Source organism: Yoonia sp. 208BN28-4 (assembly GCF_037543925.1).
Classification (GTDB): domain Bacteria; phylum Pseudomonadota; class Alphaproteobacteria; order Rhodobacterales; family Rhodobacteraceae; genus Yoonia.
In genome coordinates, this window is the sequence record NZ_JBBIFY010000003.1 from 570619 (window position 1) to 626801 (window position 56183).

Below are 56183 nucleotides of genomic sequence, written 5' to 3' on the forward strand. Positions count from 1 at the left end.
CGACTGGCCGTTGTGTTTGTGTGTTTGCTGGGTGTGGTGACGATTTCGGTCACCAATAACCTGCTAACCCAGCGCTTTACCGAGACAACACGCAACCGCGCCGAACTGCGAATGACGCTCTATGTCGCCAACCTGATGAGCGAGCTACAGCGCAATTCGATTGTGCCGCAGCTGCTTGCACGCGATCCGGAATTGATCACGGCGCTTGAAAACAACGATTTTTCGCTTTCCACGCAACGTTTGTTGTCGTTTGTCGATGAAATCGGTGCGGCGTCTTTGATGCTGTTGGACAAGGACGGGCGGACCGTTGCTGCCACCGACCGCAACCGGCTGGGCGAGGCACATCGCTCCGCGCCGTATTTCGTCAATGCGCAGCGCAACAACGCCACCATCTTTACGCTGGCCGAGCGTGATACGGGCGGGTTCGCCTTTGTCTATTCGCGCCGCATTGAAGGGCCGACAGGCAATCTGGGTGTGATCGCCGTTGAGGTGGACATGCAAAAGCTGGAACGCGGCTGGGCAGGGGTGTCTGACGCGGTGCTGGTTATGGACAGCGAAGAGCGGATTATTCTGGCCACAGAGCCGCGTTGGCGTGGGCAGACCGAGGATGACGCGCTGGCTTTGCAATCCGCACCATCGGCGATCGAGCGGGCCGTGCGGGCGACACAGGATTGGGCGGCGTTGCCTGTGGATGCCTATCTTGGCGGTGAGGCTGTGCTGCGCCGCGAGGTGCGGGTCCCGTTTCAGGGGTGGCGGATGGTCAGTTACACGACCTATTCATCGGTGCGCGAGCGGGTGAACGGTGTTCTGGCGCTTGAGGTCATGGGCTTTGCCATATTGCTGGCGTTGATGTTCTGGTTCTCGGGGCGCAAGACGGCTTCGCGACTGGTGTTTTTTCAACGTGAATCGCAAGAACTTCGCGCGCTAAACCAGCGTTTGCAAAGCGAAATTGCTGAGCGCGAGAAAGTCGAGAAAACGCTCGAAGTGGCCGAGCAGACGCTTGCGCAATCGTCAAAGCTGGCTGCATTAGGCGAGATGTCAGCGGCCGTTAGCCACGAATTGAACCAGCCGCTGGCCGCGATGAAAACCTATTTGGCGGGTGCGCGCCTATTGTTGCAACGCAAGCGGCCCGATGAGGCACTGTCATCATTCCAGCGCATCGATGATCTGATCGAGCGCATGGGCGCGATTACGCGGCAGTTGAAATCCTATGCCCGAAAAGGGGCCGATGCGTTTGAAGCGGTAGACACCCGCGCGGCTGTGTCTGCGGCCTTGTCGATGATGGAGCCACAACTGAAGACGCGTGATGTGGATATCACCCGCACTCTGCCCTCTGGTCCGGTTCTGATCATGGGTGACAGGCTGCGTTTGGAGCAGGTTATTATCAATCTGCTGCGCAACGCGCTTGATGCGACAAAAACGGCCAAAGATCCAAAGATCGAAATCATTCTTGCGGCGGGTAAAACCGTCAGCCTGACGGTGCGGGATAACGGCCACGGGATTGATGATCTGGATGAGTTGTTCGAGCCTTTCTACACGACCAAACAGCCCGGTGACGGCGTCGGGCTTGGCCTCGCGATTTCGTCGGGGATCGTGAATGATCTGGGCGGACGACTGACAGCACGGAACGCAAGCGGGGGCGGCGCAGTTTTTGAAGTGCAGCTACCGCTTTATGAGGCGGACATTGCCGCCGCGGAATAAGGGAGAGACACCATGAGCAAAGCTATGAAAATCGCCATCGTGGATGACGAAAAAGACATGCGGCAGTCGATCTCGCAGTGGTTGGCCCTGTCGGGGTTCGATACCGAAACCTATGCCAGCGCCGAGGATGCGCTAAAGGCACTGAACGCTGATTTTCAGGGCATTGTGGTCAGCGATATCAAAATGCCCGGCATGGACGGGATGCAATTCCTCAAGAAAATCAAGGGCGTGGACAGCGGTCTTCCGGTGATCATGATTACGGGCCACGGTGATGTGCCGATGGCGGTTGAAGCGATGCGCGTTGGTGCGTTCGATTTTCTGGAAAAGCCGTTCAATCCTGATCGTATGACCGAACTGGCAAAGCGTGCCACCACCGCGCGGCGCCTGACATTGGACAACCGTGCGCTGCGCAAGGAGCTTTCTGACGGCTCTGCCTTGATGAAAAAGCTGATCGGCCAATCACCAGCGATGGAGCGTCTGAAAGAGGATATCCTTGATCTTGGACAGGCCGACGGCCACGTGCTGGTGGAAGGCGAGACTGGCACAGGTAAGACGCTGGCGGCACACGCGCTGCATGCCGTGGGTGCGCGTGCGTCCAAGAAATTCGTGCTGGTGTCCTGTTCGGCCTATGACGAGGAAACACTGGGTCGCAGGCTCTTTGGGCCAGCCAACGAGGACGAGCCGATCCCCGCGATGGAAGAGGCCCGCGGCGGCACACTCGTGCTTGAGGATATCGAGGCACTGTCAGACAAGCTGCAGGCCAAACTGCTGACGGCTATCAACGACCAAGGCACGCCTGCTGAGACGCGGATCGTCGCGATTTGTAATTTGCAGGATGAAGGCAAGACTTGCGAAAGCGTGCTGCGTCCCGATCTGTTTTATCGCCTTGCTGCGCTGCGGATCACCGTGCCCCCCTTGCGCCAGCGCGGTGAGGATATCCTGACGCTGTTTACCCGACTGGGCGAGCAATACGCCGATGAATATGGCTGCGACGCGCCTGAGGTGTCAGCACAAGAGGCGGCCCAGCTTTTGCAGGCCCCGTGGCCGGGCAATGTGCGCCAACTGATCAATGTGGCCGAACGGGCCGTGCTGCAAAACCGGCGCGGCACGGGGTCAATCGCATCACTGCTGATGGCTGACACCGAAGAGGCAAAGCCCGCAATGACAACCGAGGGCAAGCCGCTCAAAGAGTTTGTAGAAGCCTTTGAACGGATGCTAATTGATAACACGATGCGCCGCCATAAAGGCAGCATCGTGAATGTGATGGATGAATTGCAGCTACCGCGCCGGACACTGAACGAGAAGATGGCGAAGTATGGTTTGCAGCGGTCGGATTATCTTTAGCCGCCCCCGCATTTCGGGCGTGACACGAAGCGCGCCGCGCCACTAATCTCTGCTCGAATTTTATTTTGCGGAGAGATCTTATGAAGAAATTTGGTTGGCTTGTAGCATGTGCCACTCTGGCGGCCTGCGGTGGGAACGGCGGAGGTAGCACCAGTATGGAGCAGATGCGGATGGACCCGCCCCCTGGCGCGGGTGGCACGGTCCTCGACCCTACGATCACGACACAGGATGTGACTGATTACGATAACACATTCGCAATTGTCGACGGATATCGGCGGCCAGCCCTCAACGAAGGATCGGCCCCGTCGGGCACGCTGAACTTCAACGGTCAGGTCGATGCGCGGCTGCCGGTGAGTGATGATCCGCGCGTGCCGTTTGAGACACCGGTGGTGCGCATGATCGGCGATCTCGATGTCGAACTGGAGGTCAGGCATATTTCCGGTGAAAATAATTTCCGTGGGACCGCGGATAATTTCAACATTATCGAGAACGGTATCCCGGTTGAGGCGGTCGATGGCAGTCTGGTCATTGCCGGCGCATACAATGCTGGGCTGAACGGACGGCAAAGGCTGCTGCGGACAGCCGGGCGGGGCGCATTAACGTCGACCTTTGGCCTTGAGGATGTCGGCATGCTTAATCTGACCATGACGATGGACGGTCGTCTGCGTGTCGACCCGGACGCGCAATATGGCGCGATCGCAGGCACCGTGGGCGGATCGGGCAACGGTGACTACTATACCGCGCGCGGCACCGGCACGTTCTACATACTCGAAGATGGTGTGCCGCGACCCTGACAAGCGTGCCATCTGGTGGCTGGAACCTGGACTGGGACCAGCCACACGACACTTTCCGATTGTAATTTGAGCCTACGACCCTTTATGTATGACATACGGACCTGCCGCGTGACGGAACGCTGTGGCTCCGGTGAGATTCTCTGATGTGCGGTATGGCGGGCCGAGGCCTGAAACCAACCTGCATCAGCTGATTTGACGGAAACGTCATAAGAACGCCCCTAAGCGTGTGAAAACTTCAAACGCAGGGCCATGAACAGGTGTCGCAATCATTGTGCCACCATAGGAAAACCGCGATGCAACGCGCGCAAACAACAGGCCAACGCATGACCGCCCCGAGGGGCGCTGCTGGCCTGACGCCGCACTTCGCCAACATTAGACACAACATTCAAACGGATGCCCCGCCGGGGAATGCGGCAATACGTTGTGCGAACGGATACAATGCCAAAGAAAATGCTAATCGATGCAACACACGCGGAAGAAACCCGCGTTGTTGTGGTAGACGGAAACAAAGTCGAGGAATTTGATTTCGAGAGCCAGTTCAAGCGTCAGCTTGCTGGGAACATCTATCTGGCCAAAGTGACACGGGTTGAACCGTCGCTTCAGGCTGCGTTTGTGGACTACGGTGGCAACCGCCACGGGTTCCTTGCGTTCTCGGAAATCCATCCCGACTATTACCAAATCCCCGTTGCTGACCGCGAGGCCCTTCTGGCCGAGGAAAAGGCTTATGCCGAAAGCCTCAAAGCTCAGGACGAGGAAGAAGAAGCGCCTAAAAAGCGCACACGCCGCCGTCCTTCCAAGAAGGCGCAAGCGGCTGAGGCATCTGATGATGCGGTGGCAACGGCCGAAGTCGAGACACCCGAGGAAGAGACGTCTGGCGACGTCGCTGGCATGGAAACCATTGATCTGGATGACAGCGAAGAGGGCAGCAGCCCGATGGAGCTTGTCGCCGAGACGCCTGTTGATACGCCAGCCGCTGACGAAGACGACAGCGATGATGATGATGATGACGACAAGGCCGATGCTGCCGACAAAGACGACAGCATTGAAAGCGTGAAAGAGGATGACACCGACGAGGTGCGCCCGGTTCGCAAACCACGCCCCAAGCGCTACAAAATTCAGGAAGTGATCAAGGTTCGCCAGATCCTGCTGATCCAGGTCGTGAAAGAAGAGCGCGGCAACAAAGGCGCGGCGCTGACGACTTACCTGTCGCTGGCTGGCCGTTACTGCGTTCTGATGCCCAACACCGCGCGTGGTGGTGGTATTAGCCGCAAGATTACGAACGCCGCTGACCGCAAGAAGCTCAAGCAGATCGCTGGATCAATGGAGGTGCCGGAAGGCGCTGGCCTGATCGTGCGCACTGCGGGTTCGCAGCGGACCAAGGCCGAGATCAAGCGCGACTACGAATACCTGCAACGCATGTGGGAGCAGATTCGCGAACTGACGCTGAAATCCACGGCACCGGCGCGCATCTACGAAGAAGGCGATCTGATCAAACGCTCGATCCGCGATCTTTATAACAAAGAGATCGACGAGGTGATCGTGGCGGGCGAGGGCGGTTATCGCACCGCCAAGGACTTCATGAAAATGATCATGCCGTCCCACGCCAAGAACGTGAAATTCTACAACGAACAACTGCCGCTCTATGCCCGTTATCAGGTTGAGGGCTATCTGGCCGGTATGTTCAATCCGACCGTGCAACTGCCATCGGGCGGCTACATCGTGATCGGCATCACAGAGGCGCTGGTTGCCATCGACGTGAACTCTGGCCGTGCCACGAAGGAAGGCTCGATTGAGCAGACCGCGTTGAAGACGAACCTTGAGGCCGCCGACGAGGTCGCCCGCCAGATGCGTCTGCGCGACCTTGCTGGTCTCATCGTGATCGACTTCATCGACATGGACGAACGCCGCAACAACACGGCGGTTGAAAAGCGGTTCAAGGACAAGCTTAAGACAGATCGTGCGCGTATTCAGGTGGGTCGTATCTCCGGCTTTGGCTTAATGGAAATGTCGCGCCAGCGTCTGCGCCCGGGTATGCTTGAGGCGACGACACAGATGTGTTCGCACTGCCACGGCACGGGCCTCTTGCGCTCTGACGACAACGTCGCACTCGCGATCCTGCGCCAGCTTGAGGAAGAGGGCGTGCGTGGTCGCACCAAAGAGGTTCTGGTGCGCGCACCGATCAGCATTGCCAACTTCCTGATGAACCAGAAACGCGAGCATATCGCGGAGATCGAAAGCCGCTATGGCATGTCGGTGCGGATCGAATGTGACACGTCGCTGACATCGCCCGATTTCGCGATTGAAAAGTTCAAAACCGCCATACGCGTCGTGCCTGATGCCACGCCTGTTGTGACCACGATTGTGGACATGGACGACGAAGACGATGTGGACGTACCGGACGAGGCAGATGATGCAGACGAGGTTGAGGCCACACCAGAGGTGAGCGAAGACCAGCCGCGCAAAAAACGCCGTCGTCGTCGCCGTCGTCGGGGTGGCAGCGGTAATGGTGAGAACCAGCAGTCCGATGAGAATGCCGAAGCTGCGCCAGCAGACGGCGAGGCAAAAGCTGAAGCCGAAGCCGAAGCGGCCCCAGCGGATGCAGACGCAACCGAGGTTGCACCGGCAGAGAAGCCCAAGCGCACACGGTCACGTGGACGCAAGAAAGCAGCTGAAGAGACGTCTGCGTCCGAAGCTGAGGCAGCGCCAGAGACTGAGCCTGCGGCAGAGGTCACAGAAGAGACCCCTGCCGAAAAGCCAAAGCGCACCCGCAAGAGCCGCGCTAAGCCCAAGGACGATGCGCCTGCCGCCAGCGAGGCTGATGCGCAAGCGTCGGACGAGCCTGCCGCCGAGGAAAAGCCAAAGCCCAAGCGCCGCAGCCGCGCCAAGCCAAAGCCTGCCGACAACGCGCCTGATGTGCCCGTTGATGCAGAACCGGTGGCAGACGCGCCACAGCCAGAGGCTGCACCGCAAGAGGCCGTTGCCGAAGCACCCACGCCCGAAGCCGCAGTCGAACCTGCGTCAGAGCCGGTTGCAGAGCCTGTGGCCGAGGAAAAGCCGAAGCCCAAGCGCAAGGGCTGGTGGTCACTGGGCCGCTAAAAGCGGAACGATGAAATCAATAACGCCGCCCCTTGGATCAAGGGGCGGCGTTTTTGCGTCAAATGGCGGGATCAGCCTTTGGCAATCACATAGACCTGCGGCGACACATCCAGATCTTGCGAAACCAATGTGTGACCGGCCTCTGCGCAGAAATGGGGAACGTCGATGATCGCGGCGGGATCGTCTGCCAGCATCCGCAACACATCGCCCGATGCCATGGATTGCAGGCGTTTGCGTGCCTTCAGCACGGGCAGCGGGCACAGCAGCCCTGTCGCGTCGAGGTGCTCTTGTTCATGCGTCATGCATTGTCAGGTAGGGCAGATGTTACACTGTGTCCACACAGTTGTGACAGCGCGAAGGGTGACGCGCGTGCCACCTGACGTTACTGAGGGCCCAACAAAGGATGCCACCACCTCATGTTCGATTCCGCGATGATTCTTGATGCCACCTTGCTGCCCGCGATGTTCATCGCGCTGGCTGCGGGCCTGTTGTCGTTTCTCAGCCCCTGCGTTCTGCCCATCGTGCCGCCCTATCTGGCGTTCATGGGTGGCGTGTCGGTCGGCGAAATGGACGAAACCGCCGCAGCACGCCGCCGCGTTTTGCTGGCTGCGGTGTTTTTCGTACTAGGTTTGTCCACGGTGTTCCTGCTGCTGGGCTTTGCGTTTTCGGCCATGGGGCGGATGTTTTTGCAGTTTCAGGACTGGTTTGTCCTGATCGCGGGCTGCGTGGTGATGATCTTTGGCGCGCATTTTGTTGGCGTGTTTCGCATCGGATTTCTGGATCGCGATGTGCGGATCGAAACAGGTCGTCAGGGCGGATCGGCCTTTGGTGCTTATTTGCTGGGGCTTGCGTTTGCCTTTGGCTGGACACCGTGCCTTGGCCCGATCCTTGGCACGATCCTGGGGCTGGCCGCGTCCGAGGCTGACTTGATGCGCGGCACCACATTGCTTGCATTCTATGCATTGGGCCTTGGCATTCCATTCTTGCTGGTCGCGGCCTTCTTTCCACGGCTCAAAGGCGCGATGGCGTGGATGAAACGGCACCTTGACCGGATTGAGCGGATTTCAGGACTGCTGTTGTGGACGGTCGGCCTGATGATGGTCACAGGCCAGTTCACCGCGTTCAGCTGGTGGTTGCTGGAACAGTTCCCCGCATTGGCGACCTTGGGATAGCGGCTTAATTTCGCCGGAATTTTGCGCTAGGCTGCTGCAAAAGCAGTTGGGCGCAACAATGACCGAACAGGCGACAGAGCAGACAGTCAGACGTCGGAAGGTGTTTTACATCCCCGGCTATGATCCGATTCATCCGCGCCGCTACCGCGAGCTTTACCGCAAGGAAAGTGCAGCACAGGCCGCGATTTCCAATTACGAGATCGCCATCGCACCCAAGACGGGCGGCGGGGCGTATGGCTGGTCCGTTGCGGCGACAATGGACGACACACCTGTCGCCGCCGAGATTGAGGTGCTGGTCTGGTCTGACATTGTGCGCGGGTCGATGTCCGACAGTATTCCGGCCACCTATCTGCAACTGATACGCACCGCATGGACCTATATCGCCAGCGGCACGCTGCGGCGGCTGATGTGGATGCGCAAAGGGCCGGTCATCGCGGCACTTTACCCTGTGGGTATGCTTCTGCTGCAACTCGCCCTTGCTGTGATCGCTGGCGCCGTTGCGGCTGGTCTGGTGCTTTGGGCGCTGAACGCTCTCCTCGGGCTTTTCAGCGTTGGGATTGGGCTGATTGCGACCCCGTTGCGCTGGATCGTCATCGCGGCTGTGGCGATTACCATCTTGCGGTGGTTTCGCAAAAAGGACGGCAAGTTCTTTGCGTATTACCTGATGCACGATTACGCCTATTCGGCGCGCTGGAACGGTGCAAACCCGCCCGAGCTTGAGGCTCGCATGGCAGAGTTCGGTGATCTGATCGCTGGTGCTTTTGACGGCGGCTCGGACGAGGTGCTGGTTGTGGGGCATTCGTCGGGCGCGCATCTGGCGGTGTCCATCCTGTCCGACCTGATCCGTGCAGGCCGCGTGCCGCAGGGCGCAAACCTTGGATTTCTATCATTGGGGCAGGTGGTGCCGATGGTGTCGTTCCTGCCCAAGGCATGGCGACTGCGCGCTGATCTGGCGTATCTGAGCACGCGGGATGAACTGGCGTGGGTTGATGTTACCGCACCGGGTGACGGTTGCGCGTTTGCGCTGTGCGATCCGGTGGCCGTGTCGGGCGTAGCACCGGCCAATCAGAAATGGCCGCTGGTGATTTCTGCGGCGTTCACACAAACGCTATCGGCTGCGCGGTGGAAAGAACTGCGGTGGCGCTTTTTCCGGCTGCATTTCCAGTATCTGTGCGCGTTTGACCGACCCGGTGACTACGACTATTTCCGCATCACTGCTGGGCCGCGCACGCTGCGTGACAGGTTCCGTGGACGCCAACCATCGAAGTCGCGCATTGACGTGGCTGCTTCAAAACACACCAGCACCGCCCCATGAAACAACCGCCCAAGCCTGCTGCACGGCCCGATAAGGTATCGCTTTGGCGGTATATGCGGCTGTTTCGGGCTGATATCCTGTCAGCGCAACCTGCCAAGCTTTATCGCGCGTGGATGGCGGAGTTCAAAACGCCGTTTTTTCGCAGCTATCTGGTGAACGATCCTGATTTGCTGGATCTGGTGCTAAAAAAACGTCCGGATGATTTCCCCAAGTCGGACCGGATCGGCGCGGGGCTGCGTCCGTTGCTTGGAGACTCTGTTTTTCTGACCAACGGCGACACGTGGAAACGGCAGCGCCGCATCATTGATCCCGCGTTCGAAGGTGGGCGCCTGCGCGATACCTTTCCCGCGATTTGGGCTGCGGGCGAGGCGGCGGTTGACCGACTTGCACCACTGGCAGACGGTACACCGCAAGAGATTGAGGGTGAGACCAGTCACGCCGCCGCCGACGTGATTTTTCGGACTTTGTTTTCCATTCCCATCGAACACCAGATTGCGACGCAGGTTTTTGACCAGTTTCGCGACTATCAACGCACGCAGCCGATCCTGAACCTTGCCGCCTTTGTGAAAGGGCCGCGCTGGATGCCGCGGTTTTTCAAGCGCGAGACAAAGGATACGGCACAGGCCATCCGCGCCCTGATTACCACGCTGGTAGCGGACAGGCAGGCCGCGATCGCGGCGGGATCGGTGCCGGATGATCTGGCGACGAAAATTCTGACCACAGCAGACCCGCAAACGGGCGAACGGTTTGATGCCGACGAGATGGTCGATCAGGTCGCCATCTTTTTTCTTGCCGGACACGAGACAAGCGCCTCTGCCTTGGCGTGGACGCTGTATCTGTTGGCGCTTTATCCGCAGTGGCAGGACGCTGTGGCGCATGAGGCTGCTGCTATGCCGCGTGATTTCGCCAAACTGTCGACGCTGAAGACGACCCGCAACGTGTTTCGCGAAGGGCTACGCCTGTATCCGCCCGTGCCGATGATGGTGCGCGAGACGCAACAGCCCGAGACATTCCGCAAACGCGCCGTGAAGACGGGGGCGCAGATCGTCATGTCGCCCTGGCATCTGCACCGGCACGAGCGTCTGTGGGACAGGCCCGATGATTTTGATCCCGCCAGATGGGACACGGACGCAGGCAAAGCATCGTCCCGACAGGCCTATATGCCGTTTTCAGAAGGTCCACGGGTTTGCACGGGGGCAGGTTTTGCCATGATCGAAGGCGTGGTGTTGCTGGCGCTTTTGGTGCGGGCCTACCGGTTCGAGGTTGTGACCGATCGCGTGCCTGTGCCTGTGGCCCATCTGACGGTGCGCGCCAAGGACGGAATTTGGCTCCGATTCGTGCCGCGGGATGACTGATTGACGATCAGGTCAGGACGATTTGTTGGGATTGGGTCGGATTGTATCTGCTTTCGAAATTTCCCGAAATCCCTCCGCCACATTTGTGCCGCATAATTTCTAGCGCGATAACAAAGCACTAGCTTCTGACACTTCGCATTTTGCCTAATGTTTATGCGCCTTTCTGCGGAAATGGGGCGAGAATGTGATACAAACATAGTGTGGGGGCCAGCACGCAAACGCGGGGTTCGGCCAATGACTGTTTCAGTCGCAAATTCGGTTTTAAGTGGGTTGCTGTCACTGCCAGCGCGCGCGCTTGGCGCTGTGCTGCCGGCACATGTGGGTGACCATGATACGTTTGATCCTTACGAAGCTGCTCCGGTCAGCAAGTCAGAGCTTAAAAAGCTGTTCGAGCTTGATCGCGCGTCGCCTTGGGCACCCGATCAGGACATGCGCGCGTCAGAGCGGCGCGAGCTTGATAGCATGGCGATGATCCGTGGGGCGCTTTACGCCGATAACTGATCTTGCAGATCGACCAAGATGTAGACACGGATGGCTGACGCTAGCCCGATATCGCCACGAGTTTCATCAATCTCAGCAGCAAGCGCATTGATTGTGAGTGATTTGCGGGCCGCGATCTGACGGAAGGCGGCCCAGAAAATATCTTCCAGTGAAACGCTTGTCCGGTGGCCGCGCAAAGTCAGAGACCGTTTGACAGGCCGCCCGGACACCACGTTACTCGTCCTCGAACTTCAGTTGCGCCAGACGGCTGTTGGCCTGTTCTGATCGCGTTGCTTCCAACACGCGCTCGGCTTTGGTGCGTCCAAACTTTACTGCGTTTTCATCAGCTTGTTGCTTGGACTTCACCTTATCACGGGTCTTGCGTGCCTTGTTGAGATTGACGACCGTCATTTGGGGCCGATCATGTCTTCGGGGCGGACGACCTTATCGAATGTTTCTTCATCCACGAACCCAAGCGCGATGGCTTCCTCTTTCAAGGTCGTTCCGTTTTTGTGGGCCGTCTTGGCGACTGTCGTGGCGTTGTCGTAACCGATTGTGGGTGCCAGAGCCGTGACCAGCATCAGCGATTCACGCATCAGTTTTTCGATCCGCGTGCGGTCGGCTTGGATACCAACAACGCAGTTATCTGTGAAGGCCACAGACGCATCGCCGATCAATTGCATGGATTGCAGCACGTTATAGGCCATCATCGGCTTCATGACGTTCAGTTCAAAATGGCCCTGTGATCCGGCAAAACCCACGGCGGCGTCGTTGCCCATAACGTGGGCGCAAACTTGAGTGATCGCCTCGACCTGTGTGGGGTTCACTTTGCCGGGCATGATGGATGATCCCGGCTCGTTCTCGGGCAGCATCAGTTCGCCCAAGCCGCAACGGGGACCGGAGCCAAGGAAGCGGATGTCGCAGGCGATCTTGTAGATCGACGCGGCAACGGTTTTAAGCGCACCGGACATTTCGACGAGCGCGTCATGCGCCGCCAAAGCCTCGAATTTATTGGGTGCTGTGACAAAGGGCAGGCCGGTGATGTCGGCCATTTCCTTGGCGACAGTCTCGCCCCAGCCTTGCGGTGTGTTCAGGCCGGTGCCAACGGCTGTGCCGCCTTGGGCCAGTTCATAGATCGCGGGCAGGGCGGCTTTGACGCGGCGGATACCCATCGCGACCTGATGCACATAGCCGGAGAATTCCTGACCCAATGTCAGTGGAGTTGCGTCCATTGTGTGGGTGCGGCCGATTTTGATGATATTGGCGAATTCTGTCTGTTTGGCTTCCAAGGCGGCGTGCAATTTCTCAAGCCCGGGGATCAACACATCATGCGCGGTTGTGGCCACGGCGATGTGCATGGCTGTTGGAAATGTGTCGTTGGACGACTGGCCCATGTTGCAGTGATCGTTGGGGTGAACCGGATCCTTGGAGCCAATTTCACCGCCCAGCATCTCAATCGCTCGGTTCGAGATCACCTCGTTGGCGTTCATATTCGACTGCGTGCCCGAACCGGTCTGCCAGACGACTAGCGGGAAGTGATCGTCAAGCTTGCCTGTCACCACCTCATTGGCGGCGGCGATAATCGCGTCGGCCAGTTCACCGTCCAGCTTGCCACGGGCCTTGTTGGCTGTGGCGCAGGCCTGCTTGATCACGCCCAATGCGCGCACAATTGCAACCGGCTGCTTTTCCCAGCCAATGGGGAAATTCATCAGCGATCGCTGGGTCTGTGCGCCCCAATAGCGGTCGGCGGGAACTTCAAGAGGTCCAAAGCTGTCGGATTCTGTACGGGTGGCGGACATGATGTGCTCCAGAATTGTATGCGATTGTATGCCGAATAGGCTGAGTCACTTGGCAGGGCAAGACCCGCAGCGCGTCACTTGCGGAATTGGTCCAGACTGACAACGTCCGCATCTTTGCGCGCAGGCTCATCGGATGTGTCCGGCTCTGCCATCTCTTCCATCGGGGCTTCTGCGACGTCGTCTGTGTCCTCGGCCTCTTCAGTGCCGTCTTCGTCCTGCGTTTCAAAGCGCAGACCAAACTCAACTGACGGATCAACGAATGTTTTGATCGCGTCATATGGGATATAAAGCGGTTCTGGGTTGTCGCCAAAGTTCAGCGTGATGGCGAAGCCTTCGTCGGTGACGTCCAGATTGTCGAACCAGTGCTGGATCACAACGGTCATTTCGCCGGGATACCTGTCTGATAACCAGTCAGCGATTTCCACGTCGGGATGCATCGTGTCGAAGGTGATAAAAAAGTGGTGCTGGCCGGGTAATCCGTCTTTGGCGATGCCTGTCAGCACCTCTTGAATCAGGCCACGCATGGCGCGGTGCATCAGGTTACCGTAGTCAATCGAACGGGTCACAGCAGCTTGTCCTTCCGGTCTTGTCGCGCCGAACATACGCAGGATTTTTGCGGGATGAAAGGGCGTCTTGCCGCTAGGTCATGGCAAGATGCAGCCCAAGTGATGACAGCGCACATACCGCCAGAACCCACAACAGCGACCACTTGCGCCAGAGCAGCAACGCCGCCGCCAAAAATGCCAGTAACACGGGCATCAGTTGGAGGCTTGTCAGGTCCGGCGAAATGATTTGCACAGGGCCAGTGCGATATGTTGCGACAGTGCCGAACATCACATGCGTTGCAAACCACAACGACAGATTGGCGATGACCCCGACAACCGCCGCCGTGATTGCCGCCAGCGCCCCGCGCAATCGCGGCTGACCGTCCAACCAATCAATCAGTGGGGCGCCCGCGAAGATCCAGATGAAGCAAGGCACAAATGTCACCCACAGTGTCAGACCGCCAGCCAGAAGCGCCAACCCCACGCCGCCTTGTGCCAGTCCTGCCAGCATGGCCACGAACTGCGTGACAAGGATCAGCGGGCCGGGGGTGGTTTCGGCCAGACCCAGTGCATCCATCATCTGCGCTGTGGTGAGCCATCCGAAATCGGTGACAACCTCTTGGGTCATATAGGCCAGAACCGCGTAGGCGCCGCCGAATGTGACAACCGCCAGTTTCGAGAAAAACAGGCTGATGTCGGTCAGAAATGGTGCGGGCCACGCCCAGACGGCAAGTATCGGAAGCGCCCAAAGCAGGCCGCCCACACACAGGATCAACGCACTGCGGTTGAGTTGCAGCGATCCAGCCGCTGGCGTGTCGTCGGTGTCTTTGGCGAATGTCAAAGCCCCGACAATGGCCGCGATCCCGATCACAACGGGGAACGGCACTGCAAAGACAAAGAGCGCGATAAACGCCAGACAGGCGACAGCGACATGCACCACCCCTTGCAGGGCGCGGCGGGACACCTTGATCAGGGCCTCGATCACGATGATCACAACCGTGGCCTGCACCCCGATAAATAGCGCCTGCACTGCGGGCAGGTTGCCATAGAGGCCGTAGAGAAGCGCCAGGGCCGCAATCACAATCGCGCCGGGAATGACGAATAAACCGCCGCCGATCAGTCCACCGATGATGCCCCGCTGCCGCCAGCCCGCATAAGTGGCCAGCTGCATCGCCTCTGGGCCGGGAAGCAGCATGCAGAAGGACAGCGCGCGCAGGTATTGCTGCTCTGTCAGCCACGGGCGGTCCTCGACCAGCTCTTTGTGCATCAACGCGATTTGCGCCGCAGGGCCGCCGAATGACAGCAAGCCGATGCGCCCGAAAACGCGGATCATATCAGGTATCGTAGGGGTCATGACGTCCGCTCTTGTGGCCAGCTGTGGGTTTCGGTCTGACCGTCGCGCGCCCAGCGATAAAGCGCATCATAGATCGTCATGCCAGCGTCAAGCTGCGCCAGATCATCCTTGTACATCCGTGACAAGCCCACCGAGATGGCCAGCAACCCAGCTGCTTGCGGCACATCGCCCAACGTATCGGTATCGGCGGCACGGATCACCTTTGCCATCTCTTGCAAAGGGGGGGTGGCAAGGCCGAAATGATCCAGCATGGCGTCAAAGGTGCAGCGATTGCCGACGTGGGTGAAGCGCGTGTCGGCCACGTCAAATGGTGTTGCGTCAAAACGCTTGGCGACCTCGGACACTTCGGGTGCGGGGACAAACAGGAATTGCGCCGCCGGATCGACAAATCGCCGGATCAGCCACGGGCAGGCGATGCGGTCAATCTTGGGCCGCGCGCGCGTGACCCAAAGCGAAGAGGCGGGCAGGGCGCTGATCGCGGTGCGCGGAAGTCCGTCCGCCACCCATCCAGCCATCCCGCCTGACAGCACCTCGGCCTGAATGCCGTGGGTGCGCAGAATGGCGGCTGATCCGTGGCTTAGCTTTTTGCCCTTTTGACACACGACAACCACGCGCTGCCCGGCTTTACCTTCGGCCCACGCGGCGATCTTGGTGTGGGCGATGCGGATGCTAGTCGGGATAACAAACGGATCGGCGGCCACGTCCTCTGGCACGCAGACGTCGATAATGACGGGCGCAGTGGGCGTGCCGATCAGGCGGAACAGGTTTTGGGCAGATATTTCAGTGAAGCCGGACATCGGGCATCCTTTCTGAAGTGTCAGTGGATGCGAGCGGCTGGCCGAAGCCTCACGAGGGCGCGTCGCGGACCCCATGGCGCTGTTTTGGCCCGATGCAAAGGCACGGTCAAGGGCGCGGCTGCCGCAGTTACTGCAAAAGCGCGGGCCGATCTTGCGAATCGGTTGTGAAAAAGACGCTGATCGTGGTAGCCAAATCGAAGTAAACCGCGACATATTGTATCGCGGCATAGATCGCGACAACGCGGCGACCTCTGGGGAGAGCATTATGAGTAAGTTTTTTGAAGCCGTTGGCATGATCAGCGTTGGGGCCGTCGCCGCTGGCGGGATGATGTGGTTTGTCACCCTGCCGCCGGAAGAGGCGACTGTCACGCCAGCCGCTTTTGCACCGACCCAGCAGCCAGCCGTCTTTACCGCAGACCAGCCTGCACCCGCGATTGAAGTGACACGTGCCGCTGGCACCGCCGTGCAGCTAGGCGCGGCAGACCGCATTCACGCAATCATCCAGCAAACTGACGATTCCATCGACAGCCAAGAGCCGCTGACGCCAGAGCAGCAAGAGGTTGTGGCCTTCTTTGAAAAGATCGCGCGGGATCGCAATGCGCAGGGCGGCACGCAGGACGCGACGATCAACTTTGATAATCTCACCATCGAACGGCTGAACGTGAAATATTACTATTCCACGGCGGCAGATTATCGTGATGTCGATGTGCCTGGCCTGATGGCCGAGCAGCGCCAGCTCGTGCAGTCGAACATCTGTAACCAGACGTCTATTCGCACGCTCATTGCTGAATACGATCTGGAATACACCTACCGGTTCTTGTCGAACGACTTTCGCTATATCGGCGAGGTTGTTGGCGATGTGGCGGCTTGCCCCAACTAGGACCTAGCCCAGCACGCGGCTGAGTTCGCGGATAATCTTGCGGCGGATCGCTTCGGGATATTCGCGGTGCGTGCGGGCCGTGATGACAAAACCGTTCCGCGTGATAATCGCGCGCTGATAGAAGTTTGTGATCGCAAGCCCCATGCTTTCGATGGCTATGCCGTTGATCGTGACGCCGCGCCGTTCGGCATCATTGCGCGCCTGCCTGCTGTCTGCGCCTGCGTTCGGTGTGCCATCGCCAGACACATCAATGACCTGACGATCACAGCGCGGCGCATCTGCGAACATATCCAGAGCAAAATAGATCGCCTCTGCCGGAGCGGTGTCCGACAGGACAAAGGCCCGTTCCATCAGTCGCGCGTCAAAGGCAAGCTGTTCGGCGTCAAGAGATGTGCGGATCTGGCGCCACGGGATGCTGACGGCCTGCCGATCTTCACCGGACCATTGCATCACTGCGATAGCCACATCGCCTGACACCATCGCATCAACAATCTCGGGGTCTGCCAGCGCATCGGCCATGCCGTCTACTTGCAAGCGATACTCGGCCGGATCGATTGAGTTCGAAACATCAATTGATAAGACAAGTGCAGTATCACAAGCGCTTGCTTGAAAGGGCAAAGCGCAAATAGTCGCAAGAAGTATCCGGCGTAACATATCGACGATGGTGCGGCGCAAGCGATCAGAGCGCAAGATGGAAAAGGTGGCCGGTTGGAACAAATAGAACAGGCCGCCTGCTTCAGCAGACGGCCATAGTTCTTTTCGCGTTTGCCAAAACTAATCAGCGAGCGGTTTTACCAGCCTCGAGTGCTTGCGCGGTGCGCAACGTGTTTTGGTATATGCCGACTCCCAGATACATGAACCCGCCAATAAGCACGATGTACAGACCGCCAAAGACAAGGAATAAAAGCGCAGGCACGATGCCGCCACCCTGTCCGTAGGGACCCATGCCACCTCCCATTGCGATGGCAATGACACCTATAATAAGGCCGATAATCATCAAAACGATGATAAGGCCGATAAGTTTTTCCAATGATCTAATAAAGAAATCACGCATATTTCGGGTTCCGTTTTTTAAGTATGACCTCCGATTGCCCACGCAACCGAAACGTCGCCACAATAAAAAGCCACGCCTGGAAGGCAAGGAGATGCTGCGGTTCTGCCTCACAAGGGAAAACTGAAAAACCGGGTTACGATTTGAGGGAAGCAATAGCGATTTAACGGGGAAAGCGCAGGTTTCTGTTGCCAGGTACCTGCAAACCCCGCCCTAAGCGGCTAGGCCTAGGGGCTTAAGTTTCGGCGACATTCACAGCTTACGCTGCGACTGCCATTGCCGGAGCATTGTTGTCATTTGCAACTATACTAATCGTACCGATAACGGTGGTAACTCACCGAAACAAAGCAATCCCTTTTACACGTTCGTCGATCCTATTTCGTCCCCATCCGACCCCAAATGAAGGTTGATTGGTGGAGACGCCGGGTACCGCCCCCGGGTCCGATCCGCTTATTATGAGCGCGTTTATGTCCATAGTCCCGAAGGACACTTGGTAGATAGGCGCAACGCCCTGCCATGACAAGGGTGGTGGTGGCGGACAGGGTGCGGAAATCCTGTCTTTGGATGGCCTGATTTTGTGCTAGGCTGTGTGCATATTGAAGATAAGTGCATTCAGGAGGTTTCACCATGAGAGGGTTTGTCAAAGTTTTTGCAGTGGGTTTCGGCGTATCAGGCGGCGCGGTAGCGGCACAGGATTTGCCGGAATGCGGGATTATGCCCGACGATGCGCGGTCGCTGCGGTGTACCTGTCCGGCGGGCGTTGCCTCTGGTTCGGTCTGGGGCAGCGGGCCCTATACTGCCGATAGCGCCATTTGTGCCGCTGGCGTTCATGCGGGCGTTATCGGAACGGCTGGCGGCCCGGTGATTGTGATCCGCAGGCCCGGGCAGGACAGCTATCAGGGGTCAGAGGCCAATGGCGTCACAACCAGTAATTGGGGCAGCTATGAATTCAGCATCGACGTGCGCCGCACCAAAGACACGCCTGCGGTTGAGACGGCATCAAGCGAGAACCTGTGCAACGGCTTTCCCTCAGGCGAGACCTATGTGACCTGCGACTGTCCCGCGAACCCCGATGAGGGAAGCGTGTGGGGCAGTGACCCCTACACATCCGACAGCGACATCTGCACAGCAGCGCTTCACGTCGGCTATATTGAGGCCGATGGCGGCACCGTGCGCGTGATCGGCATTCAGGGACTGGATGCATACCTTGGCACCACCGTGAACGGGATCACAACGCAAAGCTGGTCAAGCTATAGCGAAAGCTTTGTTTTTGACTGGAACCACGAATAGGCGGCGATCAAAGATTGATCGCAAGCGATACCGCGGCAAGACCGGCCTCGCAGGCAAAGAAGATCCATTTTTTCTGGGTCTTGCCGTCCAGCATCAGCGACGTCAGACGCCCGATGGCCGCACCGCCCCAGCAAAAGCCGATCATGGCGTAGGCGGCGGGTGTCGCAAGGATCATCGCGCCCACACCCATGCCGATAAACAAGGCACCAGAGGCGGCACGCACCTCGGACATGCCCATCGTTGAGCCGCCATCGCTAAGGTCCAGTGTGGACATCGCGTATTTCGGGCTGATCAGGCTAACAGCCCCCAGCGCGATGCTGAACAGGGCAAAGGCAATGTTGATAATGTCGATCATGGCGTCGGTGTCCTTTAATTGGCGGCGACGAAGTGTCTTGTTGGCCTTAACACGGCAAAAGGCGACACGTTCCCGTGCCGCCTTTCACTAAGTAGCGCAGTGCGTCAGATTAGAAACCGGCTTTGATCAATTCAAAGGTTTCGTTCTGCTGTTCGCGGCGTTCGTTTGACATGGGGAGTTGCGCCAGAACGGGCACGTCGATCTGACCCAGACCGGAAGCGACCAGATCCTCTTCGCTGACCTGTGCTGTCAGGGCCGTCGCGTTGGCCGAGCCATATCCTGCATCAAGCAGCGGCACGACCGATGCTTCTGACAGGAACGCGTTGAGGTAGTCATAGGCTTTGTCTTCGTCGCCGGGGGCATCGGCAAGGTTCACGTAACCACACAACCACAGTGACGATCCTTCGGTCGCTTCGCGCTGGAACGCAATCGGGCGGCCTTCGTCGACCATCGCGGGATAGGTTTCGTTCCATGCCCAGCTGATCAGAATTTCGCCTGATGCCAGCAGTTGCGCCAGCTCACCGGGGTCGGTCCAATAGGTGCGCAGGTTCGGGTGCACTTCGCGCAGCCAGTTGGATGCGGCCTCAAACTGCTCATCTGTGGCTTCGGACCAATCGGTAACGCCGGTGGCGAGATAGGCCAGCGCATAGGCGTCATCGACGTTGTCGGGCAGGGTCATGCGGCCCGCATAGGCCGGGTTCTTGAACACGTTGAGCGATGCAACGTCTTCGGCTGGCACTTCGTCAGGGTTGTAAGCAATCGCGGTTGAGCCGAAATCGGTGGGGATAAAGAACACATCGCCTTCACCGTCGCCGACCTGTGCGCCGGTCAGGTTGCGATCAAGATCGTCATAGGCGGTCAGCTTGGATGTGTCCCAAGGCTCGATAATGCCGCTTTCTTCCCATTTGGTCACAGACCCTGCGCAGATGTGGGATACGTCGGCCTGAAAGCCTGCGCGGATTTTCTGGAACGCTTCGTCCTCGTCACCAAAGAACGCAAAGGTCGGGCTGGCGCCGTGCATGTCGACATAAGGCTGGTGGTAAACCGGCTCTTCAAAGCCGGAATAATCGAACACCAGCAGATCGGCGTCCTGTGCGTTGGCCACAGTGGCAAGTGTCAGCGCGGATGCCGCGCCGAGAAATTTAGCAAAAGTCATATCTGTCTCCCGTCAGGTGAATTTGGAAAAGACGTTATCACCGCCAATGGCACCTGCAAGCATCATTGTTTGGGTTGCTTGGCAAGACGAGCGGCGAAAACGCTTTTGGCAAGGTCTTCGGTATAGGTCGCAAGGTCAGACAGCAGGGTGTCGGCATCTTGCGCGTTGCCGGCCTCAACAGCATCAGCGATGCGGGTGTGCAGATCGACAATGGTTTCGCGCGAACGGGCAGAGAATGTGATCATGTTCATCAACGGTTGCATCGCCTCTACCGCGCCAGCCAGTTGATACGACAGCACCGGATTGCCAGCCGCATCGACAAGCGCACGGTGAAAGGCCACATCGGAGGCGCAAAAGGCCTCGTCCGTCAGACCGGGTTGCGCCTGACGGTGTGCCTCGGCCCGCATGGTGGCCAGATGATCGGCGGTGCGGCGTTGCACAGATAGCGGAGCGCAGGCGCGTTCGAGGGCATAACGCGCCTCGCAGGCGGTTTGAAAGCTGACGGCGTTCATCGACAACAGTAGGGTGGATGTGGTTATCTGCTGGCCGTATGCATCCTCAAACCGGAGCCGGTTGACGAATGCGCCACCTGTGGCCCCGCGCTGCGTGCGGATCAGCGATTGTGCCGCCAGCCGCTTCAATGCCTCTCGCACGGTGGAGCGGGATACTGCAAATTGCTCGGCCAGTTCGGATTCCGATGGAAGGCGTTCATCAACCGGCATCGCACCAGACACAATCGCCTCGCGGATTGCGGTTGCGATCTGGGCAGAGAGGTCGGTTGAACTGTCGGGGTCGATTTTCACGGCGCATGCCTGTTTTTAATTGTCAGACAATTAAACGTCTGACATATGATTTAGCAAGACCTGAGTCGTAGGGAGGCGATCTAGCGTGACAACTTCACCCGCACCATACGTTATGCGCACGGCGCTTTGGATTGCGTTTTTCGCAAGTATTCTCGCGGCTTGGGCGGTGATGTTCATGATGGCGCGGATGTCGGGCGTTGATGTGATTGGCCGTCCTGTGGGCATGAACATGATGCCGATGCTGTCGTTCGGGGCGCTGTTCCCGATGTGGGCGATCATGATGGCTGCGATGATGTTGCCGACGATGATCCCAACTTTGCGCAACTACGAAGCCTTGATGGTAAGCGCTGACGGCACGCGCGCGGGCTGGTTGGGTGTGCTGCTTGGCTACTTTATCACGTGGATCGGCTTTGCCGCCCTGATTTCGGCCGTGCAGGTTGCTTTGATTGCTGGCAACGTCGTGGACGGGCTGGGGATCGCAACGAACGGCTATTTCGCGGCGGCGCTGCTGATCGTGGTGGGGGCATTCCAATTCACCCGTGCCAAAGAGATTTGCCACGGCGTCTGCCATTCCCCGATGACATATTTTCTGGGCCACTGGCGCACCGGATTTTCAGGCGGGTTGCGCATGGGGCTGGGCCTTGGCGCGTTCTGCGTGGGTTGCTGCTGGGGCTTTATGGCGCTGGGTTTCGTCGGCGGCGTGATGAGCCTGCTTTGGATGGGGCTGGCGACACTGTTCATGATTTTTGAAAAACTGCCCCAGATCGGGCATCGTCTGACAAAGCCTGCGGGTTTCGTGCTGATTGCAGCAGGGATCGCATTGGCTGTTTGGACCACCTTGTAAGGAAAGGGCGACACTATGGCTGACAAACAAAGGGCACCCGCCGACAGGCTGCCGATCTCGCAGCGCATTGACCAGCGGATGGAAAACAACCCGCTGCGCCGTAAGAAAAACCCGACCGACTGGGCGATCAAGGGCGAGCTGTTCCTGAACTGCTCATGCACGGTGTTCTGCCCATGTGTGGTTTCATTGGGCGCGCACCCTCCAACCGAAGGGCACTGCCACGCATGGATGGCGATCGCGATTGATGAGGGCCATTTCGAGGGCGAGGACCTGTCGGGTCTGAATGTCGGACTGCTCGTGGATATTCCGGGTCGCATGGCTGAGGGCAACTGGCGCGTTGCGGCCTATGTGGACGAACGGTCAACGCAGAAAGCCTATAACGGCATCCTCAAAATCTTTAGCGGGGCCGCTGGCGGCACAACGGGCCTGTTCACCATGCTGGTGTCCGAGATCATCGGGGCAGAGCGCGAGAAGGTCGAGATCGTGCGCGATGGCACCAAGCGCGGCATCTACATCGGGCGCAAAATTCAGGGCGAGATCGAGATGATGACCGGCAAGGACAAGGATCATCCGGTCATGGTCAGCAATTCGCAGTACTGGATGGGCCCCGATATCATTGCCGCCCAAGGCACGAAGTCCAAGGTGCGCGATTATGGGCGCGTTTGGGACTTTGGCGGCAAGTCAGCCGAGATTTGTCCGATTGACTGGAAAGGCCCCAAGCCGTGATCACGCCGGCGTATTGTCAAATGATGTCGCGCTACAATGCGTGGCAAAACAAGGGCTTGCGCAAGATTGTTGAGGCGATGGACGATGATGCGTTACGTGAAGACCGCGGCGCGTTTTTCGGCAGTATCTTTGCGACGCTCAATCATCTGCTTTGGGGTGACCAGCTTTGGATGAGCCGCTTTGATGGTGGCGATGCGCCAACCGTAGGCATCCCCGAAAGCACCGCCTACAAGGCCAATGCCGTTGATTGGGCGCTGGCGCGGTTTCAGACCGACGCGCGGATCACGACGTGGGCCGATGGGTTGCACAGCGTCGATCTGGTCGGTGATCTGTCATGGTATTCGGGCGCGATGCAGCGCGATATGGTGAAGTCAAAGCAGGAATGCATCGTGCATTTCTTCAATCACCAGACGCACCATCGCGGTCAGGTTCATGCCATGTTGACCGCCGCCGGGCAAAAGCCCACCGACACCGACATTCCGTTCATGCCTGACACCTGATGGCGCGTCTGGGGGGATCAGTTGAAGGCGGGGTCGGCGTCGTAGGCGCTCAGATCGCGCCCGTTGATATCCTCAAACCCCCATGTGGTGTCCGTTTCGCTATCGCGGGTCAGGACGATCACCAGATACCGGCAAGGGGCCGCACATTCCGTTTGCGACAACGGCTGGCCCACGTCGTTGGAGCTGAGCGCAAACGGTACGGTCAGGGTCATCGGATCATCGCCGCGCTGTTTGGCAGGCAGGATCGTACCGTCCCACACGTCCAGTCCCTGCTGGCGCCAGCTGGAAAACAGATCATCCCATTCGGGATCATCGGCGGGCATATCGGCGACCATCGTGGCAAAGCGGGCGTTCACCTCGTTCACCAAGGGACCGAAGGCAGGGCCATCCTTGGCGCGAAACGCCTCGATCACGGCGACGGCGGTGGCATTGGGATCGGTCAGGTCGATGTGTCCGTCGGCCGTGGCGCTTTGGCCCAACAGACAGGCACACAGAAGGCTGGCACAGGCGGTCAGTTTGGTTTGCATAAATTTTGCTCCGTTCAAAAGAAATTTGGGTTCAATACCCTGAAATTGGGTCTGTTTAGCCTAAAGGCGCGGCCCGTTGCTGGCAAGGAGGCCGCGATATGGCACTGATTTCACCCTCGCGGCGGTTGCGCCGCACGCCGTTTTCCGAAGGTGTCGAACGCGCTGGCGTGTCGGCCTACACGATCTACAACCACATGTTGCTGCCCACAGTGTTTGAGAGCGTAGAAGCCGATTATCGTCATTTAAAAGACCACGTGCAGGTCTGGGATGTCGCGGTGGAGCGTCAGGTTGAATTGCGTGGCCCCGATGCGGCGCGCCTGATGCAGATGCTGACACCCCGCGATCTGCGGGGCATGTTGCCGGGGCAGTGTTACTACGTGCCGATTGTCGATGAAACAGGGGGCATGCTGAACGATCCTGTGGCGCTGAAGCTGACCGAAGACCACTGGTGGATTTCCATTGCTGACAGCGATCTGCTCTTTTGGGTGAAGGGGCTTGCCTACGGCTATCGGCTTGATGTGATGGTGGATGAACCTGATGTATCGCCGCTGGCCGTGCAGGGGCCGAAGGCGGATCAGCTGATGGCGCGGGTGTTTGGCGAAGATGTCACCAAGCTGCGGTTCTTCCGCTACGGCTGGTTTGATTTCGAAGGCCACAGCATGATCGTCGCGCGCTCGGGCTATTCCAAACAGGGCGGCTTTGAAATCTACATGAACGATTGGGACACCGGCATGCCGCTTTGGGATGCGCTGTTCAAAGCGGGCGAGGATTTGAATGTCCGTGCAGGCTGTCCCAACGGGATTGAGCGGGTCGAAGGCGGGTTGCTGTCCTACGGCAACGACATGAACCGCGATAACACGCCGCACGAATGCGGGCTGGGGCGGTTCTGTTCGACCCAAACGGCGATCGGCTGCGTCGGACGCGATGCGCTTTTGCGTGTGGCCAAGGAAGGCCCTGCAAAACAAGTGCGTCCGATTGCCATTGAGGGCGAGATTGGCCGCTGTGACCGTGCCTGGCCGATCTATGCAGGCGGAAAGCTGCGCGGGCATGTGACGTCTGCTGCCTATTCGCCTGATTTCGAAACAAACGTGGCGATTGGGATGGTGCGGATGACGCATTGGGATGCGGGGACCGTACTGGAAGTCGAAACACCGGACGGGATGCGCAAGGCCACCGTACAAGACGAATTCTGGATTTAGCGCCAGTGGCTGCCGTCGGAGCCTCCGGCGGGAGTATTTTTGGCAAAATGATGCAAGGAGAAAGACGATGTTCAACGCTTTGATGGTCACCAAGAACGACGAGGGCAAGACAGCCGCAGAGGTCAAGCAGATCGGGCTGGATGATCTGCCTCAGGCCGAGGTGACGGTTGCTGTCGAATATTCCACTGTGAACTACAAAGACGGTCTGTGCATCGGGCCGGGCGGGGGCCTTGTGCGGAATTATCCGCATATCCCGGGCATCGATTTTGCAGGCACTGTCGAGGCGTCGGACGACGATCGCTACAAGGCGGGCGATAAGGTTGTGCTGACAGGCTGGCGCGTGGGCGAGGCGCATTGGGGTGGGTATTCGCAAAAGGCGCGGGTGAAGGCCGATTGGCTGGTGCCGCTGCCGGATGGACTGGACACACGTCAGGCGATGGCCGTTGGCACCGCAGGCTTTACCGCGATGCTGGCTGTCATGGCGTTGGAGGATCACGGGATCAAGGACGGGCCGGTTCTGGTCACCGGTGCCGCCGGCGGTGTCGGATCGGTTGCGACAGCGATCCTTGCCAAGCTTGGGCACGAGGTGGCTGCAGTCACAGGACGACCGGAAACGTCTGATTACCTCAAGGATCTGGGCGCCACGCAGATCGTGGCACGCGAAGAGATCAACGAGACCACCAAACGCCCGCTTGAGGCGGAGACATGGGCAGGTTGCGTGGATGCCGTGGGCGGTGACATGCTGGCGCGGGTGCTGGGGCAGATGAAATACGGCGCATCTGTCAGTGCCGTGGGTCTGGCAGGTGGCGCAGGTCTGCCTGCGACCGTGATCCCGTTTTTGTTGCGCGGTGTGAACCTGCTGGGCATCGACAGCGTCATGCAGCCCTACGACAACCGCGTGCGCGCGTGGCAGCGGATCGCGCAGGATTTGCCGATGGATAAGCTGGAGGCTATGGTGCAACTGGCCACGCTGTCCGACTTGCCACAGCTGGGGCGCGACATTCTCAAAGGTCAGGTGAAAGGCCGCGTGGTCGTTGACGTAAACGCCTGACCGGCAACGGCGGGAATCGCTCAAAATCAACGGGCGTCGTGGTCACAAGCCGCGGTGCCCGCGTTGTTTCAAATGTCCCAAATCGTCACGTCATGGGCCGTTTGCGAAGGCGATTGCGCATAATAGTGGGTTATCATGCCGCGGTTTGCCCTTATAGTTGCGCAATAATAAACAAACAGGGGACAAACAACATGGCAATCAAACCACCTTTATCGGATCTTCCGATCAAGACGGCTGATTCCGGCTTTTACAGCGGTTTCAGTGTCAACGTCGCGGTGATCAGTAAAATCATCATCAGCGTGCTCGCTGTTTGGTGTATCATTTGGCCGATCAAAGCGGGTGCGGTTCTGGGTGACTGGAATGCCGTCATCCTTGATGTTTTCGCGTCATGGTACATCTGGGTCGTGGCCGCTTTCGTCATCACCTGTCTGATCCTTGCCCTTTGGCCTGCCGCTGGCCGTATGAAGCTGGGCGCGGATCACGAAGTGCCCGAGTTTACAAACTTCTCGTGGTTTTCGATGATGTTCGGCGCGGGTATCGGTGTTGGCATGCTGACATGGGCCGTAGCCGAGCCTGTCGCGCATTTTCAGAACAACCCGCAGGTCATTCAGGGCGCAGCCACCGGTGGTGCTGAGGATAATATCCTGAACGCATACCAGTGGTCCTATCTGCACTGGGGATTCAGTGCGTGGTCGACCTATGCGATTGCCGGTCTGGCATTGGCCTTCTTCAGCTATCGTCGTGGTCTGCCGCTGACGATCCGTTCTTCGCTGACACCGCTGTTCGGTAAGGCGCTGTCGGGTCCTTTGGGGAACCTGATCGACATCGTGGCTGTGGTTGCGACGATCCTTGGTGTGGCGCAAACGCTTGGCTTTGGTGTGGAACAATTCGTGGCTGGTCTGAACCGGATCGGCATCAGCGGTTTGGTCATGGAAGACGGGTCGGCCACAACGGTTGGTATCGTCGTGGCGCTGCTGTTCATCATGGGTGCATCGACACTGTCGGCGCTGTCAGGTGTGGGCAAGGGCATCAAGTGGCTTTCGAACATCAACATGGTGTTGTCGATTGTCCTGCTGTCGTTCTTCATCATCTTCGGTGCGACATGGTTCGGCGTAAACGCGTTCTTCGTGGGCATTTGGGAATACCTCAAGGCGCTGCCGTGGATGAGCTTTAATGTCTTTGTCTCTGACGGCACCGAGGGATCGGAATCCTTCTTGCTGGCACAGTGGCAGGGCTGGTGGCCGGTGTTCTACTGGGCCTGGTGGATCGCGTTCGCACCGTTTGTGGGTCTGTTCCTTGCACGCATCTCGCGTGGTCGGACAATCCGCGAATTTGTGCTGGGTGCGATGATCGTGCCTGCGCTGATGTGCTTTGTCTGGTTCGCTTGGGCCGGTGGCACAGCGATTGATCTGGAGCTTAACGGTGGCGCAGATGGCGTGATCTTTGGAGCGGCCAACGGTGACAAGATCTTTGCGATGACCGAGTTCATGTTGTCGCCCATCGCCGAGGCATTGGCGTGGGGCATGGCGGTTCTGATCGTTGTCCTGCTGATGACGTTCCTTGTGACATCGGCTGACTCCGCTGTGCTGATCGTGAACACGATCAATGCGGCAGGCGACGAAGGTCCAAAGGCACGTCCACACATCCTGTTCTGGGGTGCTGCTTTGGCGCTTGTGGTTGGCGGACTCCTGATCTCGGGCGGCACGGGCGCGATCCAGACAGCGATGGTGATCGGCGCGCTGCCGTTCTCGATCGTGATGGCGTTGATGTGTATCTCGTTACTGAAAGCCGTGTTCAACGACACGCGTCGCGACGCGGCTGGCGTCACTGCGGTGACCGTCGATACGCCGATCGGGACTGCACCTGCCGAATAATCGGTTGGACCAGAAAATTGAAAGGCCCCGATGCTTGCGCGTCGGGGCCTTTTTCGTTTGGGTGGCCCCATGACATTGGACATTGCATGGGTGCGGGCCCAGTTTCCCGCTTTCGACGCAGCGCCGCTGCAAGGGCAGGCGTTTTTTGAGAATGCGGGCGGGTCGTACACTTGCCGGCAGGTCGTGGACCGGCTGACGCGTTTTTACACTGAACGCAAAGTGCAGCCTTATGCCGACTATGATGCCTCGCGCCTTGGCGGTGAGGAGATGGACGAGGCGCGGGTGCGGCTGGCGCAGATGCTGGGGGTCGCCACGCATGAAGTGTCGTTTGGACCGTCCACAACGCAAAACACATACGTGCTGGCACAAGCCGTACGCAAATGGCTGAAACCCGGTGAGGCGATTATCGTCACCAATCAGGACCACGAGGCAAACTCCGGCCCGTGGCGGCGTTTGGCCGAGGATGGCGTAGAGGTGCGCGAATGGCAGATCGATCCCGAAACGGGGCATCTGGACCCTGATGGGCTGGACCGGTTGCTGGATGGCAAGGCGTGTCTGGTGGTTTTCCCACATTGCTCGAATGTCGTGGGTGAGATCAATGACGTGGCCGAAATCACCAAGCGCGCGCATGCAGGCGGGGCGCGTGTCGTGGTCGACGGCGTGTCCTACGCGCCGCACGGGTTTCCCGATGTGGGTGCGCTGGGGTGCGATGTGTATCTCTTCAGCGCTTACAAAACCTATGGACCCCATCAGGGGATCATGGCGATCCGCGAGGATTTCGGGATGGACCTGCCCAATCAGGGGCACCATTTTAACGGCGACAGCCTTTACAAGCGGTTCACGCCTGCAGGACCGGACCACGCGCAGGTTGCAGCCTCGGCGGGTATGGCCGATTACATGGATGCGTTGAGTGTGCATCATGGCGGCGGCACGGGGGCTGGGGCAGCGCGGCATGCCCACGATCTGATGCGCGGGGCCGAAGTGGCCTTGCTACAGCCGCTGCTGGATCATGTGAGCGCGAAAAACTCCGTGCGCTTGATCGGTCCCGCCACGGCGGACCGCCGCGCGCCCACGGTGGCACTGGCCACGCAAGGCAGCGCTGAGGCACTGGCGGCTAAACTGGCCCCGCTAGGTGTCATGGCGGGTGGCGGCGATTTTTATGCACAGCGTCCACTGAAGGCGATGGGAATTGATCCAGAGGTCGGCGTGTTAAGGCTGTCGTTCACCCATTACACGACCAAGGCCGAGGTTGATCATCTGATGGATGCGCTTGATCAGGTGGTTTGAGCCGCTTGCGCGGCTTAGTTTGAGTATTTTTGGCAAAATGATGCAAAGGCGCGGTTTGTCGTTGCCTGCGCCGCACTAGGTTGTGGCCGGTGAAACGAAAGGTGCGCCGATGTCAGATAAATCCCCGATCATTATGTGGTTTCGCCGCGACCTGCGGTTGGGTGACCATCCCGCGCTGACAAAGGCCTGCGAAAGCGGGCGGCCTGTTGTGCCGCTTTTCATCCACGATGAGGTAGTGGACGGGCAGGGTGCTGCCGCGCGCATGCGGCTGGGTCTGTCGGTGGGATCACTGGCCAAATCGCTGGAAGAGGCTGGCAGCAAGCTGATCCTGCGCAAAGGACAGGCGCTGGATGTTTTGCGGGATGTGATCGAGGAAACAGGCGCTGGGGCCGTTTATTGGTCGCGGCTTTATGACGGGGCGTCGAAAGAGCGGGACACCGCGGTGAAAGCTGCGTTGAAGGATGACGAGGTGGAGGCGGAAAGCTTTGCCGGACACCTGTTGTTTGAACCGTGGACGGTCGAGACAAAAACCGGTGGGTTTTACAAGGTTTACACGCCCATGTGGAAAGCTGTGCGGGACCGCGAGCTGGCGGAGAGCCTGTCCAGCCCGAGTAAGATTCCCGCGCCTGACAGTTGGCCTGACAGTGACAATCTGGATGACTGGCAGATGGGGGCGGACATGAAGCGCGGCCATGATGTGGTGCTGCCGCATTGCACCGTGGGCGAGACGGCTGCGAGCCACCGGCTGGGCGCGTTCATCGCGCACCGCGTGGCGGATTACAAAACCAAACGCGATATTCCCGGCGTGGACGGCACATCGGGCCTGTCCGAGAACCTGACCTACGGGGAGATCAGCCCGTTGAAATGCTGGCATGCGGGTTGGCGGGCGCTGCACGATGGCAAACAGGACGCGGAGGTGTTCCTCAAAGAGCTGGTCTGGCGCGAGTTTGCCTATCACCTGATTCACCACACGCCGCGCATTGAAACGGATAATTGGAAAGAAGATTGGGATGCCTTTCCGTGGCAGGACGACGAGCGCGCTGCCGAGATCAAGGCGTGGAAGCAGGGACGCACGGGCCTGCCGTTTGTCGATGCGGCCATGCGCGAGATGTATGTGACAGGAACCATGCACAATCGCGGGCGGATGATCGTGGCGTCCTACCTGACCAAGCACCTGATGACCCACTGGAAGGTTGGCATGACGTGGTTCGAGGATTGCCTGATCGACTGGGATCCGGCCAGCAACGCGATGGGCTGGCAGTGGTCGGCGGGATCGGGGCCGGATGCGACGCCGTTCTTCCGGGTGTTCAACCCTGAAACGCAGGTCGAAAAATTTGACCGTGACGGCACCTATCGCCGGATGTGGATTGCTGAAGAATACAGCAATCCTTCAAAGACCGCTCTGTCCTATTTCGACGCCATTCCGCAAAGCTGGCACATGGAGCCCAATGACGACTATCCCGATCCGATCGTGAGCCCGTCTGACGGGCGCGAGCGGGCGCTAGCGGCCTACAAAGACAGGGACTTCTGACCAATCAACAGTGGGACCGATAGGAATGATGCCAAGCGGATTGCGCTTTTCCGACGGGCTGAAGTAGCCACGTTTGTAGATGTCGAAATTGACAGTCTCGGCCCAGCCGTCGCGTTGATACAAGGCACGCGCATAGGGCCAAAGATTGGCGTAGTCGCTGATTTTACGCAGGTTGCATTTGAAGGCGTAGTGATAGGCCACATCAAACCGCGCAAGGGTCGGGAATAGCCTGACATCGGCCTCGGTCATTGTGTCACCGCACAGGTAGCGGTGGGTGGCCAGATGGGCGTCAATCTTGTCCAGCGTTTCGAACAGGGTGGTCGCGGCGTCTGCGTAAGCCTCTTGCGTTGAGGCAAAGCCCGCGCGGTAGACGCCGTTGTTGACGGTCCGGTAGATCAGGTCGTTCCATGTCTTTATGTCGTCCGCCAGATGCGCCGGATAAAGGTCATCCGCGTCACTATCGAAGGCACCCAGCATGGGCAAGATATCCGCACTTTCGTTGCTGACGATGCGGCCCTTTTGTTTGTCCCACAGGACAGGCACGGTCAGGCGTCCGGTGTATTTCGAAGGGTCGGCGCTATAGACCTCGTGCACGGCACGCACGCCGCGCAGGGGATCGCTGAAGGGGCCATCGGCGTCATAGACCCATCCTTGATCGGTCCGGTTCGGGCGGGCATAAGACACGCCGATGGTATCGGTCAGCCCATAATGCACGCGCCCCAGCAGCGCGCGATGCGCCCAAGGACAGTTCCACGCCACGTAAAGGTGATAGCGGTCGTGATCGGGGGTAAAACCTGCATCTCCTGTCGGACCTGCCGCGCCGTCAGGGGTGATCCAGTGCCGCATCGTGCTTTTCGCGCGCTCGAATGTACCGCCCTGATCAGAGGACGGCGGGTCACCCAGATGATAAATTCCGCCTGTCATGTAGCCCATTTCGCCGCTCCTGAAACTATTTGGGCCAGTCTGCGTGACTTCCCTGATCGAAAGATTAATATCTTGTGCAACAGTCGGTTCTGAACCGGCCATGAAAAAAATACAGGGCGACCCATGATCTTGACCACGACCGAGGGGCAAAAAAACCTGCCTCGCTATTTTGCTGCCATTTTTGATGTGATCAAGACAATGAACCGTGGCCGCGTGGATATTGTGCTGCCTGACGGGCGGCATTTCCGCGCCGAGGGTGACCAATCGGGGCATGTAGCGGAAATTCATATCCATAACGACGATCTTTTTGCGCGCACGATCCGTGACGGCGACATGGGATTTTGCGAAGGATATCTTGATGGGTGGTGGAGCACGCCGGACCTTATGGCCTTCATGGATATGATCCACGACGATAGTGCTGAAGGCATTTATGACGGATTTCCCGGCCAGTTCTTTGTCCGCGCTTATGAAAGAATGCGGTTCTGGATGCAGTCCAATTCCAAAAAGCAGGCCCGCAAGAACATCAGCTATCATTATGATCTGGGCAATGAATTTTACGGTCTGTGGCTTGATGATACGATGACCTATTCATCGGCCAAGTTCGACGCCGGACAAGAGAGCCTTGAGGCCGCACAGCGCCTGAAATACAAATCCATGGTTGATGAAATGGGCGCACAGCCCGGCGATCACGTGCTGGAGATCGGCTGTGGCTGGGGCGGTTTTGCTGAATATGCCGCAGCAGAGCGCGGGTTAAAGGTGACGGGTCTGACCATCAGTGAAGAGCAGTATAACTACGCTGTAGAACGCATTGAAAAGGCTGGCCTTTCCGACAAGGTGACATTTAAGCTGCAAGACTACCGTGATGAGACAGGCAGCTATGACGGCATCGCTAGCATCGAGATGTTCGAAGCTGTGGGCGAGCAATATTGGCCGATCTATTTCGAAACCGTGCGCAACCGGCTCAAGCCGGGCAAGAACGCGACTTTGCAGATCATTACCGTGGCTGACCGCCGTTGGGATGTGTACAAGCGCGGGCCTGATTTCATCCAGAAATACATCTTTCCCGGCGGCATGCTGCCCAGCCCGAAAATTCTGCGTCAGGTAGCCGAAAAGGGCGGGTTGACCGTCGCAAAGTCCATCGAGTTTGGCGAAGGGTATTCGATCACGCTCCGGCGCTGGCACGAGACCTTCAACGACAAATGGGATCAGGTTGCGGCACTTGGCTTTGACGAGCGGTTCAAGCGGATGTGGAACTTTTATCTCACCTCTTGCGCGGCCACGTTTCATAGCGGAAACTGTGACGTAACGCAGATCACCCTGACCAAGGGGCACTAACGCCTCTTTGCGACAAGCACGGCAGGGGATGCATCAAGAGGGAGCAGACCCATGCCAACCGCCGGACGCCTTGCAGGGGCCGTCGCATTCGCCGTTTTCGGATGGTATATCGCGACATACGCCGCACAGTTTTTCGAAGAAGGCCGCACGCCGGGATATTGGGTGCCGCTAGGTGTTGTGGCGGGCATATTCACGGGCTGGGTTGTGGTTGGCAAACGCACAGGCGACGGATACGCCTCGGGCCTGAGCAACGGGATCACCGGCACGGTGACCATCCTGTTCTGGATGCTGTTCCTTTTGTCATTTGGCGACATGATTGGAAAATCCATGCGCCGTCGCTACGACGGACCGGTCGAGGCTGTCGTGGATGTGTTTGCTTTGATGGGCGAATACGCTTTGCGGTTTGCGCAACCTGATCTGGGCACGATCATCGTGGTCGGGGGCATTGCTGCGGGCCTCTTTGCTGAGTTTTTCGGAAAGCGCTTTTCCTAGATGCAGACGGTCTTTTTGTACGGGACCTTGCGCGACACGGTGCTGCGGCAGCGGATCGTCGGTGGCGATCTGCCCGTTCAAGAGGCGACATTGCAAGACCACCGCGTGGTGCGGCAGGTCGAGGCCAATCTGCCGTTTCTGGCCAAGGCAGAAGGTTTCGCGTGTGCGGGGCTGTTGCTGACAGACGTGACAGACCAGCACATGATCCGGCTTGACCGATACGAGGCGCCGTTTGGATATCGCGCCCGGATAGTCACGGTGAACACGCAAACGGGCGATGTTGCAGCGCTTGCCTATTATCCTGATCCTGCCATTGCCGCCACCGATGACGACTGGTCGCTGCAATCATGGGCCGACACGCTTGCGCCTGTGTCCCGCGAGGCGGCTGTCGAAATCGGGCGCTACGATCCGCCCCTGTCGGAAGAGGCGCTGCGCCAGCAATGGGGGATGATCGAGACCCGCGCCGCGGCCCGTGTGCGCGCCGCTGAAAGCGATATTCCGGCGACCGTCCGCCATGATGGTGGCACCTTTGAAGTCACGGAAAGCGGACCGCTTTGGGGTGCGTTCTTCAAGGCAGGCCAGATCAAGCTGCGCCATAGCGTTTTTGGCGGTGGCATGTCGCCGGAACTGACCCGTGAGTGTTTTTACGGCACCGATGCTGCGATTGTTTTGCCATACGACCCTGAAACCGATCTTGTCTTGCTGATTGAACAGATCCGGATGGGGCCGCTGGCACGGGGTGATCGCAATCCGTGGTCTCTTGAGGCAGTGGCGGGCATGGTGGACGGTCGTGAAACGCCAGAGGATGCGGCAAGGCGCGAAACCCTTGAAGAAGCCGGTCTGGACGACACGACGCTGGAAAAGATGTTTTCGTTTTATGCCTCACCTGGCAATACGACTGACTATTTCAACTGCTACCTTGCGCTGGCGTCCTTGCCGGAGCCAAATACATATACCGGCGGGCTTGAGACAGAGCATGAAGACCTGCGCATTCACATCATCCCGTTCAAGCAGGCGTTTGACCTGATCGCCAGCGGAGAGGCGAATGTCGGGCCGACCGTGGCCATGCTTTTGTGGCTGGATCGAAACAGGCAGCGCTTGCGTGCCACCGCTTGAGTTCGGCCTGCTTGGGTCCTACACACGAACAAGACCAATGAAAGGCCAGACCCCATGCAGATGAACCCCGATCTTGCTGCCAGCATCGGCAACACACCTTTGATCAAGCTGCGCGGCGCGTCGGACGCCACGGGATGTACCATTCTGGGCAAGGCGGAGTTTATGAACCCCGGCCAGTCGGTAAAGGACCGTGCCGCGCTTTTCATCATCAAAGATGCGATTGCCCGCGGGGAGTTGAAACCCGGTGGCACAATCGTTGAAGGCACGGCTGGCAACACGGGCATCGGGCTCGCACTTGTTGGTGCGTCGATGGGGTTCAAAACGGTCATCGTGATCCCCGAGACGCAATCGGAAGAAAAGAAGGACATGCTGCGGCTGGCGGGCGCGGAACTGGTGCAGGTGCCTGCGGCCCCTTATCGCAACCCCAACAATTTCGTGCGTTATTCGGAGCGTCTGGCCAAAGAGCTGGCACGCAGTACCAACGAAGGCGTCATCTGGGCCAACCAGTTTGACAACGTGGCAAACCGTCAGGCGCATATCGAGACGACAGGCCCAGAGATTTGGGCGCAGACAGACGGTAAGGTTGACGGATTTATCTGTGCTGTCGGCTCTGGCGGGACACTTGCCGGTGTGGCCGAGGCGTTGCAGCCCAAGGGCGTGAAGATCGGTCTGGCAGACCCCGATGGTGCCGCGCTTTATAACTATTACGCACATGGCGAGTTGAAGATGACCGAAGGGTCGTCAATCAACGAAGGTATTGGTCAGGTGCGCATTACCAAGAACCTTGAAGGGCTGACGCCTGACTTCAATTACAACATCTCTGATGCCGAGGCGCTGCCGATTGTCTTTGACGTGCTTGAGAACGAAGGGCTGTGTCTTGGCGGATCATCTGGCGTGAACATCGCCGGTGCGATGCGGATGGCAAAAGACCTTGGGCCGGGGCATACGATTGTGACGATCCTGTGCGATTACGGCACGCGTTATCAGTCAAAACTGTATAACCCCGAATTCTTGCGCGAAAAAGGATTGCCGGTGCCGTCATGGCTGGCGCGTGAACCGGCCAACCTGCCCACGGTTTTCGAAGACAGCTGATGCGGCGCGTGATGCCAAAGTCTGTTTTGTGGTCACTGTTTGCGGGGCTGTGTCTGGCTTTGATCACGACATTTGCTGTCGCGCAGGATGCGGACGCTCCCGCTGACGCGCTAACCGATGAAACGGTGCCGCCCGCCGTAGTGGCCGTCAACGGCACGATATCCGATCTGCCTGACTTTAATGCATTTTCGCCTGACTACGCGGCGTGGGACGAGGTTGCAGGCCGCGCCGAAGAGCTGGTCCTGCGTGATGTTGCCTCTCGCTTTGCGCTCAGCCGCCAGCGCGAGGCGTTGGTGGAGTGGCGCGATGCCTTCAGTAGTTTGCTAGGGGCGAACGCGGGCCGCTTGGAGACACTTGCCGCCCAGCTTGCCGCCTTGGGCGAACCACCAGCCGAGGGCGAGGAAGAGCCTGAAGCGATCGCAACCCGCCGCGCGACCCTGACAGCCTTGCAGGCCGAACTGCGCGCGCCACAGCTTTTGGTCGAAGAAGGCTTTGCCCGCGCCAACGGATTGATCAGCGAGATTGACGCGCTGATCCGTAACCGCGAGACAGAACAGCTTTTGGTGCAGGGGCCAAGCCCGTTGAACCCCGCAGTCTGGTCCGCAGGGGGGGCCGCGATCTGGCAGGGCGTGCTTGATATGACGGCCGAGATGGTCAGCGCTGTGCGAAACCACGTTGTCACCGGCGATTTCCTGACCAAGCTGCCGCTGCTGGTCCTTTATGCCGCCGTGGCGTTTATACTTTTACTTCGGCATCGGCGCGGACTGGCGCAAGAACATCCGATTGCAGACGGAGAGCAAACACCGGTCACGATGCGGTCGCTTTTGCACAATTTGGCGCAGCTTGTATTGCCTATCATCGGCCTTGTCGCCCTGACGCTGGCGATCTTCACGCTTGATCCGTCGGGCGTGCGCAGTGCCGCAGTATTTGGTGCCGTGCCTGCCGCGGGTCTTTTGATTATCGTGGGGCGTTGGCTGAGTTTTCAGTTCTTCCCGCTGGATAATGCACCCGGTCTTCTGGCCTATGATGCCGAGACCCGTGCCAGCGCGCGGTTCTATGCCAGACTGCTGGCGTGGGTGACTGCCGTGTGGACTTTGCTGCTGGCGCTTCTCAGCCACGGATCGGTGGATGATACAGCACTTGCCGTTGCCAATTTCCCGATCATCGTTGTGTTGGGCCTGATCCTGTTCCGGTTGGGCCAACTTTTGCGCCGCGCCCCCATGGCGGACATGCCTGAGGGACAACAACAGCAGGGCCGCATCCGCGGCATCCTTGGCCAGTTCTGTCAGGCTGTCGCCATTGGCGCACCCGTCGCTGCAGCCTTTGGGTTTTCGGCAGGGGCCCAAGGGGTCATTTTGCCCACCATCATGTCGCTGGCCGTGCTGGGCATCGTGATTTTCCTCCAGCGGCTTGTGAACGATATCTACGCGGTCTGGGCGCGTGCGCGTGGCCGGCAAACCGAGGCGCTGATGCCCGTTGTGATCGGCTTCGTGCTATTGATCGTGGCCCTGCCGATTCTGGCGCTGATTTGGGGGGCGCGCCTGTCTGAATTGTTAGAGGTCTGGGCGCGTTTTCGTGAAGGGTTCAGCCTTGGCGATACGCGTGTGTCGCCAACCGACTTTATGACCTTCGTGATCGCGTTTGCCATCGGCTACCTGCTGACCCGGCTTGTGCAGGGCACGCTGCGCACAACGGTTTTGCCGCGCACTCGTCTTGATCTGGGTGGACAGAATGCGGTCGTGTCCGGCTTTGGCTATATCGGTATTGGCTTGTCAGCGATTGTCGCGATCACCAGTGCGGGCATTGATTTGTCGAGCCTTGCTTTTGTCGCGGGTGCCCTGTCTGTGGGGATCGGCTTTGGCTTGCAAAACATCGTATCCAACTTTGTCTCGGGCATCATCCTGTTGATCGAACGCCCTGTCAGTGAAGGCGACTGGATCGAGGTTGGCGGGCAAATGGGCTATGTGCGCGATATCTCGGTCAGGTCGACGCGGATCGAAACGTTTGACCGGACAGATGTGATTGTGCCCAACGCCGATCTAGTGAGCAATCAGGTTACAAACTGGACGCGTGGCAATCTGGTGGGCCGCGTGATCGTGCCGGTGGGCGTGGCGTACGGGTCTGACGTGGACAAGGTCACAAGCATCCTGCGTGAAATTGCAGAGGCGCATCCCATGGTGCTGATGACGCCGCCGCCATCGATCCTTTTCATGGCGTTCGGGGCCAGCAGCCTTGACTTTGAAATACGGGCAATCCTGCGGGATGTGAACTTTGTGCTGGCAACGCAGTCGGAAATGAACTTCGAGATTGCCCGCCGTTTTGCGGAAGAGGGGATCGAGATTCCGTTCCCGCAGCGCGACCTGTGGCTGCGCAACGGTGAGGTTCTGCGCCCTGTGGCGGATGCGTCGCAACCCGGGGCGCGACAAGATCCGCGTGAGGCGGGTGTCCATTTGGACGAAACCGATTTTGATGCCCCGGCAGACGGGGCAGAGGGGGAGACATGACCAAACCGCTTTTCCTTGAGGATGCCTACGCGCGCGAAGCACCGGCCAAGGTGACGCAAATCACCGACGAAGGCGGAATCGTTCTGGATCAATCGCTGTTCTACGCCACATCCGGCGGCCAGCCCGGCGACAGTGGTCGTCTGGTCTGGGACGGCGGCGAGATCGAGATCGCGGTGGCGGTCAAAGGGCAGGGCGGGGATATCGTTCTTGTCCCCGCAGAGCCTGCTGGCCTGCCTGCGATTGGCACAGGCGTCACGCAGCACATCAGCTGGGACAGGCGCTATCGCCATATGAGGATGCACACTGCATTGCACCTTTTGTCGGTCGTCATCCCTTTGCCAGTCACCGGTGGGTCGATCGGACCGGACAAAAGCAGGCTGGATTTCGACATGCCCGACGCGCTGGAAGACAAGGAAACCGTTGAGAAAACGCTCAACGATCTGATCGCCTGCAACTTTGCGGTCCATAGCGAATGGATCACCGAAGCCGATCTTGATGCCAACCCCGGTCTTGTCAAAACCATGTCTGTGGCACCGCCACGCGGGGCCGGTCAGATCAGACTGGTGCGCATTGGCGAGGGGGAAAACACCGCCGATTTGCAGCCTTGCGGCGGCACCCATGTCGCATTGACCCAAGAGATCGGTCGCGTCAGGTTGGGAAAGATCGAAAAGAAGGGCCGTCAGAACCGGCGGGTCTATCTTCATCTGGAGGAGTGACGATGCGCCTACTCGGCCTGATCATCGCGTTGGGTTTGTGTGTCGGCACCCAAGCCGCCGCGCAGACCTTTGCCAGCTGTACCAAGGCCGAACAGGCCATCGTCGGTGACGCCCTGACAGGATCAAAGGCGATTGCGCTGCGTGCTGCTGCGAACGTCGGGAACAATGATATCTATGAACGCTGGTTTGGAAAATTCTCACTCCGCAACGGCGAACTGGTGCGGCGCAACCTCAAGGCCGTAGTGACCGCGATCCGCACAGGCCAGATCACCGCGCAATGTGACAATGTTGGTTTTGACGGCTGCGAACGGGATACCTATGCATGGGTCTATCCGGACGAGCCGTATCTGGTGCACCTGTGTCCCAATTTCTTCACCCTGCCCACCATGACGCAGCTAAGCCCCGGTGACCCCAAAAGCGAAAACGGCACCCGCGAGGGGACCATGATCCATGAAATCAGCCACTTTTTCCGGGTCGCGGGCACAGATGACGTTTGCTATTCGCGGCAGGTGTGCAGCGATATGGCCGCCCGTGATGCGTCCGACGCGCTGATCAACGCGGATAGTTATCAGTACTTTGCCGAAGACGTCAGCCACTTCTTTATCAATGACCCGACGGGTCTTATTTCGGTCGCGGATCAGGACGGACGCCCATGACTTTCAAACTTGTTGCAATGGTTTTGGCCGCATTTTGCGTGGCCTTGTCGGTTATGTGGTTTGTGGATGTGGGCCTTTACACCGTGACCTACGGCGTGGCTGCGGATACCGGTACGCAGTTTTTGGGTCGCCGAATGGCACCGATCCTGCTGGGGCTGGGACTGATGTTCTACTTGGCGCGCAATGCGCCACCTTCACCGCTGCGCCGGACAATGTGTTTGGGGATCGCCGTGGCCTTTGCCGGTGTCGCAACGACGGGCATCATGGCTTTCATTGATGGTGTGGCCAGTTTTGCGATCCTGATTGCGGCGGGCACGGAATTTGCCGCGGCACTTGCCTTTATCGCCGTGTCACAGGACCGCGAACAGGCGGGTTAACACACTAGCCTTGGCCGAAAAGATCACGCTCGGTTGCATCAAGCATCTTTTCGGATTCAGGCAGTCCCTCACGCGATAGCAGGATGGCGATGGGGCGCAGGGCCGGCACATGGCTGCATACCACCAGCATCATCACCATGATCGGGACCGACAGAAACATGCCGGGAATGCCCCAGACAGCACCCCAGAATGCAAGGCTGAGCAAGATACCAAAGGACGACAGGCGCAAGGCGCGTCCCATCAGCATGGGATCAATGACTGAGCCGTTAATAAACTGGATCATGCCGGCCACGACAAAGATCACTGCCGTGGTCGTGGGATCGCCAAGCTCCACATGGGCGACAAGCGCGATCATGCCGGTGGCGATGATCGAGCCGACATTGGGGATGTAATTGAGCACAAACGTCAGCACGCCAATCGCGACCGCAAGTTGTAGGTTGAAATACTGCGCCACGACAAACACCATCGCGCCCGTGATGGCGCTGACGGCTGTTTTGACCAGCAGGTAATAGTTCACGCGGCGGATGATCGAATTGATGATCTTGCCCACGCGCTCGGCCTGTGCGGGATCACCGACAAAGTTTGTCAGCTTGGTGCCGAACCAGATCCGCTCTGCAAACAGGAAGCCAACGAACAGGATCACGAGCACGGCTGCCTGCGTCACGTTTCCAGCGCCACTGGCGGCAGTTCGGATGTAGCCTGTCACCTCGACCGATTGCAGCGCGTTCAGGACAGAAGCCTGCGTATCCTCGCCCATCCATGCGAAAAGCGATGCAAGTGCGACAGGCGCGCGTTCGGCATAAGTCAGTGTGGTAACAAGCACGGTGTTAAGTTGCGCCAGCAAAATGCCGGACAGTGTCAGCAGGCCGGTCGCGATCAACAACAGGGCCACGATGCTGGCCACAAAATTCGGGACACGAAACGGGCCAAAGTGCTGACGCGCGATGAAGTTGATCACCGAACTTGTCAGGCTGAACAGAATGATCGCAGTCGCAAGTGAAATCAGGATAAACCGTGCCTGCACCAGCAGGAACAACACCACGGCAAATGCAATGATCACAAGCGCGCCGGTCTGAATACGCCAAAGATCAACGCGGGCATCGGTTTGGCTGGTGTTGAAGCCGGGGCGTTGGGGGGTCATCTTGGGTCGCTTTCCATCGTTCGCACGCCAATATGCGGCGATGCAGCACGGGATACAAGAGATGTGCGGTTTGTGTGGTCTAGGGTCTTGCAATCGGTCGCCAGTTGCGGCTAAACCGCGCCCACGGACAGGTGGCCGAGTGGTCGAAGGCGCACGCCTGGAAAGTGTGTAGGCGGGAGACCGTCTCCAGGGTTCGAATCCCTGTCTGTCCGCCACAAACACTTACAATCTAGCTGAGCACGCCGACGTTCCTTGAATTAGGGCGTTGTCTGTGGACGTATGATCTGTTTGCGGCGTTTTCTTCGATTTTAGCTTTGTTTTGTGGCATTCCGCGCTGAAATTTTAGCCGTGGCTTGCTCCATTTATCTTCCAAAATCTCGCAAAGCCCGGCACCAGCCGCGAACCCACTCAAACATTGAAGCTTGCCGAAACCGGTTTCGGAAATCAGGGTGAGTCGCAAGGGGGAGTGAAATGGCGAAAAGTGCGGCGGTTTTATCGGCCAGTGCGAAGGGCGCTCGCGTCACGATCAGTGACGTTGCAGAGGCGCTGAGCTTGACCAAATCAACCGTGTCCCGTGCACTCAACGGCTACCCCGATATTTCACAATCGACCCAGTTGCGGGTCAAGCGCATGGCCGAACGGATGGCGTATCAGCCATTGAGCCACGCGCAGGCGATCAAGACGGGGCGCACAAGGTCGCTGGGGTTTGTGCTCCAGCTGGCTGACCATGATGCGCAGCGTCCGTTTCTGGCAGAGTTTCTGGCTGGTTTGTCTGAAGGCGCAACGGCGCAGGGCTATACCCTGACAGTTGCCTCGGCCGATAACGAAGAACACCTGATCGAGACGTTCCAAACGCTTTTGCGGGACCGCAAGGCGGACGGTTTCATCCTGCCGCGCGCCATGGTCGATGATCCCCGCGTGAAGCTGCTGCGCAAGGCCGACGTGCCTTTTGTGCTGTTCGGGCGACAGTTTGATCCCGAAGGGTGCTGCTGGTTCGACATCCGTGGTGAGGATGCGATGCGCGATGCTGTGCTGCATCTGGCCGGTCTGGGTCACCGCCGTATCGGGTTTATCAATGGCGGCACTATCTATTCCTACGCAAAACTCCGTCGCGAAGGGTTCGAGGATGGCATGGCGCAAGCTGGCCTGACGCTAGAGCCTGAGTTGATGCGCGAAAATGCGGTCACGATGGAAGAGGGGGAGCGTGCAGGGGCATCCATCCTTGATGCATCTGATCCGCCGACGGCCATTGTCTGTGCTGTCGATCAAACCGCCTTGGGTGTTTACCGCGCGGCCCACCTGCGCGGTCTGGTGATCGGGCACGACCTGTCCGTGGTCGGTTATGACGGTATCAAAGAAGGCGCACACGCGCAGCCGCCGCTATCGACGTTTGTCGTGGACAATCGCGCTTCTGGCGTTGCGCTGGCGGGGTTGCTGATCCGCCGCATCAGGGGGGAGCCGACGGTGCAATTGCGCAAAACAAGTCTCGCGCATTTCGTGAACCGCGGATCGACCGGACAAAACACACGACACGAATAACAAACGACAAGAAGTCTCATTGGGAGGAAGACTATGACTATCAAACGAACAACACTTTTGCGCACGGGCGTGGCCATGGCGATTGCCCTGACCGCGACATCGGTTGCCGCCGAAAACCTGCGGTTCTGGACCACGGAAGAACAGCCGGAACGACTGGCCCGGCAAGAGGCGATGGCCGCCGATTTTGAGGCGGCTACAGGCCATACTGTTGAAGTCATCCCCGTCACCGAAACCGACCTTGGCACACGCGCGACAGCCGCATTTGCCGCAGGTGACCTGCCGGACGTGATCTATCACCCGCTGCAATATGCCGGTCCATGGGCTGATGCGGGTATCCTGGACACGGATTCCGCCACAGACGTCGTGGAGAACCTTGGTGGTGATACATTCGCTTCGGGCGCGTTGGATATGGTCGCGGTTGATGGTGGCTATGCATCGGTGCCGGTTGATGGCTGGACGCAAATGCTCGTCTATCGCGCTGATTTGTTCGCCGAAAACGGGCTGGAGCCACCTAATTCCTATGCCAACGTGCTGGCCGCCGTGGAGGCGCTTCACAACCCGCCGGAAATGTATGGCTTTGTCGCTGCAACCAAGATCGACGAAAACTTCATGAGCCAGGTTCTGGAACATGTGTTCCTTGCCAATGGCGTGTCGCCTGTTGGTCCTGACGGTGTGCAGCCGCTGGATGAGGCGGCTACGGTAGAAGTTCTGGAGTTCTACAAGGCCATCGCCGAGGCGTCGCCTCCCGGTGATCTGTATTGGGACCAGTCGCGCACGCTTTATTTCTCAGGCAACGCCGCGATGATTATCTGGTCACCGTTCATCCTGGACGAACTTGCCGGCTTGCGCGACAGCGCGCCGCCCACAATCAACGATGATCCGACAACGTCAGAACTGGCGGCGGCCACGGGGATCGTGACCAACTTCTCTGGTCCGTCCAACCCTGATGGCGCGGCATGGGGCGATGTGCGTTATTTCGGCATTACCTCTGACGCGTCCACGGATGCGGCGATGGAATTTGTCGAGTATTCCATGTCGGAAGGCTATGGTGCGACATTGTCGATTGCCCCTGAAGGCAAGTTCCCCGTCCGTCGCGGCACGGCTGACAACCCGACCGAGTTCACCGAACTGTGGGCCACGCTTGATGTTGGTGTGGACCGCAAAGCACCGCTTGGTGACCTTTATGAAGCGGCGATGATCGAAGAGATCGTCGGCGGTCTGGATGTGGCACAGCGTTGGGGTGTGGCCGAAGGCCAGCTGACGGCTGCCTCTGCGATCATCAACAGTCAGGTCATTAACCGGCTGGTGCGTGAATACATCGATGGTGAGCGTGACGCGACTGCGACTGTGGCAGAGTTGAACGCGGCCATCGCGGACGTTCAGTAACGTGATCTTGGGGCATCCCGCGTGCGGGGTGCCCTGACCACCACCTTTTTGCGACAGGGAATACCGATGGCAGAGCTTGGACCACCAGCTGGCACCGGGCCACTTGCCAAACGCGAAGCGCGTCTGGCATGGGGGCTCTTGTTTCCGACGATCACCGCAGTGGCGCTGGTTGTTCTGTTGCCGTTGCTGGCCATTTTCTGGATTTCGTTCAAACCGGTTGAACTGGGCGATCTGCGCGCGCCCGAAGTTGTTCTGCGCGAAGATATACGCGGCGATGATGAGGCCGTGGGCGATGCCGCGACGATCCGTTACCGGCTGCGGAATTCGTCGCAGGACCAACCCATTACCGGTGTCACGTTCACCGATACTGTTCCGCTGGGCTTGACGGTGCAGGATCTTGATCCGCGATGCGCCCTTGAGGGGCGTGATCTGGCGTGTGACCTTGGGGATTGGGCGCCGGGCACGCGCGACACGCTGACAATCCCCGTGATCGTGCAACAGGCCTATCTTGATAACGGGCTGCGCCCGCAAGACAGCCCTGCGACGACCACGGGCACGTCATCGCATATCCTGACCAACAGCACCTTCACGCTTGAAAACTTCCAACGCGTCTTTCGCGGGGATGAGTTTTTCGAGGTGCTGTGGGTTACGCTGTTCTACACGGTTTTCGGCACCATCGGTGCGCTGCTTGTCGGGTTGTTCGCAGCCCTTTTGTTAAACAAGTCCTTTCGCGGGCAAGGCATCTTACGCGGGCTATACCTGTTTCCCTATGTCGCCCCGATCATCGCGGTCGCGTTTGCGTGGCTTATTCTGTTTGATCCGTTCTCTGGGTCGGCCAACGCGCTTTTGATCCAGATGGGCGTCACACCCCAAGCGATCAACTTCTTTGGCGAACGGCCCTTGGCGCTGATCATGGTTACGGTGTTCGAGATCTGGCGTTATTTCCCGCTGTCATTCCTGTTCATTCTGGCCCGCATGCAAAGCATCGACAGTGATATGTACGAGGCCGCCGATATGGACGGGGCATCGCCGTTCCAGCAATTCTGGTATCTGAGCGTGCCACAACTGATGGGTATCCTGAGCGTGCTGTTCTTGTTGCGCTTCATTTGGACTTTCAACAAATTTGATGACATTTTCCTGCTGACAGGCGGCAATGCAGGCACGCGGACACTGACCGTCAACGTCTATGAACAGGCGTTTGCGGTGTCCAATATCGGCGCGGGCGCGGCGGTGGCGGTTGTGATCTTTGGCTGCTTGCTGGGCTTTTCCGTCTTTTTTCTCAAATACATCTCGCAGGAAGAAGGGCTATGAGGTTGCTTCGGTTCAACTACATCACCAGCCCTTTGCTGGGTGCGCTTTGGATGGTGGTTCTGTCCACCACGATTGCAGTGATGATGAGCTTTGCCACGGGCGAGGCGTTCCGGCCCGATATGCTGCTTTCGCTACTGTGGGGCGGGATCATCGGCGCTTTGATCGGGCACCGGATCGGCGCGCTTGCGGGCGAGGCTGTTGCTGCGGTGGCGTTGGCCGGTGCGATTTTGCTGGGCATCGGGCCTGTGGTGGTGGGGGAAACCACATCCTTTTTCGCAGCGACCTTTGCTGCGGTGGTCTTGGCCGTTTCATTTGTCTGGTCGGCGCATCACATTCTGGATGATCTGCCCGTAGGCACGTTAAACCGTCACGAATTTGAGGGCGCGGTCATCCGGTTCCTGACCGGCTTTGGCTATATTTTCTTCACCGCGATTGTGCTGATCCCGTTTTACGTGATGTTGATGACCAGCTTCAAAAACCAGTCCGAGCTGATGCAGAACCCGCTGGATTTCTCAATCGATCTCAGCAAGGGCGCAGAGCTGTTCCGGTCTTATGACGAGCTTTTCACACAGTTCAATTTCGGCACTTACCTTTTCAATTCGTTCTTCATCTCGGTCATCACGGTGTTGATTACCTTGGCGTTTGCGATCCCCGGTGCCTATGCCGTCGCGCGGCTGCGTTTTCAGGGGCGCGCTGCCTTTTCCCGCTCGATCCTGCTGATCTATATGGTTCCGATGATTGTGCTGGCGCTGCCGATCTATATCGCCTTTTCGGCAACGGGTTTGCGCAACACCTTTGTGGGTATCGTGATGATCTATCCGGTCACCACAATTCCCGTTGCGCTTTACATGTTGCAGGGCTATTTCCGAGGTCTGCCGTCCGAAGTGGAAGAGGCAGGACTAATGGACGGGTTAAGCCGCCTTGCTGTCATCTGGAAGATTACGCTGCCGCTGTCGCTGCCTGCGTTGGCGTCTGTGTCGCTTTACGTTTTCATGATCGCTTGGAACGAATTCCTGCTGGCGTTCATGCTGCTGGATGACCCCTCAAAATTCACGCTGACGCGCGGGATTGCGGCGCTCAATTCTTCGGAAATTCCGCGCCAGCATCTGATGGCCGGATCGGTGATTGCAACGGTGCCGATCATGGCGCTGTTTCTGGGCCTCGAACGCTTTATGACGAAAGGGCTGACCGCCGGGTCGGTGAAAGGTTGATATGACATTAGACAAACAGGCCCGCGACATTCTGCATATGAACGACAAGGGGGGCTATACGCTTCCGACGCACGGGCTTTATCCGTACCAATGGAATTGGGATAGCGCCTTTGCTGCGTGGGGTTTCACCACATTTGATCCTGATCGCGGTTGGACCGAACTGGAAACGCTTATGTCCGGCCAGTGGGACGACGGGATGTTGCCGCATATCCTGTTTCACCGCTCTGACCCCAGCTATTTTCCCGGTCCGGATGTCTGGAAAGGGCGCGGCCCGATCGCATCCTCCGGCATCAGCCAACCGCCGGTTGCCGCAACATTCATGGCCAAAATGCTTGCCATGGACCCAAGTGGTGAGCCGCGCGCGCGGGCGATGTGGCCAAAGCTAAACGCGTGGCATCGCTGGTTCATGGAATGGCGGTTGGACGACGGCGCGGTGTGCGTCACCCATCCGTGGGAGGCCGGTCGCGACAACGCGCCTGACTGGGACGGTGCGATGAAAGCGATCAATGCCGATGATGTGGGTGAATACACCCGCCGCGACACTGGCCACGTTGATCCGGCGATGCGGCCCACAAAATACGACTATGATCGGTATCTGAAACTGGTGCAGCTGGGCGTGTCGGTAGATTGGGATCAGGCAAAGCTGCGCGAGATCAATCCGTTCCGCGTCGCTGATCCCACGATGACATTCACCTTGCTCCGGGCCCAGCGCGATATGCTGGCGATGGGCCAACGCTTTAGCGAGGATGTGGCAGAGATTGAGGGATGGATCACAACGCTAGAGCAGGGCGCACAGACACTCTGGAACCCTGATATCGACGGCTATGACAGTCGTGATGTGAATGCGGGTAGCTTCAATGGTGTGTTGTCGAACGCATCCGCGCTGTGTTGGTATGCTGGGATCAAAGACGACCGCGCGCTGCCAGCGATTGAGCGGATGGTGAATGCGGTGACCTATAGTCTGGCAAGTTTTGATCCCGACGCCGAGGGTTTTGAGCCATTGCGCTATTGGCGCGGGCCGACATGGCCGATCATGAATTATCTGGTCGGATCAGGAATGGAAGAGCAGGGCGTCGACGCATTGGGCGCACGCATCCGCGATGACACGGCCCGTTTGATGGAATTGAACGGCTTTGCCGAATATTACCACCCCATTGATGGCACACCTGCGGGTGGTGGCACCTTTACATGGACAGCCGCCGTCTGGCTGGGCTGGGCTGGCGACAACCGTGAAGACCAACGAGGAGCGGCCTGATGTCATCAATCAAGTTGAATGCCGTCGAAAAATGGTTTGGCGAGGTTCAGGTCATCAAGGGTGTCGATCTTGAGATAAGCGAAGGTGAATTTGTAATCTTCGTGGGCCCCTCCGGCTGCGGAAAATCGACACTGCTACGGATGATCGCGGGGCTTGAAGAAACCTCTCGCGGGCAGATCATGATCGGGGATCGTGACGCAACCGCTGAGCCGCCGAGCAAACGCGGGCTGGCGATGGTATTCCAGTCCTACGCGCTTTATCCGCATATGTCGGTGCGCGAGAACGTGGGCTTTCCGCTGAAATCAGCGGGCCTGCCCAAAAGCGAGGTTGATGCCAAGGTCAACGAGGCCGCGCGCGTGCTGAAACTGGATGACTACATGGATCGCCGCCCAAAAGACCTATCGGGCGGTCAGCGTCAGCGCGTTGCCATCGGCAGGTCTATTGTGCGCGACCCGACGGCATTCTTGTTTGACGAGCCATTGTCGAACCTTGATGCCGCGCTGCGGGTCGAGATGCGGTACGAGATTGCCAAACTGCACCAGACGCTGAAATCGACGATGATCTATGTGACACACGATCAGGTCGAGGCGATGACGCTGGCGGACAGGATCGTCGTGCTTGAATTTGGCAAGATCGCCCAAGTCGGCACGCCGCGCGAATTGTATGAACGTCCTGCCAATCTGTTTGTGGCGCAGTTCATCGGCTCTCCGCGCATGAATGTCGTGCCCGCAACGGCGCTGACGGGCGTGATGCTTCCTGACGGGGCGGTGTCTGTCGGGATGCGACCCGAGCACATCGCGATTGTGCCTGCCGGTGCCGGACAAATGGACGGCACGGTGGATGTGCTGGAGTATCTTGGTGCGGATACGTTCATCATTCTGTCCTGCGGATCAGCAGGCCAGATCACAGTGCGCGTCAATGTCAACTCTGACCTTGTGTCCGGCGACAGTGTCGGTCTGGCCGTTGCAAGCGAGATGCTGCATGCGTTTGATGCGGACGGGCAGGCCATGCGGTAGATTGCGCCTCCACGCTGATCCAAGGCAGCTATCCCGCGTTGCAGGAACGCCCGCCTTTATGTGACAAAGGCGCATGGCGCAGACATTTCGAATGACCCAAGACCATCGCGACCTGCTGGATAAGGCGGGGGATGGTCACAAATACACCCACGGGCATGCGGTTGTCGTGTCCGGTCCTGCGAGGCAGGGTGGCGCAGCGCGATTGGCAGCAACTGCGGCGCTTCGGATTGGTGCTGGCGTGGTCAGTGTCATTTGCGATGAAGACGCGCGGGCTGAACACGCGTCGCGGCTGGATGCAGTGATGGTCAAAGTGGCGTCTGACGATCATTTTTCCCAAACGCTGAGAACCATTGCTCCGGCGGCAATTTGCATTGGCCCGAACCTTGGCACGGACACGCAAGCCGCAGACAGGCTTTGGGCGGTTCTGGTGGGGAATGCCGCGATCTGTCTGGATGCGGACGCGCTGACGCTGATTGGGCAATCACCTGACAGACTGATTGCAGCGCAGCCCCGATGTGCTGTGATGACACCCCACGCGGGTGAATTACGCAGGCTGATCCCCGATGTGTGCGAACAGACTGAGGACCGGATTGCGCAGGCCAGGGCCGCTGCCGCCCGATACGGGTGCACGGTCCTGTCCAAGGGCCGCCCCACGATTGTCGCGCAAAGCGATGGAACTGTGCAGATCGTCGTGGCGGATCATTATGAGCACGCGGCGTGGCTTGCGACTGCGGGGTCGGGTGACGTGCTGGCGGGGATGATCACCGGACTACTGGCAAGGGGCTATACGGCGTCGGATGCTGCCTGCGTTGCGGCGGACATGCATCTGCGTTGCGCACAGGCTTTTGGTCCGGGTCTGATCAGCGAGGATTTGCCACGGCTGATCCCGCAGGTGCTTGCTGACATTCTGGGGTAGCTAAGACTGCTACTGCTGGATGCTTTCCAGATAAGTCGCCAGTGCCAGCATCTCGGCAGGGATCGGCGTGGCTAGTCCGTCTTCCTCGACCAAGATAAGCGGCCCCATGTCTCCTGCACCAAACTCCGGCATGGCGGCATCTGGGCTATTGTGACGCTCCAGTCCGTCGATCACACCCAGCACGTAGTCGCGTGGAAAGACCCCGCCGTTCTGGGCCGAGAGCGTTACAAGGCTGGGCGGCGGTCCGCCAAGCCCAAGTGACGCGGCACCGGCACCTTCACCGTTGGGACCATGGCAGGCCGCACACTGGCTTTGATAAAGCGCCTTGCCGCGAAACACGTCCACGCGCGTATCGTCAGCCTCCTCGGTGCATCCTGCAAGTGCGAGCGCAGTAATTGCCATCAGGCCGGTCGGTGCAAATTTCATCTGGTCATGCCTCAGCCACTGTTTTGGAAGTCAGCCAGTCCTCAGCCGCGGCACGCTGGGACATCTCGAAGGCCTTGATCTCGAGCCCCGGAAACAACGCACCTTTAGCGCCAGCCGCTGTACGTAGCCAGCCGGAATCGCTGAGGACCGCGCAATAGTCGAATTTGCCCAGCAGCCCGAACAGTTGCGGCAGATACGTCATCTCAACCCCGATTGCGGAAAGCGTCGGCAATGAAAAATCCGAGATGGTGTAAAGCATGGTGCCATGCTTCATATCGGCTGATCCGTTGATCAGATCGTCCATCGCACGTTGCATTGTATTGGCATCAATCGCGCCGCTGATTTCAATGTCCATGCGGTTGTCTGACACTTTGGTCACATTAAACATGATCAATCCTTTCCTTGCTAAAAAGATGATACGCCGGATGCGCCCGCAGTGCTTTGATTAAGATCAAATCGCCTTGGATTAGGCGGGCATCGGCACATCGGTCACGTAATGCGGGATCTGGTATCCACGTTGGACGGCCGGTCTTGCGGCAATCCGGCAATACCAATCCTTGACCGCCGGATAATCAGCGAGGTCGATGTTTTGCCATTCAAACCGCGAGGCCCACGGCCAGATCGCCATATCGGCAATCGAATAATCTCCGCGCCCTGACCCTGCGACATAGTCGCGGCCGGTCAGATGGTGATCAAGGACACGGTAAAGCCGTTGCGCCTCTTTGCTGTAGCGGTCTTCGGCATAGGCCGACTTGCCCAGATTATACTTTACGAAATGGTGCACCTGACCCAGCATCGGACCAAAGCCGCCCATCTGCCACATGAGCCATTCCATCATCTGCCAGCGGTCTTTGCCGTGACACAGAAAACGGTCATATTTTTCGGCCAGATACAGCATGATTGCGCCAGTCTCCATCATGGCGACATCGGCATCATGATCAACAATGGCGGGAATCCGGTTGTTGGGCGCGATTTTCAGGAAATCCGGTGCGAACTGTTCGTCTTTGGTGATGTCCACTGGATGAACGGTATAGGGCAGGCCCAATTCCTCAAGCAGGATAGACACCTTGCGCCCGTTCGGGGTCGTCCACGTGTAAAGATCGATCATGCTGCCAGCCTCCCCCAAATCTGCTTGCACGCAAGGTAGCGGCATGTTGCATCAGATGAAAAGGGGGGAGTTGGCTCCGACGGTAGGGATCGAACCTACGACCAATTGATTAACAGTCAACTGCTCTACCGCTGAGCTACGTCGGAACACGGTGTGCGCGGTCTATAGCAACGCGATTCCGGCGCGTCCAGAGGCTTTTGCGAGCGATCTGCGAAAATTTTTGCACTCACCCTAGGTCAAGGTTCTGAGGCGGAAAACGGCATCGTCTGACAGGGCCGGAACAGCATCGACAATCGCACGGCCATGCAGGTCAATCAGGTGGGCAAAGACATTGCGCGCAGCCGCAGGAAACAGCGCGGGGGACACGTCTGCATATATGGTCTGCGTCAGCTCTGCGATTGTGGCGGGCGCGGCGCGAAGCGCGTTCAGGATCTGCGCCTCGCGGCCCTTACGGTGGGAGATGAGCGTTTGCAGGCGGTGTGCCGGATCATGCACAGGATCGCCGTGGCCAGGGAAATACGTGCGGGCGGGATGGGCTGCCAAACGATCACAGGAATTCAGAAAATCGGACATGTCCCCGTCAGGGGGCGATACCAGTGATGTGGCCCACGCCATGACATGATCACCGGAAAAAATCACATCCCCCCACGCGAAACAAAGGTGGTTACCGATGTGACCGGGGGTGTGGATAGCCGTCAGCGGCTTGCCTGCCACATCCATGACTTGCCCATCTGCGAGGGTGGTATCAGGGGCAAAGTCCCAATCCATGCCTTCACCGCCACCGACATATCCGGCGTCGCGCAGATCGGACATCGTGTCAGACCGGCCCGCGTGACTGTCACCAAAGGCAAGAACAGGCGCTTGAGTTTCGTGCGCAAGGGCGGCGGCAAGTGGTGAATGGTCAAGGTGAGAATGGGTCACAAGGATATGTGTCACGCGGCGACCATCCACGGCCTTGAGGATCGCATCAAGGTGCAGACCCATCGCCGGCCCGGGGTCGATGATGGCAACCTCTTTTTGACCAATCACATAGGTATTGGTGCCCCGAAACGTCATCGGGGACGGGTTTGGCGCGACAAGCGCTGCCACATCATGATCAACCATCTGGGGCGCACCGGGGATCTGCGGAAAAAGGGGATCGCTCATCTTTGGCGCTTTCGGTTGTCGGGCAGGGCGGTTAGCGTGCCTGCCATGTTCTTTCGGTGGCTCAAAACCTATATGCCGCGCAGTCTTTACGGGCGGGCTGCGCTGATCCTGATCCTGCCGGTCTTGCTGCTGCAGCTTCTGGTATCGGTGGTGTTTGTGCAACGACATTTCGAAGGTGTCACGCGGGCGATGACGCGGGCCATGAATATCGAGCTGCAATTTGTGGTGGATACCGTCAATGCCACCAACAGTGCAGCCGAGGCCGCAGCGGCGCTCGATGCGATTGCTGCGCCGCTTGAGTTGAATCCGGTCTACCCCGCTACGGCTGCGCCTGAGGCGGATATCAAGCCGTTTATCGATCTTACAGGCTGGACGGTGATCGGTGCCTTGCGCGACGGGGTGCCCGAGGTGAGGCGCATTTCGCTTGCGGATCGCAGGCAGGTAGACCTTTGGCTTGAAACCGAACGAGGCATCGTCGAACTGTCGTTCCGGCGCAGTCGGGTGTCTGCATCCAATCCGCACCAGCTTTTGGTCATTATGGTGGTGATCGGTGCGCTGATGACCACGGTTGCCTACTTCTTCTTGCGTAACCAATTGCGCCCGATCAAACGCATGGCCGATGCAGCCACAGCCTATGGCAAGGGGCGCATCGCACCCTATCATCCGGGCGGCGCGACCGAGGTCAGGGCAGCGGGCACGGCGTTTCTGGATATGCGCAACAGGATCGAACGGCAGACCCAAAGCCGGACCATGATGCTGTCTGGTGTCAGCCATGATTTGCGCACACCCCTGACGCGACTGCGTCTTGGCCTGTCGCTGCTCGATGAGGAAGACGCCGCGCCTTTGTTGCAGGACGTCGACGACATGCAGCGTCTGCTGGATGCCTTTCTGGATTTTGCCCGCAGTGATGCGGGTGACAAACTGGAACCCGTGGTGCCGCATGACTTGCTGACCGCCGTGCTGGAGGACGCACAGCGGATGGATCAACCGCTGGAACGTGGCACCGTTGAGGGGCGGACGGATGAAATCGCGCTTAAACATCAAGCGATCCGGCGTGCGCTGGATAATCTGGTTGGCAATGCACTACGCTATGGCACGAAGGCACGGATCGGGTTGAATGTGTCTGATCGGGCCGTCCGGTTTGTGATCGAGGATGACGGGCCCGGTATTTCGCCCGACCAGCGCGAGGATGCGTTGCGGCCATTCGTGCGGCTTGATCCCGCCCGAAACCAGAACAAGGGCAGCGGCGTGGGGCTTGGGCTCTCTATTGTCAGCGACATTGCACGCAGCCACGGCGGTGTCCTGCGCCTGTCGGAAAGCCCTGACATGGGCGGCTTGAAGGCCGAATTGGTGCTGGCCCGGTAAGACTGGTTGCGGACAGTGCGTTTCATTTGGTGCTTGCGTGAACATCAAGTTGGCATCAAATCATCATTCTGATGAGGCTTTGGGCAAGTTGCTGGCGCAACACAGCAATAGGCTAGCTTGGCGTTGCAAGCGCCACCTGATTGGCTCACGTAATGGGCGTAGAACTTAGAATTGTTGTTGAACAGAAACGCAACCGCGCGATTGCGATTGTTGACGCGCTCAAAGAAGCCTGCGTTTGCGATGTGCTTGTGATTGCAGATGCCAGCGGCCTGTCGCGGTGTGTTGCGGCACACGGTCCCGACAGTGTTTTGATCGACGTCGATAATCCGACCCGCGATATAATGGAAGAACTGACGCAGGATTCCGGTCCGTAGGAGCGCCCTGTGGCGATGTTCGTGTCTGGCAACTCCGACGGGCTGGCCGAGGCCGCGATTGAAGCGGGTGTATCAGCCTATGTCGTCGACAGTCCGGAACCGTAGCGGACGAATGCGGTCATGGACACCGCGATCGCGCGCTTTTCAGTTATGCGGCAGGTGCGTGAAGAACTGGCCGAAACGCGGCGAGCGTTGGAAGAACGCTAGGTCAATGATCGCGCCAGGTCGGGCGATTTGGAATTTCGCGTCCGAGAACGTGCTGGCGGTGCGAACGGACTGGGCCGAAACAGAGACCGATCTTTTGGGGCGCTTGATGCGGGCTGTCCGGAAGGCCGGGCGCTGGCTGGCCGTCTCAGAAGTGCGCGCAACAGCCAGCGACTTGCTGTCACGGAAGGCCTATCTTGATGTGTCTGCCGGAACAATCGACCGCGCATTGTCGGGCCAATTTGCAATAAACGACCTTGGGGATCACCGACAGGTCGATGGATTTTTCGAAATCGATGAAGGTGCGGCAACTTTCCCATAGCTAAGCCAAGCGCGCTGGACCGCTGATCGGTTGCACAAGGCGCACGGCGGTGTGTCATTGTCCGACGAAGACCTGCGGCGCATGGTACGGCCCGACCTGCATCGCCAGCATGTGACCATGCGCGGTGAACCACGGCGCACAGCGACCTGTGCGGATCCCGATTTGCACCGTCCCATCGCCTCAGGAGGTGATGTGGCCTTGTTCAACGGTCTGCTCGCGCAGATCTCTGATCGCGGGACGGTGGATCCGACGTTTCTGCCCCATGTGAACGGTTTGGAAGAGGCGTTACAGTCCGCGCGGCACGAGGATTGCGCCGCCAGCGGGCTGAGTGATGTGCGGATCAAGGCGTTTTGCGATCTTTGGATTGGGACGGAATGGGTTGTGACTGTCATTAGTCAGGGCGTGAACCAGTCTACGTCTGGCGCTGACAAAGTTAATGCGATCCTGATCTGCCATCTGGCGTCCGGAAGGATTGGCCAACCCAGGTGTGGGCCGTTTTCAGTGATCGGCCAAACGGACGCAATGGGCGGTCGCGAGGTTGGGGGACTTTCCAATATGCTGGCCTGCCATCTTGATCTGGAGAACCCCAATCATCGGGCCGCTGTGCGCGATTTCTGGCAAGTGCCTGCGGTCCCTGAACCACCCGGCCTGAAGGCGGTGGATATGTTTCGCGCCGTGGGCGACGGTCGGAACAAAGCTTTTTGGATCGTGCACGCCAATCCAGCCGTCTCGATCCCAGATGCAGCGGCGGTGCGTCAGGCAATCGCCGACTGCCCTTTTGTCGTGGTCACCGATATTACCGCTAGAACCGACACGGCCCGCCTTGCTGATGTGAACCTACCCGCCACAGCGTGGTCTGAGAAGAACGGCACGGTCACAAATTCAGTTCGAACGATCAGCCGTCAGAGAGCGGTTTTACCGCCTCCCAAAGACGTCAAACCTGATTGGGAGATCATGGCAGAGGTGGGTCGTCGCATGGGATACGGAGCGGCCATGGACTACGACAGCCCCGCCGGGACCTTCGGGGAATACGCGGCGCTGTTCGGTATCGCGGGGACATTTGGGCGGGACTTTCACATTTCGGGACTGTCGGAGCTGTCAGATGCCGCACACAACGCATTCGAACCTGTCCGCTGGCCGGTCTCGGCGCATCGGACAGGCGGGCGCTTTTTTGCGGATGGGCAGGTTTTTCACGCGGACGGCAGGGCCCGGATGGTGCCTGTCAAAGCCAAGGCACCCGCCGCTTTGCTAACGACAGAAGCACCATTCCGCTTCAATACGGGGCGGCTCCGGGACCAATGGCATATTATGACGCGCACGGCGCTTTCGTCGCGCCTGTCCTGTCATTTGCCCGAACCCTTCGTCGATATTCATCCCGATGACGCGCGTCGCGTCGGTGTCAAAGCGGCTGAATTCGTCGTGGTG

The 56183-nt window shown here is 58.7% G+C and carries 56 protein-coding genes, 2 tRNA genes and 1 other RNA gene (2 of these 59 only partly in view); 38 read left to right on the forward strand and 21 right to left on the reverse strand.

Going from position 1 to position 56183, the window contains the following annotated elements; all coding sequences use genetic code 11:
* The 4 genes from V8J84_RS12910 to V8J84_RS12925 form a co-directional block, all read left to right on the forward strand.
* A protein-coding gene (locus V8J84_RS12910) for a sensor histidine kinase (RefSeq protein WP_339931767.1) crosses the window boundary here: on the forward strand, positions 1-1701 show its 3' portion. The gene continues 51 nt to the left of window position 1, outside the view; 1701 of the gene's 1752 nt are visible here — the last part of the coding sequence; its start codon lies off the left edge, out of view; it ends in the stop codon at positions 1699-1701.
* 12 nt (positions 1702-1713) lie between these two features.
* Entirely contained in the window at positions 1714-3045 is a 1332-nt protein-coding gene (locus V8J84_RS12915; protein WP_339931769.1) for a sigma-54-dependent transcriptional regulator, read from the forward strand.
* Positions 3046-3215: 170 nt separating this feature from the next.
* Positions 3216-3839, forward strand: coding sequence for a hypothetical protein (locus V8J84_RS12920; protein WP_339931771.1), 624 nt, complete (start codon positions 3216-3218; stop codon positions 3837-3839).
* 438 nt (positions 3840-4277) lie between these two features.
* Positions 4278-6935 carry an Rne/Rng family ribonuclease gene (locus tag V8J84_RS12925; protein WP_445285972.1) on the forward strand — a complete coding sequence of 886 codons (2658 nt, stop codon included), beginning with the start codon at positions 4278-4280 and terminating at the stop codon, positions 6933-6935.
* A gap of 71 nt (positions 6936-7006) precedes the next feature.
* Here V8J84_RS12925 and V8J84_RS12930 read toward each other — a convergent pair whose 3' ends face one another.
* Positions 7007-7237: a sulfurtransferase TusA family protein gene (locus V8J84_RS12930; protein WP_339931775.1), complete on the reverse strand. Its 231-nt coding sequence runs from the start codon at positions 7235-7237 to the stop codon at positions 7007-7009.
* A gap of 114 nt (positions 7238-7351) precedes the next feature.
* On the opposite strand from V8J84_RS12930, the gene V8J84_RS12935 reads away from it, so the two are divergent.
* From V8J84_RS12935 to V8J84_RS12950, 4 genes are all read left to right on the forward strand, one after another.
* Positions 7352-8107: a cytochrome c biogenesis CcdA family protein gene (locus tag V8J84_RS12935; protein WP_339931778.1), complete on the forward strand. Its 756-nt coding sequence runs from the start codon at positions 7352-7354 to the stop codon at positions 8105-8107.
* 58 nt (positions 8108-8165) lie between these two features.
* Positions 8166-9422 carry a hypothetical protein gene (locus V8J84_RS12940; RefSeq protein WP_339931780.1) on the forward strand — a complete coding sequence of 419 codons (1257 nt, stop codon included), beginning with the start codon at positions 8166-8168 and terminating at the stop codon, positions 9420-9422.
* Complete coding sequence (locus V8J84_RS12945) at positions 9419-10777, forward strand: cytochrome P450 (RefSeq protein ID WP_339931782.1); 1359 nt, start codon at positions 9419-9421, stop codon at positions 10775-10777. The genes V8J84_RS12940 and V8J84_RS12945 overlap by 4 nt, the downstream gene beginning before the upstream one ends.
* A gap of 234 nt (positions 10778-11011) precedes the next feature.
* Complete coding sequence (locus V8J84_RS12950; protein WP_339931784.1) at positions 11012-11278, forward strand: hypothetical protein; 267 nt, start codon at positions 11012-11014, stop codon at positions 11276-11278.
* Here the strand turns inward: V8J84_RS12950 and V8J84_RS12955 are convergent.
* From V8J84_RS12955 to V8J84_RS12980, 6 genes are all read right to left on the reverse strand, one after another.
* Positions 11263-11487 carry a ribbon-helix-helix domain-containing protein gene (locus V8J84_RS12955; RefSeq protein ID WP_339931786.1) on the reverse strand — a complete coding sequence of 75 codons (225 nt, stop codon included), beginning with the start codon at positions 11485-11487 and terminating at the stop codon, positions 11263-11265. The genes V8J84_RS12950 and V8J84_RS12955 overlap by 16 nt on opposite strands.
* Positions 11488-11491: 4 nt before the next feature.
* The gene (locus V8J84_RS12960) at positions 11492-11668 is read right to left on the reverse strand and encodes a DUF4169 family protein (protein WP_339931788.1); all 177 of its coding nucleotides are present in this window, start codon (positions 11666-11668) and stop codon (positions 11492-11494) included.
* The gene (gene fumC / locus V8J84_RS12965; protein WP_339931790.1) at positions 11665-13056 is read right to left on the reverse strand and encodes a class II fumarate hydratase; all 1392 of its coding nucleotides are present in this window, start codon (positions 13054-13056) and stop codon (positions 11665-11667) included. The genes V8J84_RS12960 and fumC overlap by 4 nt, the downstream gene beginning before the upstream one ends.
* A 74-nt stretch (positions 13057-13130) precedes the next feature.
* Positions 13131-13622 carry an SspB family protein gene (locus V8J84_RS12970; protein WP_339931792.1) on the reverse strand — a complete coding sequence of 164 codons (492 nt, stop codon included), beginning with the start codon at positions 13620-13622 and terminating at the stop codon, positions 13131-13133.
* A gap of 73 nt (positions 13623-13695) precedes the next feature.
* The gene (gene chrA, locus V8J84_RS12975) at positions 13696-14955 is read right to left on the reverse strand and encodes a chromate efflux transporter (RefSeq protein WP_339931794.1); all 1260 of its coding nucleotides are present in this window, start codon (positions 14953-14955) and stop codon (positions 13696-13698) included.
* The gene (locus V8J84_RS12980; protein WP_339931796.1) at positions 14952-15752 is read right to left on the reverse strand and encodes a chromate resistance protein ChrB domain-containing protein; all 801 of its coding nucleotides are present in this window, start codon (positions 15750-15752) and stop codon (positions 14952-14954) included. Before V8J84_RS12980 ends, chrA begins: the two co-directional genes overlap by 4 nt.
* A 265-nt stretch (positions 15753-16017) precedes the next feature.
* On the opposite strand from V8J84_RS12980, the gene V8J84_RS12985 reads away from it, so the two are divergent.
* A complete protein-coding gene (locus tag V8J84_RS12985; RefSeq protein WP_339931798.1) occupies positions 16018-16632 on the forward strand; it encodes a hypothetical protein in 615 nt (204 codons plus the stop codon).
* 3 nt (positions 16633-16635) lie between these two features.
* Here V8J84_RS12985 and V8J84_RS12990 read toward each other — a convergent pair whose 3' ends face one another.
* The 3 genes from V8J84_RS12990 to ssrA form a co-directional block, all read right to left on the reverse strand.
* Positions 16636-17286: a DUF1194 domain-containing protein gene (locus tag V8J84_RS12990; protein WP_339932064.1), complete on the reverse strand. Its 651-nt coding sequence runs from the start codon at positions 17284-17286 to the stop codon at positions 16636-16638.
* A 124-nt stretch (positions 17287-17410) separates the two neighbouring features.
* A complete protein-coding gene (locus tag V8J84_RS12995; protein ID WP_339931800.1) occupies positions 17411-17686 on the reverse strand; it encodes a hypothetical protein in 276 nt (91 codons plus the stop codon).
* A gap of 171 nt (positions 17687-17857) precedes the next feature.
* Positions 17858-18210, reverse strand: a transfer-messenger RNA (tmRNA) gene (gene ssrA / locus V8J84_RS13000).
* Between the two features lie 100 nt (positions 18211-18310).
* Between ssrA and V8J84_RS13005 the strand changes: the two genes are divergently transcribed.
* Entirely contained in the window at positions 18311-18973 is a 663-nt protein-coding gene (locus V8J84_RS13005) for an LCCL domain-containing protein (protein ID WP_339931802.1), read from the forward strand.
* A 7-nt stretch (positions 18974-18980) separates the two neighbouring features.
* Here V8J84_RS13005 and V8J84_RS13010 read toward each other — a convergent pair whose 3' ends face one another.
* The 3 genes from V8J84_RS13010 to V8J84_RS13020 all read right to left on the reverse strand — a co-directional run bounded on the left by V8J84_RS13010 (position 18981) and on the right by V8J84_RS13020 (position 21287).
* On the reverse strand, positions 18981-19328 hold the full coding sequence (locus tag V8J84_RS13010; protein WP_339931804.1) for a DUF4345 family protein: 348 nt from the start codon (positions 19326-19328) through the stop codon (positions 18981-18983).
* A 109-nt stretch (positions 19329-19437) separates the two neighbouring features.
* Positions 19438-20484 carry a polyamine ABC transporter substrate-binding protein gene (locus V8J84_RS13015; RefSeq protein WP_339931806.1) on the reverse strand — a complete coding sequence of 349 codons (1047 nt, stop codon included), beginning with the start codon at positions 20482-20484 and terminating at the stop codon, positions 19438-19440.
* Positions 20485-20546: 62 nt separating this feature from the next.
* Positions 20547-21287, reverse strand: coding sequence for a FadR/GntR family transcriptional regulator (locus V8J84_RS13020; protein WP_339931808.1), 741 nt, complete (start codon positions 21285-21287; stop codon positions 20547-20549).
* Between the two features lie 112 nt (positions 21288-21399).
* Here V8J84_RS13020 and V8J84_RS13025 point away from each other — a divergent pair, with 112 nt between their 5' ends.
* Genes V8J84_RS13025 through V8J84_RS13035 form a run of 3 tightly spaced genes read left to right on the forward strand, consistent with a single transcriptional unit; the run spans position 21400 to position 23357 of the window.
* The gene (locus V8J84_RS13025; protein WP_339932066.1) at positions 21400-22131 is read left to right on the forward strand and encodes a DUF2182 domain-containing protein; all 732 of its coding nucleotides are present in this window, start codon (positions 21400-21402) and stop codon (positions 22129-22131) included.
* A gap of 15 nt (positions 22132-22146) precedes the next feature.
* Entirely contained in the window at positions 22147-22857 is a 711-nt protein-coding gene (locus V8J84_RS13030; RefSeq protein ID WP_339931810.1) for a DUF1326 domain-containing protein, read from the forward strand.
* A 23-nt stretch (positions 22858-22880) separates the two neighbouring features.
* Positions 22881-23357 carry a DinB family protein gene (locus V8J84_RS13035; RefSeq protein ID WP_339931812.1) on the forward strand — a complete coding sequence of 159 codons (477 nt, stop codon included), beginning with the start codon at positions 22881-22883 and terminating at the stop codon, positions 23355-23357.
* A gap of 17 nt (positions 23358-23374) precedes the next feature.
* Here V8J84_RS13035 and V8J84_RS13040 read toward each other — a convergent pair whose 3' ends face one another.
* The gene (locus V8J84_RS13040; RefSeq protein ID WP_339931815.1) at positions 23375-23884 is read right to left on the reverse strand and encodes a hypothetical protein; all 510 of its coding nucleotides are present in this window, start codon (positions 23882-23884) and stop codon (positions 23375-23377) included.
* Between the two features lie 98 nt (positions 23885-23982).
* Here V8J84_RS13040 and V8J84_RS13045 point away from each other — a divergent pair, with 98 nt between their 5' ends.
* The 5 genes from V8J84_RS13045 to V8J84_RS13065 all read left to right on the forward strand — a co-directional run bounded on the left by V8J84_RS13045 (position 23983) and on the right by V8J84_RS13065 (position 30826).
* A complete protein-coding gene (locus V8J84_RS13045) occupies positions 23983-25083 on the forward strand; it encodes a dimethylsulfoniopropionate demethylase (RefSeq protein WP_339931817.1) in 1101 nt (366 codons plus the stop codon).
* 67 nt (positions 25084-25150) lie between these two features.
* Positions 25151-26134, forward strand: a complete 984-nt coding sequence (acuI, locus tag V8J84_RS13050; RefSeq protein ID WP_339931819.1) for an acryloyl-CoA reductase — start codon at positions 25151-25153, stop codon at positions 26132-26134.
* 191 nt (positions 26135-26325) lie between these two features.
* Complete coding sequence (locus tag V8J84_RS13055) at positions 26326-28008, forward strand: BCCT family transporter (protein WP_339931821.1); 1683 nt, start codon at positions 26326-26328, stop codon at positions 28006-28008.
* 69 nt (positions 28009-28077) lie between these two features.
* Positions 28078-29295, forward strand: coding sequence for an aminotransferase class V-fold PLP-dependent enzyme (locus tag V8J84_RS13060; RefSeq protein ID WP_339931823.1), 1218 nt, complete (start codon positions 28078-28080; stop codon positions 29293-29295).
* Positions 29296-29404: 109 nt separating this feature from the next.
* Positions 29405-30826: a cryptochrome/photolyase family protein gene (locus V8J84_RS13065; RefSeq protein ID WP_339931825.1), complete on the forward strand. Its 1422-nt coding sequence runs from the start codon at positions 29405-29407 to the stop codon at positions 30824-30826.
* On the opposite strand, the gene V8J84_RS13070 is transcribed toward V8J84_RS13065, so the two are convergent.
* On the reverse strand, positions 30797-31759 hold the full coding sequence (locus V8J84_RS13070; RefSeq protein ID WP_339931827.1) for a glutathione S-transferase family protein: 963 nt from the start codon (positions 31757-31759) through the stop codon (positions 30797-30799). The genes V8J84_RS13065 and V8J84_RS13070 overlap by 30 nt on opposite strands.
* Before the next feature lie 114 nt (positions 31760-31873).
* Between V8J84_RS13070 and V8J84_RS13075 the strand changes: the two genes are divergently transcribed.
* The 8 genes from V8J84_RS13075 to V8J84_RS13110 are packed head-to-tail and all read left to right on the forward strand — an operon-like array spanning position 31874 to position 40038.
* The gene (locus V8J84_RS13075; RefSeq protein WP_339931829.1) at positions 31874-33085 is read left to right on the forward strand and encodes a cyclopropane-fatty-acyl-phospholipid synthase family protein; all 1212 of its coding nucleotides are present in this window, start codon (positions 31874-31876) and stop codon (positions 33083-33085) included.
* Between the two features lie 51 nt (positions 33086-33136).
* Complete coding sequence (locus V8J84_RS13080; RefSeq protein ID WP_339931831.1) at positions 33137-33577, forward strand: TrgA family protein; 441 nt, start codon at positions 33137-33139, stop codon at positions 33575-33577.
* Positions 33578-34693, forward strand: a complete 1116-nt coding sequence (locus V8J84_RS13085) for an NUDIX domain-containing protein (protein WP_339931833.1) — start codon at positions 33578-33580, stop codon at positions 34691-34693.
* A gap of 54 nt (positions 34694-34747) precedes the next feature.
* Positions 34748-35785 carry a cysteine synthase A gene (locus V8J84_RS13090; RefSeq protein WP_339931835.1) on the forward strand — a complete coding sequence of 346 codons (1038 nt, stop codon included), beginning with the start codon at positions 34748-34750 and terminating at the stop codon, positions 35783-35785.
* 11 nt (positions 35786-35796) lie between these two features.
* Positions 35797-38289 (forward strand): DUF3772 domain-containing protein, encoded by a 2493-nt coding sequence (locus V8J84_RS13095; RefSeq protein ID WP_339931837.1) that lies wholly within the window; start codon positions 35797-35799, stop codon positions 38287-38289.
* The gene (locus V8J84_RS13100; protein ID WP_339931839.1) at positions 38286-39005 is read left to right on the forward strand and encodes an alanyl-tRNA editing protein; all 720 of its coding nucleotides are present in this window, start codon (positions 38286-38288) and stop codon (positions 39003-39005) included. The genes V8J84_RS13095 and V8J84_RS13100 overlap by 4 nt, the downstream gene beginning before the upstream one ends.
* Before the next feature lie 2 nt (positions 39006-39007).
* On the forward strand, positions 39008-39661 hold the full coding sequence (locus tag V8J84_RS13105; protein ID WP_339931842.1) for a M35 family metallo-endopeptidase: 654 nt from the start codon (positions 39008-39010) through the stop codon (positions 39659-39661).
* Positions 39658-40038 carry a hypothetical protein gene (locus tag V8J84_RS13110; RefSeq protein WP_339931844.1) on the forward strand — a complete coding sequence of 127 codons (381 nt, stop codon included), beginning with the start codon at positions 39658-39660 and terminating at the stop codon, positions 40036-40038. Before V8J84_RS13105 ends, V8J84_RS13110 begins: the two co-directional genes overlap by 4 nt.
* 4 nt (positions 40039-40042) lie before the next feature.
* On the opposite strand, the gene V8J84_RS13115 is transcribed toward V8J84_RS13110, so the two are convergent.
* Complete coding sequence (locus V8J84_RS13115) at positions 40043-41179, reverse strand: AI-2E family transporter (RefSeq protein WP_339931846.1); 1137 nt, start codon at positions 41177-41179, stop codon at positions 40043-40045.
* 125 nt (positions 41180-41304) lie between these two features.
* On the opposite strand from V8J84_RS13115, the gene V8J84_RS13120 reads away from it, so the two are divergent.
* The 8 genes from V8J84_RS13120 (at position 41305) to V8J84_RS13155 (ending at position 49813) form a co-directional block, all read left to right on the forward strand.
* Positions 41305-41394 (forward strand) — tRNA-Ser (locus tag V8J84_RS13120).
* A gap of 256 nt (positions 41395-41650) precedes the next feature.
* Entirely contained in the window at positions 41651-42718 is a 1068-nt protein-coding gene (locus tag V8J84_RS13125) for a LacI family DNA-binding transcriptional regulator (protein ID WP_339931848.1), read from the forward strand.
* 33 nt (positions 42719-42751) lie between these two features.
* Positions 42752-44104 (forward strand): ABC transporter substrate-binding protein, encoded by a 1353-nt coding sequence (locus V8J84_RS13130; protein ID WP_339931850.1) that lies wholly within the window; start codon positions 42752-42754, stop codon positions 44102-44104.
* Between the two features lie 66 nt (positions 44105-44170).
* On the forward strand, positions 44171-45415 hold the full coding sequence (locus V8J84_RS13135) for a sugar ABC transporter permease (RefSeq protein ID WP_339931852.1): 1245 nt from the start codon (positions 44171-44173) through the stop codon (positions 45413-45415).
* Entirely contained in the window at positions 45412-46626 is a 1215-nt protein-coding gene (locus tag V8J84_RS13140) for a carbohydrate ABC transporter permease (RefSeq protein WP_339931854.1), read from the forward strand. The genes V8J84_RS13135 and V8J84_RS13140 overlap by 4 nt, the downstream gene beginning before the upstream one ends.
* Position 46627: 1 nt before the next feature.
* Positions 46628-47881 (forward strand): MGH1-like glycoside hydrolase domain-containing protein, encoded by a 1254-nt coding sequence (locus V8J84_RS13145; protein ID WP_339931856.1) that lies wholly within the window; start codon positions 46628-46630, stop codon positions 47879-47881.
* Positions 47881-48897, forward strand: a complete 1017-nt coding sequence (locus V8J84_RS13150; RefSeq protein WP_339931858.1) for an ABC transporter ATP-binding protein — start codon at positions 47881-47883, stop codon at positions 48895-48897. The genes V8J84_RS13145 and V8J84_RS13150 overlap by 1 nt, the downstream gene beginning before the upstream one ends.
* A gap of 73 nt (positions 48898-48970) precedes the next feature.
* A complete protein-coding gene (locus V8J84_RS13155) occupies positions 48971-49813 on the forward strand; it encodes an NAD(P)H-hydrate dehydratase (RefSeq protein ID WP_339931860.1) in 843 nt (280 codons plus the stop codon).
* A gap of 9 nt (positions 49814-49822) precedes the next feature.
* Here V8J84_RS13155 and V8J84_RS13160 read toward each other — a convergent pair whose 3' ends face one another.
* The 5 genes from V8J84_RS13160 to V8J84_RS13180 all read right to left on the reverse strand — a co-directional run bounded on the left by V8J84_RS13160 (position 49823) and on the right by V8J84_RS13180 (position 52493).
* Positions 49823-50239, reverse strand: coding sequence for a c-type cytochrome (locus tag V8J84_RS13160; RefSeq protein ID WP_339931862.1), 417 nt, complete (start codon positions 50237-50239; stop codon positions 49823-49825).
* A gap of 4 nt (positions 50240-50243) precedes the next feature.
* Positions 50244-50627 (reverse strand): SpoIIAA family protein, encoded by a 384-nt coding sequence (locus V8J84_RS13165; RefSeq protein ID WP_339931864.1) that lies wholly within the window; start codon positions 50625-50627, stop codon positions 50244-50246.
* Between the two features lie 78 nt (positions 50628-50705).
* Positions 50706-51347: a glutathione S-transferase family protein gene (locus V8J84_RS13170; RefSeq protein WP_339931866.1), complete on the reverse strand. Its 642-nt coding sequence runs from the start codon at positions 51345-51347 to the stop codon at positions 50706-50708.
* Between the two features lie 71 nt (positions 51348-51418).
* A tRNA-Asn gene (locus V8J84_RS13175) sits at positions 51419-51493 on the reverse strand.
* Between the two features lie 85 nt (positions 51494-51578).
* Positions 51579-52493, reverse strand: a complete 915-nt coding sequence (locus V8J84_RS13180; protein WP_339931868.1) for an MBL fold metallo-hydrolase — start codon at positions 52491-52493, stop codon at positions 51579-51581.
* A 45-nt stretch (positions 52494-52538) separates the two neighbouring features.
* On the opposite strand from V8J84_RS13180, the gene V8J84_RS13185 reads away from it, so the two are divergent.
* The 4 genes from V8J84_RS13185 to V8J84_RS13200 form a co-directional block, all read left to right on the forward strand.
* Complete coding sequence (locus V8J84_RS13185) at positions 52539-53858, forward strand: ATP-binding protein (RefSeq protein ID WP_339931870.1); 1320 nt, start codon at positions 52539-52541, stop codon at positions 53856-53858.
* A gap of 152 nt (positions 53859-54010) precedes the next feature.
* Complete coding sequence (locus V8J84_RS13190) at positions 54011-54232, forward strand: hypothetical protein (protein WP_339931872.1); 222 nt, start codon at positions 54011-54013, stop codon at positions 54230-54232.
* A 211-nt stretch (positions 54233-54443) separates the two neighbouring features.
* Complete coding sequence (locus V8J84_RS13195) at positions 54444-54758, forward strand: hypothetical protein (RefSeq protein WP_339931874.1); 315 nt, start codon at positions 54444-54446, stop codon at positions 54756-54758.
* Positions 54759-54809: 51 nt separating this feature from the next.
* On the forward strand, positions 54810-56183 hold the 5' portion of the coding sequence (locus V8J84_RS13200) for a molybdopterin oxidoreductase family protein (RefSeq protein WP_339931876.1). Its footprint extends 255 nt past the window's final position; the window shows 1374 of its 1629 coding nt (coding positions 1-1374); its start codon is at positions 54810-54812; its stop codon lies beyond the right edge, outside the window.

Excerpts from the sequence above, each read along its gene's own strand:
- V8J84_RS13015 (WP_339931806.1), bottom strand. The coding sequence starts at position 20,484 with ATGACTTTTGCTAAATTTCTCGGCGCGGCATCCGCGCTGACACTTGCC.
- V8J84_RS13140 (WP_339931854.1), top strand. The coding sequence starts at position 45,412 with ATGAGGTTGCTTCGGTTCAACTACATCACCAGCCCTTTGCTGGGTGCG.
- V8J84_RS13155 (WP_339931860.1), top strand. The coding sequence starts at position 48,971 with ATGGCGCAGACATTTCGAATGACCCAAGACCATCGCGACCTGCTGGAT.
- V8J84_RS13045 (WP_339931817.1), top strand. The coding sequence starts at position 23,983 with ATGGCACTGATTTCACCCTCGCGGCGGTTGCGCCGCACGCCGTTTTCC.
- V8J84_RS13060 (WP_339931823.1), top strand. The coding sequence starts at position 28,078 with ATGACATTGGACATTGCATGGGTGCGGGCCCAGTTTCCCGCTTTCGAC.
- V8J84_RS12990 (WP_339932064.1), bottom strand. The coding sequence starts at position 17,286 with ATGTTACGCCGGATACTTCTTGCGACTATTTGCGCTTTGCCCTTTCAA.
- V8J84_RS13055 (WP_339931821.1), top strand. The coding sequence starts at position 26,326 with ATGGCAATCAAACCACCTTTATCGGATCTTCCGATCAAGACGGCTGAT.
- V8J84_RS13035 (WP_339931812.1), top strand. The coding sequence starts at position 22,881 with ATGTCGCGCTACAATGCGTGGCAAAACAAGGGCTTGCGCAAGATTGTT.
- V8J84_RS13075 (WP_339931829.1), top strand. The coding sequence starts at position 31,874 with ATGATCTTGACCACGACCGAGGGGCAAAAAAACCTGCCTCGCTATTTT.
- V8J84_RS13185 (WP_339931870.1), top strand. The coding sequence starts at position 52,539 with ATGTTCTTTCGGTGGCTCAAAACCTATATGCCGCGCAGTCTTTACGGG.
- V8J84_RS13090 (WP_339931835.1), top strand. The coding sequence starts at position 34,748 with ATGCAGATGAACCCCGATCTTGCTGCCAGCATCGGCAACACACCTTTG.
- V8J84_RS13125 (WP_339931848.1), top strand. The coding sequence starts at position 41,651 with ATGGCGAAAAGTGCGGCGGTTTTATCGGCCAGTGCGAAGGGCGCTCGC.
- V8J84_RS13095 (WP_339931837.1), top strand. The coding sequence starts at position 35,797 with ATGCCAAAGTCTGTTTTGTGGTCACTGTTTGCGGGGCTGTGTCTGGCT.
- chrA (WP_339931794.1), bottom strand. The coding sequence starts at position 14,955 with ATGACCCCTACGATACCTGATATGATCCGCGTTTTCGGGCGCATCGGC.
- V8J84_RS12915 (WP_339931769.1), top strand. The coding sequence starts at position 1,714 with ATGAGCAAAGCTATGAAAATCGCCATCGTGGATGACGAAAAAGACATG.
- V8J84_RS13130 (WP_339931850.1), top strand. The coding sequence starts at position 42,752 with ATGACTATCAAACGAACAACACTTTTGCGCACGGGCGTGGCCATGGCG.
- V8J84_RS13025 (WP_339932066.1), top strand. The coding sequence starts at position 21,400 with ATGCGCACGGCGCTTTGGATTGCGTTTTTCGCAAGTATTCTCGCGGCT.
- V8J84_RS13010 (WP_339931804.1), bottom strand. The coding sequence starts at position 19,328 with ATGATCGACATTATCAACATTGCCTTTGCCCTGTTCAGCATCGCGCTG.
- V8J84_RS12945 (WP_339931782.1), top strand. The coding sequence starts at position 9,419 with ATGAAACAACCGCCCAAGCCTGCTGCACGGCCCGATAAGGTATCGCTT.
- V8J84_RS13180 (WP_339931868.1), bottom strand. The coding sequence starts at position 52,493 with ATGAGCGATCCCCTTTTTCCGCAGATCCCCGGTGCGCCCCAGATGGTT.
- V8J84_RS12920 (WP_339931771.1), top strand. The coding sequence starts at position 3,216 with ATGGACCCGCCCCCTGGCGCGGGTGGCACGGTCCTCGACCCTACGATC.
- acuI (WP_339931819.1), top strand. The coding sequence starts at position 25,151 with ATGTTCAACGCTTTGATGGTCACCAAGAACGACGAGGGCAAGACAGCC.
- V8J84_RS12960 (WP_339931788.1), bottom strand. The coding sequence starts at position 11,668 with ATGACGGTCGTCAATCTCAACAAGGCACGCAAGACCCGTGATAAGGTG.
- V8J84_RS13195 (WP_339931874.1), top strand. The coding sequence starts at position 54,444 with ATGATCGCGCCAGGTCGGGCGATTTGGAATTTCGCGTCCGAGAACGTG.
- V8J84_RS13115 (WP_339931846.1), bottom strand. The coding sequence starts at position 41,179 with ATGACCCCCCAACGCCCCGGCTTCAACACCAGCCAAACCGATGCCCGC.
- V8J84_RS13070 (WP_339931827.1), bottom strand. The coding sequence starts at position 31,759 with ATGGGCTACATGACAGGCGGAATTTATCATCTGGGTGACCCGCCGTCC.
- V8J84_RS13080 (WP_339931831.1), top strand. The coding sequence starts at position 33,137 with ATGCCAACCGCCGGACGCCTTGCAGGGGCCGTCGCATTCGCCGTTTTC.
- V8J84_RS12925 (WP_445285972.1), top strand. The coding sequence starts at position 4,278 with ATGCCAAAGAAAATGCTAATCGATGCAACACACGCGGAAGAAACCCGC.
- V8J84_RS13150 (WP_339931858.1), top strand. The coding sequence starts at position 47,881 with ATGTCATCAATCAAGTTGAATGCCGTCGAAAAATGGTTTGGCGAGGTT.
- V8J84_RS12935 (WP_339931778.1), top strand. The coding sequence starts at position 7,352 with ATGTTCGATTCCGCGATGATTCTTGATGCCACCTTGCTGCCCGCGATG.
- V8J84_RS13170 (WP_339931866.1), bottom strand. The coding sequence starts at position 51,347 with ATGATCGATCTTTACACGTGGACGACCCCGAACGGGCGCAAGGTGTCT.
- V8J84_RS12950 (WP_339931784.1), top strand. The coding sequence starts at position 11,012 with ATGACTGTTTCAGTCGCAAATTCGGTTTTAAGTGGGTTGCTGTCACTG.
- V8J84_RS13065 (WP_339931825.1), top strand. The coding sequence starts at position 29,405 with ATGTCAGATAAATCCCCGATCATTATGTGGTTTCGCCGCGACCTGCGG.
- V8J84_RS13135 (WP_339931852.1), top strand. The coding sequence starts at position 44,171 with ATGGCAGAGCTTGGACCACCAGCTGGCACCGGGCCACTTGCCAAACGC.
- V8J84_RS13040 (WP_339931815.1), bottom strand. The coding sequence starts at position 23,884 with ATGCAAACCAAACTGACCGCCTGTGCCAGCCTTCTGTGTGCCTGTCTG.
- V8J84_RS13160 (WP_339931862.1), bottom strand. The coding sequence starts at position 50,239 with ATGAAATTTGCACCGACCGGCCTGATGGCAATTACTGCGCTCGCACTT.
- V8J84_RS12930 (WP_339931775.1), bottom strand. The coding sequence starts at position 7,237 with ATGACGCATGAACAAGAGCACCTCGACGCGACAGGGCTGCTGTGCCCG.
- V8J84_RS12980 (WP_339931796.1), bottom strand. The coding sequence starts at position 15,752 with ATGTCCGGCTTCACTGAAATATCTGCCCAAAACCTGTTCCGCCTGATC.
- V8J84_RS13190 (WP_339931872.1), top strand. The coding sequence starts at position 54,011 with ATGGGCGTAGAACTTAGAATTGTTGTTGAACAGAAACGCAACCGCGCG.
- V8J84_RS13145 (WP_339931856.1), top strand. The coding sequence starts at position 46,628 with ATGACATTAGACAAACAGGCCCGCGACATTCTGCATATGAACGACAAG.
- V8J84_RS13105 (WP_339931842.1), top strand. The coding sequence starts at position 39,008 with ATGCGCCTACTCGGCCTGATCATCGCGTTGGGTTTGTGTGTCGGCACC.
- V8J84_RS13030 (WP_339931810.1), top strand. The coding sequence starts at position 22,147 with ATGGCTGACAAACAAAGGGCACCCGCCGACAGGCTGCCGATCTCGCAG.
- V8J84_RS12995 (WP_339931800.1), bottom strand. The coding sequence starts at position 17,686 with ATGCGTGATTTCTTTATTAGATCATTGGAAAAACTTATCGGCCTTATC.
- V8J84_RS13165 (WP_339931864.1), bottom strand. The coding sequence starts at position 50,627 with ATGTTTAATGTGACCAAAGTGTCAGACAACCGCATGGACATTGAAATC.
- V8J84_RS12940 (WP_339931780.1), top strand. The coding sequence starts at position 8,166 with ATGACCGAACAGGCGACAGAGCAGACAGTCAGACGTCGGAAGGTGTTT.
- V8J84_RS13110 (WP_339931844.1), top strand. The coding sequence starts at position 39,658 with ATGACTTTCAAACTTGTTGCAATGGTTTTGGCCGCATTTTGCGTGGCC.
- V8J84_RS13005 (WP_339931802.1), top strand. The coding sequence starts at position 18,311 with ATGAGAGGGTTTGTCAAAGTTTTTGCAGTGGGTTTCGGCGTATCAGGC.
- fumC (WP_339931790.1), bottom strand. The coding sequence starts at position 13,056 with ATGTCCGCCACCCGTACAGAATCCGACAGCTTTGGACCTCTTGAAGTT.
- V8J84_RS12985 (WP_339931798.1), top strand. The coding sequence starts at position 16,018 with ATGAGTAAGTTTTTTGAAGCCGTTGGCATGATCAGCGTTGGGGCCGTC.
- V8J84_RS13085 (WP_339931833.1), top strand. The coding sequence starts at position 33,578 with ATGCAGACGGTCTTTTTGTACGGGACCTTGCGCGACACGGTGCTGCGG.
- V8J84_RS13100 (WP_339931839.1), top strand. The coding sequence starts at position 38,286 with ATGACCAAACCGCTTTTCCTTGAGGATGCCTACGCGCGCGAAGCACCG.